General features: G+C 68.9%; 47 protein-coding genes. 43 read left to right on the forward strand and 4 right to left on the reverse strand.

Going from position 1 to position 51,991, the window contains the following annotated elements; genetic code table 11:
* The first annotated feature begins 217 nt into the window (after nt 1–217).
* The 10 genes from Q1V71_RS13920 to Q1V71_RS13965 all read left to right on the forward strand — a co-directional run bounded on the left by Q1V71_RS13920 (nt 218) and on the right by Q1V71_RS13965 (nt 13,280).
* The gene (locus tag Q1V71_RS13920; RefSeq protein ID WP_300644499.1) at nt 218–5,413 is read left to right on the forward strand and encodes an SNF2-related protein; all 5,196 of its coding nucleotides are present in this window, start codon (nt 218–220) and stop codon (nt 5,411–5,413) included.
* A 154-nt stretch (nt 5,414–5,567) separates the two neighbouring features.
* Nucleotides 5,568–5,909, forward strand: a complete 342-nt coding sequence (locus Q1V71_RS13925; RefSeq protein ID WP_300644500.1) for a hypothetical protein — start codon at nt 5,568–5,570, stop codon at nt 5,907–5,909.
* A gap of 73 nt (nt 5,910–5,982) precedes the next feature.
* Nucleotides 5,983–6,468, forward strand: coding sequence for a hypothetical protein (locus Q1V71_RS13930; RefSeq protein WP_300644501.1), 486 nt, complete (start codon nt 5,983–5,985; stop codon nt 6,466–6,468).
* Nucleotides 6,469–6,577: 109 nt separating this feature from the next.
* Complete coding sequence (locus Q1V71_RS13935) at nt 6,578–7,987, forward strand: hypothetical protein (protein WP_300644504.1); 1,410 nt, start codon at nt 6,578–6,580, stop codon at nt 7,985–7,987.
* Nucleotides 7,988–8,067: 80 nt separating this feature from the next.
* Nucleotides 8,068–8,979, forward strand: coding sequence for a hypothetical protein (locus Q1V71_RS13940; RefSeq protein ID WP_300644505.1), 912 nt, complete (start codon nt 8,068–8,070; stop codon nt 8,977–8,979).
* Between the two features lie 39 nt (nt 8,980–9,018).
* Entirely contained in the window at nt 9,019–9,450 is a 432-nt protein-coding gene (locus tag Q1V71_RS13945) for a hypothetical protein (RefSeq protein WP_300644507.1), read from the forward strand.
* A 16-nt stretch (nt 9,451–9,466) separates the two neighbouring features.
* Nucleotides 9,467–10,048, forward strand: a complete 582-nt coding sequence (locus Q1V71_RS13950; protein WP_300644508.1) for a DNA N-6-adenine-methyltransferase — start codon at nt 9,467–9,469, stop codon at nt 10,046–10,048.
* A gap of 36 nt (nt 10,049–10,084) precedes the next feature.
* Entirely contained in the window at nt 10,085–10,384 is a 300-nt protein-coding gene (locus Q1V71_RS13955) for a helix-turn-helix domain-containing protein (RefSeq protein WP_011777073.1), read from the forward strand.
* Nucleotides 10,384–11,724 (forward strand): type II toxin-antitoxin system HipA family toxin, encoded by a 1,341-nt coding sequence (locus tag Q1V71_RS13960; protein ID WP_300644511.1) that lies wholly within the window; start codon nt 10,384–10,386, stop codon nt 11,722–11,724. Before Q1V71_RS13955 ends, Q1V71_RS13960 begins: the two co-directional genes overlap by 1 nt.
* A 599-nt stretch (nt 11,725–12,323) precedes the next feature.
* Entirely contained in the window at nt 12,324–13,280 is a 957-nt protein-coding gene (locus tag Q1V71_RS13965) for a ParA family protein (RefSeq protein ID WP_043806864.1), read from the forward strand.
* Here the strand turns inward: Q1V71_RS13965 and Q1V71_RS13970 are convergent.
* Nucleotides 13,270–13,605: a hypothetical protein gene (locus tag Q1V71_RS13970; RefSeq protein ID WP_300644513.1), complete on the reverse strand. Its 336-nt coding sequence runs from the start codon at nt 13,603–13,605 to the stop codon at nt 13,270–13,272. The two genes, Q1V71_RS13965 and Q1V71_RS13970, sit on opposite strands and share 11 nt — an antisense overlap.
* Here Q1V71_RS13970 and Q1V71_RS13975 point away from each other — a divergent pair.
* From Q1V71_RS13975 to Q1V71_RS13985, 3 genes are all read left to right on the forward strand, one after another.
* Complete coding sequence (locus Q1V71_RS13975) at nt 13,583–13,909, forward strand: hypothetical protein (RefSeq protein ID WP_300644514.1); 327 nt, start codon at nt 13,583–13,585, stop codon at nt 13,907–13,909. The two genes, Q1V71_RS13970 and Q1V71_RS13975, sit on opposite strands and share 23 nt — an antisense overlap.
* A gap of 384 nt (nt 13,910–14,293) precedes the next feature.
* Nucleotides 14,294–14,755, forward strand: a complete 462-nt coding sequence (locus Q1V71_RS13980; protein ID WP_300644516.1) for a hypothetical protein — start codon at nt 14,294–14,296, stop codon at nt 14,753–14,755.
* A gap of 73 nt (nt 14,756–14,828) precedes the next feature.
* Nucleotides 14,829–15,980 (forward strand): AAA family ATPase, encoded by a 1,152-nt coding sequence (locus tag Q1V71_RS13985; RefSeq protein ID WP_300644518.1) that lies wholly within the window; start codon nt 14,829–14,831, stop codon nt 15,978–15,980.
* A 110-nt stretch (nt 15,981–16,090) separates the two neighbouring features.
* Here the strand turns inward: Q1V71_RS13985 and Q1V71_RS13990 are convergent, their stop codons facing one another.
* From Q1V71_RS13990 to Q1V71_RS14000, 3 genes are all read right to left on the reverse strand, one after another.
* On the reverse strand, nt 16,091–18,364 hold the full coding sequence (locus Q1V71_RS13990) for a hypothetical protein (RefSeq protein WP_300644519.1): 2,274 nt from the start codon (nt 18,362–18,364) through the stop codon (nt 16,091–16,093).
* Nucleotides 18,365–18,803: 439 nt separating this feature from the next.
* Nucleotides 18,804–19,223, reverse strand: coding sequence for a hypothetical protein (locus tag Q1V71_RS13995; protein WP_043806867.1), 420 nt, complete (start codon nt 19,221–19,223; stop codon nt 18,804–18,806).
* A gap of 219 nt (nt 19,224–19,442) precedes the next feature.
* Nucleotides 19,443–19,796, reverse strand: a complete 354-nt coding sequence (locus tag Q1V71_RS14000; protein ID WP_300644521.1) for a winged helix-turn-helix domain-containing protein — start codon at nt 19,794–19,796, stop codon at nt 19,443–19,445.
* Nucleotides 19,797–20,382: 586 nt separating this feature from the next.
* Here Q1V71_RS14000 and Q1V71_RS14005 point away from each other — a divergent pair.
* The 30 genes from Q1V71_RS14005 (at nt 20,383) to Q1V71_RS14150 (ending at nt 51,887) form a co-directional block, all read left to right on the forward strand.
* Nucleotides 20,383–21,012, forward strand: coding sequence for a hypothetical protein (locus tag Q1V71_RS14005; RefSeq protein WP_300644523.1), 630 nt, complete (start codon nt 20,383–20,385; stop codon nt 21,010–21,012).
* A gap of 26 nt (nt 21,013–21,038) precedes the next feature.
* A complete protein-coding gene (locus Q1V71_RS14010; protein ID WP_300644525.1) occupies nt 21,039–21,971 on the forward strand; it encodes a hypothetical protein in 933 nt (310 codons plus the stop codon).
* Nucleotides 21,968–22,657, forward strand: a complete 690-nt coding sequence (locus Q1V71_RS14015) for an SAF domain-containing protein (RefSeq protein ID WP_300644526.1) — start codon at nt 21,968–21,970, stop codon at nt 22,655–22,657. Before Q1V71_RS14010 ends, Q1V71_RS14015 begins: the two co-directional genes overlap by 4 nt.
* 54 nt (nt 22,658–22,711) lie before the next feature.
* Nucleotides 22,712–23,695: a hypothetical protein gene (locus Q1V71_RS14020; protein WP_300644527.1), complete on the forward strand. Its 984-nt coding sequence runs from the start codon at nt 22,712–22,714 to the stop codon at nt 23,693–23,695.
* On the forward strand, nt 23,692–25,056 hold the full coding sequence (locus tag Q1V71_RS14025; protein ID WP_300644528.1) for a CpaF family protein: 1,365 nt from the start codon (nt 23,692–23,694) through the stop codon (nt 25,054–25,056). The genes Q1V71_RS14020 and Q1V71_RS14025 overlap by 4 nt, the downstream gene beginning before the upstream one ends.
* 1 nt (nt 25,057) lies before the next feature.
* Nucleotides 25,058–25,951: a hypothetical protein gene (locus tag Q1V71_RS14030; RefSeq protein ID WP_300644529.1), complete on the forward strand. Its 894-nt coding sequence runs from the start codon at nt 25,058–25,060 to the stop codon at nt 25,949–25,951.
* The gene (locus Q1V71_RS14035) at nt 25,948–26,901 is read left to right on the forward strand and encodes a hypothetical protein (RefSeq protein WP_300644531.1); all 954 of its coding nucleotides are present in this window, start codon (nt 25,948–25,950) and stop codon (nt 26,899–26,901) included. Before Q1V71_RS14030 ends, Q1V71_RS14035 begins: the two co-directional genes overlap by 4 nt.
* Nucleotides 26,902–26,962: 61 nt before the next feature.
* Complete coding sequence (locus Q1V71_RS14040) at nt 26,963–27,151, forward strand: hypothetical protein (protein WP_011776814.1); 189 nt, start codon at nt 26,963–26,965, stop codon at nt 27,149–27,151.
* Between the two features lie 184 nt (nt 27,152–27,335).
* Nucleotides 27,336–27,674: a hypothetical protein gene (locus tag Q1V71_RS14045; RefSeq protein WP_300644533.1), complete on the forward strand. Its 339-nt coding sequence runs from the start codon at nt 27,336–27,338 to the stop codon at nt 27,672–27,674.
* 83 nt (nt 27,675–27,757) lie between these two features.
* Complete coding sequence (locus Q1V71_RS14050; protein WP_300644534.1) at nt 27,758–28,156, forward strand: TadE family protein; 399 nt, start codon at nt 27,758–27,760, stop codon at nt 28,154–28,156.
* 38 nt (nt 28,157–28,194) lie between these two features.
* Nucleotides 28,195–28,629, forward strand: a complete 435-nt coding sequence (locus Q1V71_RS14055) for a pilus assembly protein TadG-related protein (RefSeq protein ID WP_367280152.1) — start codon at nt 28,195–28,197, stop codon at nt 28,627–28,629.
* Nucleotides 28,630–28,648: 19 nt separating this feature from the next.
* Nucleotides 28,649–31,867, forward strand: a complete 3,219-nt coding sequence (locus Q1V71_RS14060) for a LysM peptidoglycan-binding domain-containing protein (RefSeq protein ID WP_300644536.1) — start codon at nt 28,649–28,651, stop codon at nt 31,865–31,867.
* A gap of 297 nt (nt 31,868–32,164) precedes the next feature.
* Entirely contained in the window at nt 32,165–33,052 is an 888-nt protein-coding gene (locus Q1V71_RS14065) for a hypothetical protein (RefSeq protein WP_300644537.1), read from the forward strand.
* A 76-nt stretch (nt 33,053–33,128) separates the two neighbouring features.
* A complete protein-coding gene (locus Q1V71_RS14070) occupies nt 33,129–33,377 on the forward strand; it encodes a hypothetical protein (protein WP_300644538.1) in 249 nt (82 codons plus the stop codon).
* Complete coding sequence (locus Q1V71_RS14075; RefSeq protein WP_300644540.1) at nt 33,374–34,312, forward strand: hypothetical protein; 939 nt, start codon at nt 33,374–33,376, stop codon at nt 34,310–34,312. The genes Q1V71_RS14070 and Q1V71_RS14075 overlap by 4 nt, the downstream gene beginning before the upstream one ends.
* Nucleotides 34,313–34,329: 17 nt before the next feature.
* Nucleotides 34,330–34,659 carry a hypothetical protein gene (locus tag Q1V71_RS14080; RefSeq protein WP_011776822.1) on the forward strand — a complete coding sequence of 110 codons (330 nt, stop codon included), beginning with the start codon at nt 34,330–34,332 and terminating at the stop codon, nt 34,657–34,659.
* Nucleotide 34,660: 1 nt separating this feature from the next.
* Nucleotides 34,661–35,479 carry a hypothetical protein gene (locus Q1V71_RS14085; protein WP_300644542.1) on the forward strand — a complete coding sequence of 273 codons (819 nt, stop codon included), beginning with the start codon at nt 34,661–34,663 and terminating at the stop codon, nt 35,477–35,479.
* Complete coding sequence (locus tag Q1V71_RS14090) at nt 35,476–36,852, forward strand: hypothetical protein (protein WP_043806873.1); 1,377 nt, start codon at nt 35,476–35,478, stop codon at nt 36,850–36,852. The genes Q1V71_RS14085 and Q1V71_RS14090 overlap by 4 nt, the downstream gene beginning before the upstream one ends.
* Nucleotides 36,849–38,387 carry an SCO6880 family protein gene (locus tag Q1V71_RS14095; RefSeq protein ID WP_011776825.1) on the forward strand — a complete coding sequence of 513 codons (1,539 nt, stop codon included), beginning with the start codon at nt 36,849–36,851 and terminating at the stop codon, nt 38,385–38,387. The genes Q1V71_RS14090 and Q1V71_RS14095 overlap by 4 nt, the downstream gene beginning before the upstream one ends.
* Before the next feature lie 250 nt (nt 38,388–38,637).
* A complete protein-coding gene (locus Q1V71_RS14100; RefSeq protein WP_300644544.1) occupies nt 38,638–40,179 on the forward strand; it encodes an ATP-binding protein in 1,542 nt (513 codons plus the stop codon).
* Nucleotides 40,180–40,252: 73 nt separating this feature from the next.
* Entirely contained in the window at nt 40,253–42,928 is a 2,676-nt protein-coding gene (locus Q1V71_RS14105; RefSeq protein WP_300644545.1) for an endonuclease/exonuclease/phosphatase family protein, read from the forward strand.
* A gap of 92 nt (nt 42,929–43,020) precedes the next feature.
* Nucleotides 43,021–43,608 carry an ATP-binding protein gene (locus tag Q1V71_RS14110; protein WP_300644546.1) on the forward strand — a complete coding sequence of 196 codons (588 nt, stop codon included), beginning with the start codon at nt 43,021–43,023 and terminating at the stop codon, nt 43,606–43,608.
* Nucleotides 43,609–43,610: 2 nt separating this feature from the next.
* Complete coding sequence (locus tag Q1V71_RS14115) at nt 43,611–44,093, forward strand: hypothetical protein (protein WP_300644547.1); 483 nt, start codon at nt 43,611–43,613, stop codon at nt 44,091–44,093.
* Nucleotides 44,094–44,139: 46 nt separating this feature from the next.
* Nucleotides 44,140–45,603, forward strand: a complete 1,464-nt coding sequence (locus Q1V71_RS14120; protein ID WP_300644549.1) for a TraM recognition domain-containing protein — start codon at nt 44,140–44,142, stop codon at nt 45,601–45,603.
* Nucleotides 45,604–45,691: 88 nt separating this feature from the next.
* Entirely contained in the window at nt 45,692–46,306 is a 615-nt protein-coding gene (locus Q1V71_RS14125; RefSeq protein WP_300644550.1) for a hypothetical protein, read from the forward strand.
* A gap of 5 nt (nt 46,307–46,311) precedes the next feature.
* Nucleotides 46,312–47,010 (forward strand): helix-turn-helix domain-containing protein, encoded by a 699-nt coding sequence (locus tag Q1V71_RS14130; RefSeq protein WP_300644551.1) that lies wholly within the window; start codon nt 46,312–46,314, stop codon nt 47,008–47,010.
* Nucleotides 47,011–47,024: 14 nt separating this feature from the next.
* On the forward strand, nt 47,025–47,771 hold the full coding sequence (locus Q1V71_RS14135; protein ID WP_300644553.1) for a hypothetical protein: 747 nt from the start codon (nt 47,025–47,027) through the stop codon (nt 47,769–47,771).
* Nucleotides 47,772–47,860: 89 nt separating this feature from the next.
* Complete coding sequence (locus tag Q1V71_RS14140; protein WP_300644555.1) at nt 47,861–48,139, forward strand: hypothetical protein; 279 nt, start codon at nt 47,861–47,863, stop codon at nt 48,137–48,139.
* Between the two features lie 51 nt (nt 48,140–48,190).
* The gene (locus Q1V71_RS14145; protein WP_300644556.1) at nt 48,191–48,679 is read left to right on the forward strand and encodes a hypothetical protein; all 489 of its coding nucleotides are present in this window, start codon (nt 48,191–48,193) and stop codon (nt 48,677–48,679) included.
* Between the two features lie 448 nt (nt 48,680–49,127).
* Nucleotides 49,128–51,887, forward strand: a complete 2,760-nt coding sequence (locus Q1V71_RS14150) for a hypothetical protein (RefSeq protein ID WP_300644557.1) — start codon at nt 49,128–49,130, stop codon at nt 51,885–51,887.
* Nucleotides 51,888–51,991: the final 104 nt, after the last annotated feature.

The raw sequence follows: 51,991 nt of genomic DNA on the forward strand, positions 1-51,991 counted from the left end.
CACCAAGATCCGACTCCGCACCCGCATGGCCTTCGGCTTCAAAGACCCCGACGCCCTCATCGCGCTGCTCATGCTCACCCTCGGCGGACACCGACCCACACTCCCAGGCCGAACATGACCCACACATCAGTCACAAGAGCCGGAGTCGCTGCGATTTCGGCCGGGCTCTCAGCGCGACCTTGCCCCGTCGACGCCGCGGGAGCGGCTCACGGCCAACGTGGCGGTGCTGGAGCTGCTGGCACAGCTCGAGGAGGAGAACCGGCTTCCCTCCGGCCAGGAGCAGGGTGTGTTGGCGCGCTGGTCGGGCTGGGGGTCGCTGCCGGACGTCTTCGACGACACGGCGCAGCACAGCGAGGCCGCGACGCGGGCTCGTGAACTGCTGCAGGGCCGCGCTCGCGCGGCGGCGGCACGTACGACGCTGAGCGCGCACTACACCGATGCTGCGCTGGTGAAGGCGCTGTGGTCGGCACTCGGTGAAGCCGGGTTCGACCAGGCTGCCGGCGGTCGCGTTCTGGAGCCGGGCTGTGGGTCGGGAACCTTCATCGGATTCGCGCCCGATCATGTCCACGACGTTGTCGGCGTCGAGCTGGATCCGACCACCGCGCGAGTGGCCTCGCTGCTGTACCCGGCCGCGGACATCCGATCCGAGTCGTTCGCCGAGACCCGGCTGCCGGAGGGGAAGCGCGACCTGGTGATCGGCAACGTTCCCTTCGCCGACGTCGTGCCCCACGACTCCACGTACAACCGGCTCGGGCTGAGCCTGCACAACTACTTCATCTACAAGAGCCTGCACCTGGTGCGCCCCGGCGGTGTGGTCGCCGTGCTGACCTCTCGTTGGACGATGGACGCGGCGAGCCCGGCTGCCCGGGACGCCTTCGCCGACATGGCGGACCTGGTCGCGGCGCTGCGGCTGCCGAATCAGACCCACCATCAGGCCGCCGGCACCGACGTCATCACCGATCTGCTGATCTTCCGCCGCCGAGCCGAGGACGAGGAGCCGGTCGACCTCACGCCGGGCTGGCGCAACCTGGAGAGGCTGCCTTCGTTCCGGGCCGGCGCTGGCCTGGAGGATGCCGAGGTCAACCTCAACTCGCTGTTCGTGCAGCAACCGGCGCGGGTGCTCGGTCGCCTCACGTCACGCTCGGGCCGGTTCGGGCCCGAAGTCGCGGTCAGCCCGCCGTTGACCAGCGACGGCCAGAGCCTCGCTGAACGGGTCGCCACGGATCTCGGGCGCCAGCTGGCCTTCGACCTGTCCAACTACGCCGATGTCCGACCGCTGTTCACCCCTGCCGCGACCGCATCCCGGCCGACCAGCCACCCGACGACCACGCCGGCGACCAACCCCACACCGACGGCGGCGTCGAAAACCCCGGTCCCGGGGCCGCGTCGCGGTGCCGCGGAGGAGCCGCTGGTGCTGCCCGAGGCGGTGGTTCTGGCCGAGGGGCACATCAGCATGGGCGAGGACGGGGGCTGGCTGCATGTACGCGACGGCGTCCCGGAGCCGTTGGAGGTACCGAAGTCGCAGGCCAACGAGTTGCGGATGCTCACCGCGCTGCGTGACACGGTCGTCACGCTGTTGGAGGCCGAGGCAACCACTCCCCTGCCCGGCGACCTGCCGAGGGCCGCGAGCTTGCCGAAGGGGCCGGGAATGGCCGGCGAGCAGCGGATGACCGCGCTGCGGGAGCGGCTGAACCGGCAGTACGACGCCTACGTCACGCGGTACGGGCCGATCAACCGGGTCACCAGCCGCAACACCGGCCGGATCGACCCGAAGACCGGTGAGCCGGTACTCGCGCAGGTGCGGCCGCGCCAGGGCGGGTTCCGCGGCGACCCCCACTCCCCCGCCGTGTTCGCCCTCGAGCACTACGACTCCGCGACCGGCACCGCGCGCAAGGCCGACATCTTCACCGAGCGCGTCGTCGCTCCCCGGGTTCTGCGCACCCACGCGGATTCCCCGGCCGACGCGGTTTCGCTGTGTCTAGACACCTACGGCGAACTGCGCACCGGCGAGATCGCCCGGCTGCTCGGCGTCGACCACGCCGCGGCCGAGACGGAGCTGGAGGCGTTCGCGTTCGTCGACCCCGACACCGTCAAGCGAAGCGAGGAGGGATGGACGGCCAACTGGGTGCCCCGCGCGGAGTTCCTCTCCGGGAACGTCCGCGCGCGGCTGGCGCGCGTCGGAGAGGTCCTCGAGCAACTCATCGAGGGCACCACCGCGACCAGCGACGAGTCGGCCCAACCGATGGTGCGCCGGCTCCAGGCGGCCGAGACCGCACTGGCCGAGGTGCTGCCCGAGGACCTGGGGCCGACCGAGATCGTCGCCCAGCTCGGCGTGCCGTGGGTGCCGGCCAAGATGGTGGAGCAGTTCCTGCGCGAGACCCTCGATGACCGAACCGTGGAGGTGGAGCACCCCGGCGGGTCGGTGTGGTCGGTGCGCGGCAACCGCCACTCGGTGGCTGCCCGGAACACCTGGGGCACCGAGCGGGCCAGCGCGATCGACATCGTCCAAGCCTGCCTGGAGCAGCGACAGATCCGGGTCACGGACGAGACCCCGGACGGACGGCGGATCCCGAACGAGACCGCCACGTTCGCCGCGCAGGAGAAGGCCGAGGAGCTGCAGGAGCGGTTCGCGACCTGGCTGTGGGAGGACCCGGAGCGGTGTCAGCAGCTGGTGCGCACTTACAACGACAAGCTGAACGCGATCGTGCTGCGCTCCTACGACGTCGACGCGGACAAGCACTACCCGGGCATGGCCCGGGTCCATGAGGGCCGCCCGCTGCGGCTGCGGCCGCATCAGCACGCCGCGGTGGCGCGGATGGTGGCTCAACCGTCGGTGCTGCTGGCCCACGAGGTCGGCGCAGGAAAGACTCTCGCCGCGGTGACAGGTGTCTCGGAGCTGCGACGATTGGGCCTGGTCAGGAAGCCGGCCGTGGTGGTGCCCAACCACATGCTGGAGCAGTTCTCCCGGGAGTGGCTTCAGGCCTACCCGCAGGCCCGGATCCTGACGTGTGGCACCGAGGACCTGGTCAAGGACAAGCGGCGGCTGTTCGTGGCCCGGGCCGCGACCGGTGAGTGGGACGCGGTCATCATGTCTCGCTCGGCGTTCGAGAAGATCCCGGTCTCCAGGGACACTGAGGAGGCCTATCTCGACGAGCAGCTGACCCAGTTGCGCATGTGGCTGGCCGCCTCGAAGTCCGAGCGCGGCCTGTCGGTGAAGCGACTGGAGGGCACGCTCGCGCGCGCCGAGGAGCGGTTGAAGAAGTTGCGCGACGTCGAGCGTGACCCGGCGATCACCTTCGAGGCCACCGGGATCGACTACCTGTGCGTGGATGAGGCGCACGGCTACAAGAACCTTCGCCTGGCCTCCAACATCCCCGGTGTCGCTGTGGAGGGGTCGAACCGGGCCACCGACCTCGATCTGAAGATGTCGTACCTGCGGGGCCGCCACGGTCGCCGGGTGGCCACGTTCATGACGGCGACTCCGATCGCCAACAGCGTCGCCGAGGCGTACACGATGCTGCGCTATCTGGCCCCCGCGGACCTGGAGGCCGCGGGAATCAGCGACTTCGACACCTGGGCGGCCACGTTCGGGCAGGTCGTCACCGACCTCGAGCTCTCCCCGTCGGGGACGGGGTTCCGGATGAAGGCGCGGTTCGCGAAGTTCAACAACGTCCCGGAGCTGCTGCGGCTGTGGCACCAGGTCGCCGACGTCAAGACCGCCGAGGACCTCAACCTGCCCACCCCCGATCTGGAGGGCGGAGCACCCGAGACGATCGTGGTCCCACCGAGTCAGGAGCTGGTCGACTTCATGGCCCTGCTCGCGCAGCGGGCCGACGCCGTGTCCTCGCGGCAGGTGGATCCGAGCGAGGACAACATGCTCAAGATCAGCGGCCACGGCCGGGCCGCCGCACTGGACCTGCGGCTCGTCGATCACCAGATCGACGGTCTGGCCGCATTCTTGGACCGGGAGCCCTCGAAGGTCGACGCGGTCGCCGAACGAGTCGCGGGGATTTACCACGACCATGCCGACGTCGTCTTCGGCAACGACCCTGAGCCCGGCGCGCTGCAGCTGGTGTTCTGCGACCTCGGCACCCCGACGGGAGCCGGCTGGAACGCCTATGAGGAGTTGAAGGCCCAGTTGGTCTCACGCGGCGTCCCGGCACCGAAGGTGCGGTTCATGCACGAGGCCAACAACGACCGTGCGAAGGCACGGCTGTTCGAGCAGGCGCGCACCGGGCATATCGCGGTGCTGATCGGGTCGACGGAGAAGATGGGTGTCGGCACCAACGTCCAGCGCCGCGCGGTGGCGTTGCACCACGTCGACTGCCCGTGGCGACCCGCCGACCTGGCCCAGCGGGACGGCCGGATCATGCGACAGGGCAACCTGAACGACTCCGTCCGGGTGTACCGGTACGTCACCGAGTCGAGCTTCGACACCTACCTGTGGCAGACGGTGGAGCGGAAGGCGAAGTTCATCAACCAGCTCATGCGCGGCCGACTGGACGTGCGCGAGATCGAGGACATCGGCGACTCGGCTCTCTCCTACGCCGAGGTGAAGGCGCTGGCCTCAGGCGATCCCCGGATCATGGAGCTGGCAAAGGCAGAGACCGACGCGACCAAGCTCGAGCGCCTCGAGCGGGCCTGGGCGTCCGCCCAGCGCAGCCTCGCAGCGACGATCCGGGAGGCCGGGCCGCGGCTGGAGCGGCTGGCGACCGACCGCCAGCAACTGCTGGCGGCGATTCCGCTGCGACGCGACACCGACGGCGACGCATTCTGGATGCGGATCAACGGCACGGCCTTCAGCAAGCGGGCAGACGCCGCCCCAGCGTTGCAGCGAGCCTTGCTCGCGGTGCAGCCATACCAGCGCGACCCGCACCCGCTGTGCGACCTCGCCGGCCTCCATCTGCAGGTGTCGGCGGATTCGTGGATGGGCCAACCTCGGTACGTCGTCTCGCTCGTCGAAGTGCCCCGGGTACACCTGCTCGTCGAGGCCGGCGACGTGCGACAACCGAGCCCGGGCCTGGTGACCCGCGTCGAGAACCTCCCCCGCCGCCTGGAGCGGGTGCTCGACGACGTCGACATGGAGACCAGCAAGATCGAACGGGAGGCCGAGCGGGCCCGCGCCGGCCTCGTCGACGCCTTCCCACGCGCCGGCGAGCTTGCCGAGGTGCGCGCGAAACGCGACCGGCTCTCGGCCGAGCTCGCCGCCGACAGCGCCGAGAACGCCGCCGCCGACCACCCCGGCCCAGCCTCCTCCCCACCTAACGGATCCCAGCCGGAGGCCTCGACACTCCCCCAGCCCAGTGGGCAGGTTCAGGCGGGTCGGCCCGCGATCGTGCCGCCCTCCCCGCCAGCCCGGCCGCGACCGGAGGACTCGCCGCTGTCCCCGAGCTCGTCGGGGTGGTCGCGGTGAGAGCACCCCAAGGTCCGGTTGCGATCCACAGGCTGCCGATCGCGGCTGTTCTCCCCCGGCTCGGGCGCGTCGGATGCGGCTCTCTGGGCGGCTCTGCTCCACTAGGTAGCGGGGTCGAGCCTGCTACCGACCTCACTCGAAAGGACCAACTCCGATGACTGTTCCCGCCACCGGCCGCACCGGAGACGTCTACGACGCGACCCCGGACTTCGTGTATGCGGTGTCGTTGCTCGCCGCGCTCGAGGACGCGACCGGCCAGGAGGGGCACGCCCTGGTGTTGCCGTTCCTGGGCATGGCGCGCGCCGAGCTCACCGACTTCGGTCAGCGACGGCCCGCCGGCTACGTGCCCGTGCAGGTCGGTGATCTGCGATCGGGGCTGGCGGACCTCGAGCAGCGTCTCACCGACCTGCTGGCGGACTCTCAGGTGCTTCAGCACTCGCTGCGGCTCGACTCTGCTCGTCGGCTGCTGCGCCGCGGCGTCGCCGCCGTGGCTTGACCGGCCCTGAGTTCTCGCATCGGGCAGGTCTGGCTGTGTCCGATCCGGCCCTTCGCCGGTTGCTTCTCAGGGCATGACGACCCCGTTGCCGGCTGATGCAACCTGGACCGACTACGTCGACGCCCACGGCGGACCCGAGGCGCCGGGTTGGTGGGTCATCCTGCGCTGGTACGCAGACTCGGAGCATCCGCGCCCCGAGGTCGTCGGCCCCTATGCCACGCACCAGCAGGCAGTAACGGCCATGCAGGACTCGGTTCTCATCGACGGGTTCGCCGAGGACACCAACCGCGAGGAGTGGCTCGACGACGTCTACGTGGACCCGATCCCCGCGTCGATCGCCCGCATGTGTGCCGACTACGGACCGCGAGTGACGCTGATCGATCCCGGCGACCCGAACCACTTCGGCGGCGGCCACGCCCCTAAGCCATCTGCGGACTGTGCTCGAACCGGGCTGATGCAGGCCCGCGCGCTGCGAGAACCCGACCGGGACAAGAGCAACCCTCCCACCGCGCATGCCGCGCATCAGGGGAACCGCTCCCCCGGAACGCCGGGCCTGTAGCCAACTTCTCCACAACCATCTCCCGCCGCGGTGTCCGATCTGGCTCCGCGGCGGTTGCTTCTCCGGGCATGGCAACGACTTGTCGCCGGCGACCGGCGGGTGAACCGCGATGACGGTCACCACCTACGGCGAGCACTCCGAGAACGCCGCTCAGGAGCTCAACGCTCTGATCCGCGACGACGTGCTTCCCTCCGATGAGCAGGCCGTCGACCAGCTGCTGCATTGTCGAGAAGCGGTTGTCGACGCGCTGCGGCAACGGCTCTACGACCTCGGCCAGGACAGCTGGTACCCGCCGCCGGACCATCTGCCGGCTAGGACCCCGAAGCCGACGCTGGCCGGGCTGGACGACAAGCTCGCGAGCCTGGTGGACAACATCGCATTCGCCCTGCCCGCGCTCCCCCTAGAGGAGCGGCGCGCCCAGGCGGACTACCTGACCCCTGCCTCAGCTGACCGCACGGTGGAGTCGTGGCGGACCGCGGCCATCGAGCTGCTGTCGGCCTCGCACGCGCTGTCCACAGCCGAGACTCAGCCTTGGCGCACCGACCCGGGTGCCGGCTGGTGGGTGATGCGCGATGTCGCGGTCGCGCTGGAGGCGGTCCTGGTCCTCGACTCGCGACTGGAGGAGGTCGGATTGCTGGCGCAGCATCATCGGCCGGAGTTCTCGATGGGGCTGGATGAGAAGCGCATGGTGCTCTCCCAAGCCGCGCGGGTAGCGACCTGGCACGCCACGAGCGCGAGCCCCGAGGACGCAACCCCGCGACTGCGGCAGCCGGCTGGGTCGACCGTCGTTGAGCCGGTGGCACTGGTCTCCACGCCCTCCGACCTCGCGGCGGCTCAGCAGCGCCTGGCCGGGTTCCTGCGCCCGATGCTGGCCAGCGACAGCTTCTACGCAGGCGAGCCGGAGATCTCTGCCGACTCCGCCCGGCAGGTCACCGCCAGCCAGCTGTACTTGTGCCGCGCGTTCGCGGCGGCGGCCAGCCAGTCACCGAAGACGGCCACGCTGGCGGCGTTCTTCAACGAGCGTGCCGAGGTTCTGGAGTCGCTTCAGCCTCAGATCAGCCACCTGGCTGACGTCAGGGCCGACCAGGAGCCCAACATGCGCCGCTTCTGGCAGCAGAGCGAGCTCACGACCGCGGTGGCCCGGATGGAGGACCACGGCGTGGCCCTCGCGCTGCAGCCCACCCAGATGGTCGAGCTGGCCCAGGCGACCCACGAGGTGACCCACAACCTGGGCAAGGCGCTGCGTCGCGAACTGCTCCGCGGCACCACCAACCTGGTCGACGCCCACCCACGCCACCGCGACGGTCCGGTCCGGGTGGGGCGCCGCTCCCGGCTTGAGGCCACGCTCACCGACCTGGTGAACATGCCCGCGCCCAGTGAGCCAATAGCGAGGTTCAGCAACCCGCTCCAGCGGGCCGCCCTGCAACAGACGCTCAACCTGACGCCCACGGCGTCCTCCCGGACGCCGATGCCGTTCCCCGCCGCGCGCAGCACCACCTACGGCGCTCCGGCGTTCTGACAACTCCACAGCTTGCCTGCCCCGTCACCGCTGTGTCGGTGGGCCGGGGCACATCCCACCGACAGACAAGGAGCGCCGAGATGAGCGAGCATCCGACCGGTTCGTCGGCCAATGCCGCCCGGTCCCCTGCCCAGGAATCGCCGTGGGTTGATGATCCCGGCTACCCGCATCGGATCGAGAACCACGTCAAGGTCTACCTCCACCTCGAGGAATCCTCGACGCGCCCCGTGGTCGCGGCCCCAGACAGTGCACCCGCTGGCACCCGTGTCTACCGCCGCGACGGCGCGGGCCGAGCGCAGTACGGCACGGTGACCGGCTGGACCACCGATGGAACCTGTGTCTTCCTGTCGTTCGACCAGGGCGGCACCTACTCCGGTCCCATGTTCCGATCCGTCTATGTCTCCGAGACTGAGGACGGGCGCGCCGGGTCCGGCGCTCTCAGATGGGCCGTTTCGAGCGCGGCCGTCGACGGGTATCCCCTCGACGGCGTCGAGGACGGCCACTACTGCGACTACGAAGGGCATCCCCCGGGCGCACGGCCCGACTGGGACCGCCAGCACCGCGAAGCCGCGGACATGCCCCTGCCCACAGCGGGAGAGCTGCTGCCCCTGCTCGCCGCCGCCCTGGGACGCAAGATCGACGGGCCCACAGTCGACCAGCTCCGCGCAGCATCGGACCTGATCGCTGAACATGCCCAGTGGCGGGCGCAACGAGTCGCGTTCTCCGCTGGGGAGGCCGACGGCGACTTCCCTGCCTCCGCGGGCTGGCACGACAGCGACGACGCGGGGTCTGACCTCGCCGACCGCGCCATCGCGCTCCTCGCAGAGGTGACCGGCCAGAGGAGCCACGCAAGTCAGCCGGCTGCTCCAGCCACGACATCGAGCGTCCCGCTGATGCGTTCGGCGCTCAACGCTGCGCCGAACGCATCATCGCCGCAGCCGAGCCAGGACTCGTTGCCGACGTCCCAGCCGCCCTCGGGGCCGACGCGCTGAGCCGCGGCCGCGGGTAACCCAACGCCGTAAGGAGTTCTGATGACCGACGACGAGTCCCGCTTCACCGACCCTGTCTCAGCCGTCGACAACGTGCGTCGCGTCGCCCGGGAGACCGCGGCAGCGTCGGGGTATCGCGCCGCCGCGGCCGCGCTGATGGACGTGCGGCGCGAGTACCGGATCATGCCCTTGAAGCGACGCGAGGCGTCGCCGGACCGGCTCGCGACTTGGGACGCGGTGCGGCGCGAGACCGGTTCGCTGGTTCCCATGGCGACGGGCGGCACCCACGACCACGCCTCTTTCGACGAGCGGACCGCAACTCCTGGTGACCAGCGCCTCCCCGAGCAGCCGGGCTGGGCGCCGGACCCCTCGGTCGCTCTGCAGGCCGCTGCTCTGCGGCAGCCCACTGCTGGACCCTCGCGGCCGCCGGTCACCTCGCCGAACGCCGCGGCCGACCGGGCCCACGGCCGATGAGTCGCTCCCCCGTCTGATGACTGCGCTCGCGCTTTTCCGGTTCGACAACAGGTTGCGTCGACGAGCTGAGGACGCCGACGAGCAGGTCCATCTGACACCCCGGTACGTGCTGGACCCCGTTCGCGTCGTGTTGGGCGGCCGGATCGAGCTCGACCCGTGCACCACGCCGGAGAATCCGGTGGGCGCCGACAGGTTTCATGCGCTCCCCGAGGACGGCGCTGCGCGGCCGTGGTCAGCGGCCAGCATCTTCTGCAACCCACCGTACGGCGAAGCGCGGGTGCGCTGGGTTCGCCGCTGCGCCGAGGCCGGCGCCACCGGTGCTCGGGTGGTGTTACTGATCCCCGCCCACACCGACACCCGGATCTGGCACGAGGCCATGGCGACGGCGTCCTCGCTGCTGTTCATCAAGGGCCGCGTCAAATTCGGCATCCCCCGGTCCAACGGCCGGCAGGTCGCGGCCTCGCACCCTTCGGCGCTAGTGGGTTGGAACGTCGATCTCCGCCTGGCCGACGAGCTAGGCACCGCGGTGCCGCTGGTCAACCCGGAGGCTGACCAGGGCGTTAATAGAAAGCATCCTTGCGATTGTCGGTTATTCTAGGAGGGATGCTTTCGGTATGAAGGGGATGTGGCGGAGATGAAGCGACCGAGTCCAGCGAAGGTGGGTCTGGCGGCCGAGCGGATCGGCTCGCATGTTGTGACCTGGCGGCGTCTGCTTGGCCTTACTGCCGAGCAGGTTGCTCAGCGGGCTGGCGTCTCTGCCCCGACCCTCCGCAAGCTCGAGCACGGTGATCCCTCGGTGACGCTGGAGACCTACCTCAACGTGCTGCGCGCGCTTGGCCGGCTCGAGGATACGGTGACGGCTCTCGACCCATACGAGACCGAGCTCGGCCGCGCCCGGGCTGACCAAGTGCTGCCGAAGCGGGTGCGGCGCTGATGGACTCCCAGCTGGAGGTCGACCTGGACGTGGGCGGGCAGGCCGTGCACGTCGGAACCGCTCATTTCACCCGCCGGGGGCGAGCGGTCACAACCACCTTCACCTACTCCCCCGGCTACCTCGCGCGGCGGGATGCCTACGCCATCGACCCGGCGCTCCCCCTCGACGCGGGCCGTGGTCACACCACGGGCCTGCCGGGAGCCTTCGCCGACAGTGCCCCTGATCGTTGGGGTCGCAGGCTGATCGAGAAGGCCTGGCCGGGACCCGCATCGATCAGCGAGGTCGACTACCTGGTGGGCGTATCCGACCACTCCCGGCAGGGCGCCCTGCGCTACCGCCGTCCCGACAGCCCTGCCTACGTCGCCGACGGACACGAGATCCCCCGCCTGGTCGATCTCGGTCGGCTGCTGCATGCCTCGGACCAGCTGGCGGCCGCGGGGCGGCACCATGACACCGATGAGATGCACGCCGTGCGGGAGCTCCTCGACGTCGGCGGCACCACGCTTGGCGGCGCGCGCCCGAAGGCGTCGGTGATCGATGCCGACGGATCCCTGTCGATCGCGAAGTTCCCACATCCCGGCGACGAGTGGGACGTCATGGCGTGGGAGAAGACCGCGTTGGACCTCGCGGAGCGAGCTGGTCTCCAGGTGCCCAGCCGCCACCTGACCAAGGTTGACGGCCGCAGTGTGCTGATCCTGCGTCGCTTCGACCGTGACGGCACGGCTCGTCGCGGCTATGCCAGCGCCATGACGCTGACCGGTCTCACCGATGGCGGCTCGGCGGATTACCTCGATCTCGCTGCGGCGATCGCGGACCATTCGACCCGACCCGACGCTGACCTGGCTGGCGTGTGGCGCCGGATGGCAGTGTTCTCGGCGATTCACAACATCGACGACCACTTCCGCAACCACGGGTTTCTCCACTCCCCCGGTGGCTGGGAGCTCGCGCCGGCGTTCGACGTCAACCCGAACCCGGATCCGAACAAGTCCCGTGTCACCTCGATCGGCGGCGCCACGTCGAGCGGCGAGGAACGAGATGCGCTTCTCGAGGTCGCTCCCTACTTCGGCCTGACGGCCGACCAAGGCGTCGAAGTCTTGGCCGAAGTCACCGCCGCCGCGGCCTCCTGGCGGGCCGTGGCGTCCAGCAACGGCATCCCCGAGCACGAGCAACGACTGTTCAACGACGTCCTCCCCTCCCCGCCCACACGTGGATCCGCCGGCCACTCTCGTCGATCCCCGACTCTCCAAGCCACGTCGCTGCATCTTCCAAAGACACCAGGCGAGAACGAAACGCGTCCGCCTGGGACTCCTCCCCCAGCCTCGGGCCGATTTGGCTTCTGAACTTCGAATCTCTGGCGTGTAGTTCCGACAGGGGTCGACCCACGTCAAACATCGCCCCAGAAGCCCTAGAACGGCCCTCTGGAGGCCTTCGGGGCCGCCGCCGGGCACAACCACGCCTCGCGAGGACAGTCGACGAGAGGCGCTGGTCGGTGAAGCGGCGGCACTTCCTGACAATGCCGCAGTGACGTACCGCGCTGCGCTAGCGCGGCGTGGTGCCGCATCGCACTACCGCAGGTCAATACCGCAACACACTACCGCCGAGCCGTATCGCGTTACGTCATCGCACGTCGATGCCGGGCTCCACGACCGCGTTCGGTGTCGCGGGCAAGCAATGCGTCGCGGCACTGCGCCCCACCACCGTGCCGCGTTACCGCTCGGTCCTGGTGTGTTCACTACTGCCGCGCGCTCCTGCGCCGCGCTGGTGCGGAGCGGTGGTGGCCGACGGTGCCGCACTGCAGTCATTGCCTGCGGTGCTGCAACCGCTGCCGCGTCGCACTACCGCACGGCGCTACCGCGTGTCGCTACCGCCACGCGATAGTGCGTTGCGGCATCATCGGAGGAGCCCAGGATCGGAAACACACCCAGGAGGCGTCTTCCCCATGGCCTTGACCCAGGATGTGCTCAGCCGAGTCATCACCTTTGCTAACGGCAAGGGCGGCGTCGGCAAGACCACAACCTCCACGAACTTCGCCGGCCTGTGCTCTGCCGCCGGCTGGCGCACCTTGTTCATCGAGTTTGATCCGCAGGGCGACGCCGGCGACGACCTCGGCTACAAGCGCAGCGAGGAGAACGACCAGGGCGCGCACATGCTGGAGGTCCTCGACGCTCACAAGCCACTCCAGCCAGTGATCCGCGACGTGCGGCCGAACCTTGACGTCATCCCGATGGGTCGGGAAGCGCTCAAGCACATCGTGGAGATCGTCGAAGGCAAGGAGCGTCGGGGGACCGAGTTCCGGCTGATGCTGGCCGAAGCGCTCGCGCCCATCGCCAAGGACTACGACCTGATCGTCATCGACACTCCGCCGGCCACCGGGACCTCGCCGGCGATCCTGCAGCTCGTGCTCGGCGCCTCGCGGTGGGTGATCATTCCGACGAAGAGCGACAGGTCGAGCATCGGAAACGTTCGCGAACTGGCCGCCGAGATGGAGGCGGTGCGCCACGCCAACCCCCACATCGAGGTGCTCGGCGTCGTTCCGTTTGACTTCGATCGGCAGGCGACCCGCATCCTGCGCAACGCCGTGGAGGACATCGAGGCCGTGCTGGACGGTGCCGCGTCGCTGTTCACGGATGAGGCCGGCGAGGTCATCACCATTCGTCACTCCAGCGCAGCGATCGACGCGCGCACCGCGGGCAAATTGGTGCATGAGCTCGCAGAGATCGCAACGGAGGAAGAGGCCGGCGAGCCCTGGTGGAAGGCTCTTCAGGAGGGGCGTAGGCCGGAGCGCATCCCGGGGAGTGTGGGAGCGCTCGCCGATGACCACCTGCTGTTGACCAACGCGATCATCACCCGGATCGGCCGATTCGAGGAGTCGATGGATCAGGAGGTCAGCGCGTGAACCGCCGTGAGCCGATGGCACCGATCCAGGGACTGAAGAAGCCGACGCTGCCTCCGCCCACGCCGCGACCCCGGACTCTCGCCTCGGTGCCGTCTCCGACGCCGGACCCCGCGGAGCCGCTGGCCGAGGAGAGCGCCACCGCCGAGGAGGGCACGGCTGCGGGCACGCCGGCCCAGCGTTCCGAGCAGCCGGAGAACATCGAGGGGCAGAAGGCACCAAGGCCCAGGAGGTCCCGCGCGGAGAAGACCTCGACATCGGCGCGAAGCTCCGGCGCCAGCGCGAGCGCGGACACCATGAAGCCGGTGTCGGTCTCGGTGCCGTTCACGCTGGCCGAGGCCTGGCGCGACCGCGCCAAGAAGGATCGGGCATCGCAGGTCGACGTGCTGCTCGACGCGATCGTGGCTCATCAAGGCGAGTTGGATGAGCTCGTCGCAGCATCGACGGAGAAGCCGACGATGAGTGATGGGTTGTTCGACCGCGGCCCGGGCACAAAAGGGGAGCGGTACGTCGGTGTCTCGCTGCGGATCAAGGCTCGAAACCTTGACGTGATCGACCGGCTCGCCGAGAAGCACGGTCCGGTGAAGCGGTCGCCGTTCGTGGCGGCGGTCCTCACGGCGTACCTGGCCTGAACCGAAGATTCCGACGAGGGGGAGTGTTTGGTGGCGACTCGAGTCGAACCGGCTGTTCGCGGAGTCCACGTGCGGCGACCGTTGGGAAGGCCCTGTCCGGCATGCGGGTCAACCAGCACCTGGGCTGAGATCCGACGCGAGGGCGATCGCAGCGGTTCGGGACAGGTAGGGGAGTGGCCGTACGCCGTGTGCCAGGCATGTGGGCATGCCGAGCGGGGCCGCCGAACCGACCCCTTGAAGCCGCCGGCGCCAACAAGCGCAGGGCGGCCGGCACGATCGCCGGAGGCATCGCCGCCCGATGAGGCCACAGCCGCGCCCGCGGACCTCGGCGGCCACAGGCCCAGGCCGCCCCGCCCGAAGGCATCTGACGAACGGGTCGAGGAGTTGCTCGCGGCCGCGGGCTACAACCGGGCGATCACGCCGGCGGTCCTCGAGAACCATCGTCGGTTCGCGACGCATGCCGGAAAGCCCGGCCTTCCCCGGTGGAAGGCAGCGGTCGCACTGCTCAACGGCGCGATGGGGGCCGATGAGGTCCCGCACGTGCGGGAGATCTACGCCGAGGAGAAGCGGCGCAGGGAAAAGCAGAAGGCCCGCGCTGCGCAGCGTCGCAGGCAGGCCGGAGAGCTGGCCGACGTACACGCCGAGGCGGCCCGGGAGCACGTCGCGAGGGTCTGGGCTGAAACGGGGGAGGGGCCGACCTGGCGTGAGCTGGCCGACGCGCTCGGCGTCCACGGACCGCTGGCGTCGGCGACGATCGAGACCCTGCACCGCCGCGGCGCGCTCTCCTCGACCAAGGAGCCTCGCTCACTGCGGGTGACACCGGACTGGACGCCGCCACCGGCGTAGGTCCCCAACACCAGCCGCATAGATCCGTATAGTTCCGGGCAAGTTATACGGACCTATACCTGAGGTGGCGACGATGGAGCCGAGCCCATACGCGCCCGGGTCGCTGCCGGAATACCTGGCTGGCCGCGGCCGCGAGCGGGACCTGATCCGCAACAAGGTCTCCCGGCTGAGCATGCTTGGCCGATCCGGAGGGCCACTGCTGGCGTTTCACGCCCCGCGGGGTCTGGGGAAGACGTCGTTGCTGCGGATGGCCCAGCGGGACGCGATCGCTGATGGGTTCCTCACTGCTTGGGTCACCGGCCGTGATGATCGACCGATGTCACCTGACCTGGCGCAGGCGCTCAGCGTCGCGGTCAAGGAACGATCCTTCGGAGAGCGGTCGAAGGCTCTGTTGCACCGACTTGACCAGATCCAGGTCGAGTTCGGGATCCCGGGTATGAAAGTCGGCGCAACCCTGTCTGCCGACGACGACAAGGTGCCACCCGGCGCGGCGATACTCGAGGAGCTCCTGGAGGACGCGGGCAGGTTCGCTCGCAACCATGAGGCCAAGGGGCTCGTCGTCTTCGTCGACGAGTTCCAGGAAGCCCAGCTGGGGGACCGGAAGAGCCTGCTGATCGGGCTCCAGCACTTCGACGGAGCTCCCGACGCGACACCTGTCGCGATCATCGCCGCGGGGCTGCCCTCGCTGCCACCCGCGGTGACCGAGGCCGCGACTTTCGGTGAGCGGTCCCGGTTCGTCGAGCTGGGATTGTTGAGCGACGTTGCCGTGGCCGAGGCGATCCGGGTGCCGGCCGAACACCACCAGGTCGCCTGGTCCGACGAAGCGATCATGGCGGCGATCGAGTTGGCGGCCGGCTATCCGCACAAGGTCCAGTTGATCGGTGATGCGACGTGGGAGGTGGCACGGCCCACGCCGGGGAGCACGATCACGATCGGCCATGTCCGGCGCGCTGAGGAGGAGATCGAGGACCGCATGAGGGGTCTGTTCCGCACGCGTCTGGACCGTGCCACCCCGGAGCAGCGACGGTTCCTGGCCGCCATGGCCGCGCTGGGGGACGGCCCGGTGGAGAGGGCGAGGATCGCTGCGGAGCTCGGTGTGTCAACCACAGCGGTGAGTCGTCCACGTCAGCAGCTCATCGACCGCGGCTACATCGAGGCCGCCGGCCACGGGCGGCTTCGCTTCACCATCCCCGGTTTCGCGGCGTATGTCCGCGACAACGGGTGACTCGCCGACACTTCGGATATCTGCCCGGCGCGTGTTGACACCGCGGCCCGGTGACAGAAGTGGCGTGACTGTAACGCCCGAGCCGCACCGAAGACGCGCATCCTGTTTGGCTAGCCGGCCGCCTGCCGTGGGTCCTGCTCGAGGAGGTTGCCTTGCCGTTCCAGGAAGGCGGCGTCGCGCGCGGCGGCACCGTCCGGAAGCAGCGCCGCCTGCTCGACGTCGGGTCTGGTGGGTCGCGGGTCGACGCCGGGGGTGCCGAATCGTTGGGTGGTTAGGCCATAGCGCATGCGGTGGCGATCCCACGCGGCGACCGAGGCTCCGCGTTCGGCGGGGGATAGGTCCTTGAACCGCTGCTTGCGTTCGAGGCTGCGAGTGACGAGCTCGTCCGCCGGGACGGTGCGCAGCCAGGTCTGGTAGGTCTCGAGCTCGTCGATGCCGGCCCGGATGCGTCGTTCCGCGAGACGGGCCTTGAGCGCGGTTTGGTCGGTGATGGACATCTGGTCGAACTCGAGCCGCTTCGTCGCGGCGCGATCGGCGCGTGCGGCGGGAGAGAGGTTGTCCCACCACGCCTTCTCCCGAGCCTTGGCGGCCTTGATCGCCCGTGCCCGGCCCGCACTCCAGCTCGAAGTGGTGCCGGCGCGGTAGGCAGCTCGTTCAGCCTCGATCGTCTCCAGCTGACGGGCGTACGCTGCGGACGCGTCCTGCTCGACCTGGACTGAACGGGGCCTGGTGGCCGCTTTCCACCGCCCGTGTTCGTCGACGCGCACCATCCCTGCCCTGCTCAGCGCGACCAGTGCAGCCTTGGCGGTGGATCTCTGTGACTTCGAGGGCTCATCGGTGGGTGCCTCCACCAGTCCGGCCCTCACAACCAGGTCACCCAGGTCCATCGCGGTGGTGGCGGTCAGGAGCGTGCGCCAGAGGCTGTGGCTCGCCCTTGGTAGGAGGAGCCAGAGCCCGCGGGCGGCCGGGGGTGGGTCAAGAACAGGTGGGGGGATTTGCCGTCCCTCCCTGCTCGGAGCGGCGTTGATTTCGAACTCGTAGCTTGTGGAGTCCCGCTCGACGAGGGAGAGGCAGTCGGTGTGGAGGGTTCCGATCCGGCCATTGAGGCGGGCCAGGGCCGCGCGGATGGTCTTGCGGTCGCCCAGGCCGCAGTCGAGCTGCAGATCCCGCTCAGGGCAGGGGACGCGGAGGGTCCCTGCGCGCAGCGCCCGGTCCAGCAGCTGATGGCCCACCAGCAGCAGCGTTGCCCGCTGTCTGGCGGGCACGGTCCACATGAGGCGTTCGAGGTCCTGGCGGGCGGCCGCGACCGCGTCGACGACATTGGCCGGGGGAGTCGCGACCGGTCGAGGCTTGGTGTCCGTGGTGGTGGTGAACGTTTCGGCAGTCCGGACGGACTCGTTCCACACGTAGGCGATCCACCACGAGTAGCCCTGGTGCTTGGCCTTGGTCATCGCAGTCGGGTGCGACTCACGGATGATCCGCCACGCGGTCTCGGGGTTGCCGATCGCCCACACCAGTTCGCGGGTGCATGCCGCCTCGACCAGGGACCGGTCGACCGCGACCGCATGCCGGGTCTTGGTCGAGCCGGCCGCCCACGACCCTGGCGGGACCTCGCCGGTCAGCAGGTATTGCCGCCACTCGGCGCGCAGTTGGCGCTTCCACCGCTGCAGCGCCAGCGGGATCACCAATCGCGAACCGGTGTCCGGGGCGGCGTTCTGATCGTTCTTTGGCTTGATCTTGACGCGGGGACGCAGCGGGGAGGGTGCCGGCCGACCCGGAAGGACCCGCTTCAGTCCACGCAATGCCTCGCGGAGATCTCCCTTGGGGCTGGTGACCGCGCCGTGGCGGTGTGGGGAGGAGAGGGGGCGTACGGCGTCGCGAAGGTCGAGCTCGTGGCGGGGAACCTTCACGTCGACCGCCAGGGCGATCAGGAAGTCGCTGACCTCGGCCGCCAACCCGGCCCGCGCAGCCGCCGGGGCGTAGTGGAAGTCGGGGTGCGCGAAGAAGAGGTGCCAGCGGCCCTTCGCGCCGCCCGAGGGACGTTCCAGCACCCAGCAGTCCCGCCGGCGCAGCCAGTCGGTGATCTCGGCGGCGAGGAAGTCGCCAAGCGGGCCGGGCACGTCGACGTCGACGACGCCGGCGCCGTCGCGGAGGTGGCCGACCAAGGCGGCGACGCGGCCGCGGCCGACCAGCTCGAGCCCGTCAACCAGTGAGGGGACCACGGCGCGGGGGACAGCCTGGTTGCCGGCGTCGATCGCGAGCCACTGGGACGCGTCGGGGTTGAACAGGTGCTCATCCAGCGCCAGCAGGGCCGGAGAGACACGCCGACCTGCATCAAGGTGTGCGGCATCGCCACGCGACGCCGGTACAGTTACCGGCAACAACTGAGTTCCCTCCTTTCGGAGTCCCCCGGTCACCAGCGCCAACTGGTTCCCGGTCTCACCAAGACGGTCAGGTCCCGCGCCAACGGGGCCTTTCGTCATTTCTGGGCCTACGGGCCGTCTCGGACGCTGCCGGCCTCGACCACCGCCTTCCGTACTCGCAGGGGCAGGAAGCTCATCGACCGGGCGCTACGCACCTGGACCGCGGCCTGGAGTCGAAGGTCGTCACCTCGATGCGCAGAGGAGTGCTGAGCCGTGCGCGCGGCGACACGCCAGCGCGGGAATGAGTTCCGCGGCACGTGGGCCTGCTCTACAGTGGGCAGCACAACACCTCCTCGTGAGGATCAGACTTTGCGAATCCGGGCGGCAACCCGGTGAAGCTTTCGACTAGGCCCCGCGGCAACGGGGCCGTTGTCGTTTTCAGGGCACTGCCCTGACCCGATCAACCGGTCATCCGCAGCTGCTCTCCGGCCTCAGCCGCCTGCTGCCAGGCGCGGATGGCCTTCTTCTTGACGCGGGGCTGGAAGGGGACTCCGAAGCGGTCGCACAGGATCTTGGCGACGAAGTCGCCAAGGCTGTTGCCGCGACGCTCGGCCTCGGAGATAAGGATGTCGGCGGCCGCGCGGGGAATCATCGCGCGGTACTTCACGCGCCCATCAGCAACCGGCAGGGGATCGGGATGGTCATTGACCTCGCCGATCGGCACCTCGGCCGTGACGTTGAAGTGGTCCGAGACGGCCCAGCCGATGTAGTCGCCGATGTAGCAGCCGAGCTTGGTGGCTTCTGCCTTCACGAACTCCGCTGCTTCGGGCGGCATGCTCGTGAAGATCGTGTGCCGATCGCCCTTCGCTTTGCGTCCCATGCGAGATATCCAACCGTGGTCTGAGCGGTTCACCCCGCAACCTCGCGTGGACGGCGTGTTGCAAATTTCGCGAAATTTGAGGGCGCCGGCAGAGCTAGAGCGAAGGTGAATCGCCGGGCTTGGCCTGGGCATCCAGTCACAACCACTACAGCAACAGCAGTCCCACCAGATCGGACAGCACTTCCCGAGAAGATCCAGCCTCATCCGCAAGCGGCTCCTCTAGCGGCCCTTGGCGCGTGCGGGAGTGGGGCGACCGGTGACGTAGTCGATCCAGATCTTGCCGACCTCTTCAGCGCGCTCGATATTCGTGCTCCAGAGAACCGCCCGCCCACGCCCGCCAGGTCGGCGCTCGTCGGGAGGCACGTCGGCGACGACGAGTTCAAGGTCTTCGAGGATCGCGAGGTGTTTGCGAACCTGGCTGACGACGGTGCCGGTAGCTTCGGCTAGCTCGCGCACGCCAAGTGGGCGTTCAGCCAGTTGCCGGAGGATCTCGGTGCGGACGCTGTGCCCGATCGCGTCAATGATGACCTTCACCTCCGTCGGCATGTCGGGCGGTGCGGGCAGCGACGGCATGGAGCGCATTGTGCCCGACACTCCCATTCTGAAAGGGTCGTGTTACACGTCTGTTTGTGTGATGATGACCGTACCTCACAGTTCGGCTCGGTTGTGGGACCCACGGGAACCAGCGGAACGTCGGACTTGACGAGAGGACGGAGAATGGTGGCCTCCGGCTCGGGCCGGAGGCGGAAAGGGCGCTTGTCTTGGGAATGCGTCAGCTGTTGATGGCACCGGGGGTGGCGGCACCCGCGGTGCCTACTGATGTGTTGAGCATGGGCGGCGTGGCGTCGAGGCGCGGCGGTTGCCGACCGCAGTGCCCGTCACGTGGCTCAGGCTGTCAATCGCCTCTGAGGGTGCGCTCTGCGGCCTCATCGACGCCGGCCCGCGCGGCATGGGTCGCAGATTGTTTCCGGGCCGGTGTCCGATCTCGCGTCTCGACGGTTGCCTTCTGTGGTGAGAGGGCAAACCAGCAGAGAAGAGACACCGTGGACCTGGCTATCGAGCGGACCGACGTAATGGGCCGCTCACCCGACCGTCTTGTCATCAGGGCGGCCTACCCTCGGGCTGGCAGACAGTCGCATACTCGGGAGGTTTGGTGCTGATGCGCCGTTTTCATCGCAACACCGTCGCGGCCGTGGCGGCCGCCGTGCTCATGCTCGGCGCAGCAGCATGCGGGGGAGAGGACGACCCGAAGGGCGGCGACGGGAACAGCCCGTCACCGACCACCAGCACCGCGCCCACGGAGGACGCCTCGGAGGCGTCGGACGAGTGGAAGAGCAAGTACACCAAGGCCCAGCTGACGTCCTACGAGGACGCCTTGGCCCGATGGAACGAGTACGAGCAGCGCTCGGCGCCGCTCTGGGCGCGGGGTAAGGCCACCGAGGCCGCGGCCAAGCTGTTCAAGAGCTACTTCCCCTCACCGTTCTGGCAGAGCCAGTACCGCCGCCTCGCCTCCTACGAGCAGGTTGACGTGAAGATCGAAGGGACGCCAGGCATCTACTGGTCCAAGGCCAAGAGCATCAGCGACAACGGCCTCAGCGTCGAAATCCAACAGTGCGTGGACAACACCCAGATCAAGGTCACCCAGCGGGGCAAGCCAGCCAAGCCGGTCCGCGCTCAACAGAAGCCAAACCTAAGGATCATCAGCCTCTCGAAGCCGGAGGGGCACGACTGGCTCATCTACGGCATCAAGGACGCATCAAGCGGGAAGCCGAAGCCATGCGAGCCCTGAGAGCAGTCGTCCTGATGTGCGGACTCGTGTTGAGCAGTCTGCTCGTACCGAGTGGCGCCGCACATGCTGACGGCGGCGCGCCCAGCTGTCCCGCCGGTGAAACGCCGCAGCAGATTCCCGGTGGCTGGATCTGTGTCGTCGTGGTGAATCCGGGCACGCCCGGCGGCTCAGATAACGGGGGCAATACCGGCGGGTCCGGGTCGACCGGCGGCACTCCGGCGGTGTGTAACGACATCTACACCGGCGAGGAGGTGCCGTGCACGGACCCGAACGCTGGCGCGTGGTTCCCGGGCGCGATGAACGGGGCAGGCTGCAACGCCTTCATGCTTTCTCCTCAGCCGCCGGCCGGAGACCCGATGTGGGAGGGCCATGATCCTTCCGAGGGCTCGGTGTGGGGATGCGACACCGACTTCGCCAACAACGGCAACACGTTCTTTGTCCCGAATGGGGAGGGCCCGACGGTCGTCGACCCGGCGGTGTTGGCTCAACGGGCGCTGGGGCGAATGAAGTTGGTGTCGGCCGACGCCCAGATCGCTCCGGGGCCGGACTTCCACACCTACATCAACATCGATAACTGGCTGTGGCTGCCGGCCGGACAGTGGGAAACGCTGAGCCTGTCGGTGGCTGCTGGGCCGACGCGAGTGACGGTCACCGCGGCTCCGACGCGGGTGGACTGGAACATGGGCAACGGCGAGACGAAGCAGTGCACCGACGCGGGTCGGGAGTGGAAGAAGGGCATGGGTGACGCTGCGACGACCACGTGCAGTTACGCCTACACGTCGCTGAAGGACCCGGCCGGAGACAAGCACACCGTGTCCGCGCAACTCGTCTACTCCGTCACCTGGACCTGCTCCGGCACTTGCCTGACGCCCTCGGGTGACCTCGGCGAAATCACGGCCCCCGCGGGCGACACGACAACTATTGAGGTGCGGCAGCGCCAGACGGTGGTGACCCATTGAGCACGACGACCAGTCCCCAGCGCACCAACAACGGCCAGTACGGCCTCGACCTCCGCTCCACGCTCGGCCAGGTAGGCCAGAAGGCACCGCGGCGTCTGGGGTCCTGGGCGGCCGCAATCCTCTTCGTCGTCCTAGTCGTGATCGGCCTGCTGGCACTGTTCCAGGCCCAAGGTGACAGGGTCGAAGTCCTCGAGGTCACCAAGCCAGTTCCGGCGGGCCAGGTGATCAAGGCCGGCGACGTCCACGCAATCCAAGTTGCCGGCGTGCCCGGAGCCATCAAGGCCTCCGACGTCGACACCGTGGTTGGGCAGCGGGCCGCCTCCGGCCTGGTCGAGGGTCAGATCCTCACTCCTGAGGCGGTGACCGGCGACCCGCTCCCGGGCGACGGCGAGCGGCTAGTCGCCCTCCAGCTTCCGCCGGGTCGGGTGCCGGGCGGTCTCGCTGCCGGGGATGTAGTGAACGTTCTCGCCGTGCCACAGGAGGGCGCCGCGGCCTCCACGAACCAGCTGCAGGAGCCGCAGGTGCTGGCCGAGGGTGCGCGGGTGCAGTCCGTGGGCAGCACCGCCGAGGGCAACAAGGTCGTGACCGTGCTCGTCAAGGACGCAGTGTCCGATCCGGTCGCCGCATACTCCGCCGCCGGCCAGGTGACGATCGTCCAGGCGCCGCTTGCGGCGGCCGAGGAGTGAGCCCGGATGCTGTTCGCTGTTTGCGCTGACCGAGGCGCTCCGGGATCTTCCACGGTGGCCCGCGTCCTGGCGTCCGCGCGTGGCCTGCCTGCTGTAGTGGTCGGCGCCGACGCCTACGGCGACGACATGGCGTTAAGGGTGCTCCCTGATGGAAAGCACCCGATGCCGGAGACGCCGACCGTGCTCGGGATCGGGGCGGGGAAGTCAGCCGAGCGGCCACAACCCACCGGGCCAATAGGTCTCGCTGAGCAGGGCTCGAGGCCGAGGTACGAGGACCTGTGGCGCGAAGGTTCGCACGAGCTTTCGCCGTTCGTTCGGGTAGTGCCGGGATTCCAGACTGCCGAACAGGGTGCCTCTGCGTCGTGGCAGGTGCTGGCCGCTGCGCTCGAGGCGCAGAACGGTGCGGTGTTCGCCGATCTGGGTCGAATTCACACCGGCTCCCCGTCCATGCCGATCGCGGCTGCGGCCGACGCAATCATTCCCGTCTGCCGGGGCGACCAGATCTCGGTGCAGACGATGGTCGCCCGCCTGGAGCTACTGGTGTCCGCGATCGCCGAGCGCAACCGTCGCCCACCCGTCGTGGTGCCGGTCGTGATCGCGGACCGCAGGCACGGCGACGCGATCGCCCAAGCGGTCGCGAAGATCCTCAGCGACTCAGCCGTCGCAGCGGCGGTACGTGGCGTGGCGTGGCTGGCCTGGGACCCGGCCGGCGTGGCCGACCTGGACAACGGTCGCGACCCGTGGGAGAAGCCGCTACGAAAGTCCGCGTTGATGCGGTCGGCCCGCAAGGCGATGTGGCACCTGGGCCTTGCAACTGGGCTGGATCACGAAGAGCCGAACGTCAAGCCCGCTGGGGGCAAGGGCAAGCGGGCGCGGACAACTGCCTCGCCGGGTGAGCAGCTGCGTACCAACCACGCCGCCGAGCTCCCGCAGGCGGCAGCGCCGGCTCCGCCGCTCCAGCCAGGGTGGCCTCGTCAGGTTGCAAGCGGTGAGTCGAGCCCGTCGCATGTGTCGTCGATCGAGGAGAGCCACCGATGACGGACCGGAATCGAGGGGCTGACCACACCCTGTTGCGGCGCCTGCAGGTGCAGGTCGGCGACCGGTTGGAGAAGGCCGTCACAGACCGCGCCAGAGCTGGCCAACCTGCCATGTCGGGCGAGGACGAGGAAGCGTTCAAGGCCGAGCTCGCCCACCAGGTGGTGGCCGAGTACGCCCGCGACCTGGCCGAGAAGGGTCAGGGCAGCATGCGGTGGGAAGACACCCAAGACCTGATCAACGCTCTGAAGAGCTTGCTTTACGGGGCCGGTTCCCTCGATTCTCTGCTCCGCGACCAGCGGATCGAAGAGATCGTCATGAACGGCTGGAACACGGTCTTCTGCTACTACACCGATGGCACCAAGGCGAAGGTCGCACCGGTGTATGCCTCGAACGAGGAGATGATCGAGGCCATCCAGACCCTCGCCGCTCACGAGGGGCTGTCCGGGCGGGCGTTCGACAGCGCCAATACGCACGTGAATTTCCGTGTCACCTACGCCATCGACACCCCCGACGGCCCGCAGCCGGGCACGGCGCGCTTTCAGGCCGTCATGAGTGTGAGTACCGTCCCCACGGTCACGATCCGGCTGCATCCACAGCAGCGGCTCTTCCGGCTCAAGGACCTGGTCGCCAACGGCACCATGGATCAGCAGCTCGCGGATTTTCTGGCCGCGGCGGTGCGAGCGAAGAAGAACCTCATCATTGGCGGCGAGACCGCGGCCGGGAAGACCGTTCTGCTGCGTGCGTGCGCCGCCGAGATCGGCCCGGACGAGCGGCTGATCACCATCGAACGTGCCCTCGAGCTCGGTCTGGAGGACGACGAGGACGCGCACCCCGACATCGTGGTGATGGAAGAGCGGCTGCCCAACGCGGAGGGCGAGGGTGCGGTCCCGATGCGGGATCTGCTGATGATCTCCAAGCGCATGCGTCCTGACCGGGTGATCGTCGGCGAGGTCCTCGGTCCGGAGATCCTCGTGATGTTGAACGCGATGATGCAGGGCAACGACGGCAGCCTGAGCACGATCCACTCGAACTCCTCGGAGGGGATCGTCGAGAACATCGTCTCCTACGCCATTCAGGCCCCGGAGCGGCTACCGCGCGAGGGTGCGATCAGCATGATCGCCAACGGCCTGGACTTCATGATCTTCATGAAGCGCTACCGCGGCGACGGAGAACAGCGCCGCGTCGTTCACTCTGTACGGGAGGTCGTCGGCTACGACGACGACGGGCTGAAGAGCAACGAGATCTTCAAGCCGGGTCCCGACGGCATGGCTATGCGCGACGTCGAGGTGGGGATCCGGTGCATCGACGACCTCCGCGAAGCGGGCTACCGCGACGTCAACGACCCGGGGCGGTGGGCGTGACATGGTCGTCGTCCTCGGTCTACTACTCGCGCTCGGGCTGCTGGGCATTCTTCGGCTGGCCAGGGGGCTAACGCTCATCCCTGCTGGGTTGCTGCAGCTGCCACGCCGGCGCTCTAGCCGTGCTCTGAGTTCGAAGGAGAAGCGGACCATCATCACGGGCGTCGTGGTCGGTGCCGTGATCCTGATGGCCACTCGGAACCTAGTGTTCGCCGTTATCGCCGGTTCCGCGGTGGTGCTGTGGCCGATGATTGCTGGCGGCGGCAAGGCCGAACGTGCGGCGTTGACCAAGCTGGAGGCACTGGCGCAGTGGACCGAATCGCTGCGCGATCTGGCGCAGAAGGACTCCGGCCTGGAGTCGGTGATCCCGAAGACCGTTGACGGCGCCTCCGACGTGCTAGTCGCCCCACTGCGACGGATGTCGCGGAGCCTGAGTGTGCGGGTGCCGCTGCCGGAAGCCCTCAGCCGGTTCGCCGACGATGTGGATGACGCCAAGGCCGACCAGGTGGTCGCCGCGCTCGCGCTGGCGGCACGCCAACGGCAAGGGCGCCTCTCGCGCGTCCTCTCGGCGCAGTCGAAGTCGTTGCGTGAGGAGCTCGAGATCCGAACCAAGGTGATGCGCGAGCGCAACAGCATCCGCCGTGAAGCGGCACAGGTGGCCGGCCTCAGCGCTGTGCTGATCTTGGCCGCATCACTGTTCGCCCCTCCGTCGCTACCCCACGGTGAGACCGGCGCGGCTGCGCAGCTTCTCCCGCTCGCGCTGGCGGGCGCGTACCTGTTCGTGTTCAGCCGCGTCAAGAAGCTCGCTGAGCCGGAGCAGGAGCCGCGATTCCTGTCCAGCTCCGCCGAGGTGCTCGACGCGGCCTCGTATCAGCCCAAGGTGGTGAAGACACTGTGACCGCGGTCGTCGTTCTTGGAGCACTCCTCGGGCTTGCGCTGCTTCAGCTGCGCTGGCTCGCGTTCCCACCGGCCCCCGACCTGATCGGAGAGATCGAGGACTGGCGCCGTGGCCGCGAAAGGGCCACGCAGCGTGCCGCCGGTGGGCCGGCCCCCGTCTCCCCGATCGGCCGGTTGACGCGATGGGTGGTCGAGACGGTCGATCACTACCGTCCCGAGTGGCTCACCAGCCTCGCCCCAGACCTGGCCATCACCCAACGCGAGCTACACAGCTGGCTGGCGCGAGTAGTCGGCCTGGCGCTGACCTTCGGCCTGGGACCGACGGTCTTGATGCTTGGGCGCAGGCTCGGCGGCAACGACGTCGCGCTCCAATGGGGCCCGATCATTGGGCTCTTCCTCGGCTCGGCCGCGGTGGTGCTGTCCGTGAGGGATCTACGGACCGAGGCAGCCAAGGTGCGAGGCCAGTTCGTTTGGGGCCTTTCGATCTATCTGGACCTCGTGGCGATGAGCATGGAGGCAGGCAAGGGTCACGCAGAGGCGCTGCCCGCCGCGGCCAAGATGGGTGCCGATCGTGTGGGCGAGGGCCGCGGGCTTCTCTCTGACACGCGAGTGTTCGGCGAGATCCGCTCGGCCATCCAGCGTGCCCCCGAGAAGGCGATCACGGCGTGGGAGGCTCTCGGCCGACTTGGTGAGCGGTACGGGATCCGCGAGCTGGTCAGTCTGCGCTCCAGCATCGAGCTCGCCAACGACGAAGGCTCGCGGGTGAAGGCCTCACTCATTGCCCGCGCCGAGACGATGCGATCTGCCCGGCTGGCGGGGGCTCTGGAGCGCGCCAACAACGCAACCGAGTCGATGCGGCAGCTGACGATGGTCGCCGCCATCCTCGCCGGGATCTACATTGCCGCGCCCTACATCTTGTCCCTCCGCGCCGCTGCGGGAGTGCCCGGCTGAGCTCGGGCCTCTAGGGGCGCCAGCCCGTCAAGACATCCTCACTCGGAAAGGAGGAACCGACATGGTTCAGATGATCAAGATGGTGATGCTCACGCTGTTCATGCGGCTGCAGGCGCGGCCGAAGGACGAGCGGGGAGAGGCCGTGCCGTGGCTCATCGTCCTCGGCGCAGGTATCGGCATCGCCTACTTCGCTGGCGACGCGGTCTGGGACTTCGCCAGGTCACTGGTCGGCAACCTCGGCGGCCAGTAGTCCTGTCGAGCCGACGAGTCGGACCCGAGGCTCATGCCGTGAGTGCACACGCGAACGACCACGCTTCGTCGAGGAGGTGAACCCGTTGGAGAACCAGTCGACTGTAGGGCGCTGGAGCCTGCTTCGACTTCGCACAGGCCGGCGTCAACGGCGGCGCCGCGATGAGCGCGGCACCAGCGGAGTCGTGTTCTTGATGATGGCGACGTCGATGTTCCTGCTGTTCACCATCCTGGTCCAGTACGGCATCAATCTGTACGCCGCCCGGGTTGCCGAGGCAGCCGCCCGTGAGGGTGCCCAAGCGGCTGCCCACTGGGACGGCACTTCGGGAGATGGCTCGTCCACGGCCAAGGAGTACGTCACGCAGGACGGCTCACCAGCCGTGCGTGGCTCGACGGTCAGCGCGTCTCGCTCGGGGACGGAGGCCCGAGTCACGGTCACAGTTCAGGTCGCGAGCGTGCTGCCTTGGATGGACGATCCGATTACCTCAACAGCGACCGCCCCGGTCGAGAGGTGGACGCAGTGAGCGTCAATGGCACGCGCGACGTGCGCTGCCGGCGGGCTCGGCTTGCCGAGCGTCGGCGGCGGGACGAGCGAGGGTCGGCTGCGGTGGAGACGCTCCTCATGGCCTCGGCCGCGCTGGGACTGGTGCTGGTCGTGGTAGCGGCGGGCCGATACGTCGATGGGTCAGCTCAAGCCAACGATGCGGCCTACGCAGCTGCCCGGGCGGCATCGCTGGAGCCAACCTCCGCCGGCGGTATGGAGGCCGGCCGACAGGCTGCTGAGACGGCCCTCGCAGAGCGTGGGAAGAGCTGTCTGAACCTCTCAGTCTCTTTCGCGGGCAGTGACTTCGCCCCAGGTGGTCAGGTGATCGCTCGCGTGTCCTGCACCGTCAGCCTCGTCGACACCGGCGCACTCGGCCGCCAGCTGGGCCTACAGCCCAATCGGGTCTTCACCGAGCAGGCGGTCGTTCCGATCGAGACCTATCGCAGCGGGAGCAACCAGTGAAGCGCGCTGGTCGCGCGGTGCAGGTTCGTCTCCGGACTGTGCTCCGACGTACGGCACACCGACGTGAATGCCGGCGAGACGAGCGCGGCGCGGCAGCCGCCTGGACGCTGATCTTGGCGTCGACCGCGTTCGTTGCGCTCCTCGGCTTGGTCGGCGGCGGGGGAGAGCTGATCAACGACAAGGTCGAGGCCAAGCGCGCCGCTGAGCAAGCCGCGCGAGCGGGAGCCGACGAGCTCTCGGCGTCGGCAGTGCGATCCGGCAGCGACAAGGTCGATGTGGGTGCAGCGATCGCCCGCGCCAAGACGGTTCTTCGTCAATCCGGATGGTCGGGCACGGTGCGTGTCAACGGCAGCGAAGTCATCGTCACGGCAACTGACACCCGTGAGCCCGAGTTCCTACGGCTGCTTGGCGTGGGCGCGGTCCAGATCCACGAAACCGGATCGGCCGACGCGATCTCCACCCCGAGCGGCTGAGCAAGAAAGAGGTCCCAACATGTTCAGCAGGTTCCTGCGAGGCCTCGGCGCCCTCTTGGTGCTGGTTGCGCTCCTGGTCGGCGCGCCCCTGGCATTGATCGCCTGGATCGGGAACCCCTGGCCGCCGGGCGGCTGGTCCGAGGTGCAGCTGCTCACCACCCGCACGCTGTACGGGGCGCTGGCCGTGATCGGTTGGGCAGCGTGGGCTCAGATGACCGCTTGCATCCTGGTAGAGGCAGTCTCGGCCATCAAGTCGATACGCGAGCGGGGTCTCATCGCCACGGTCAACCACGGCCCCGACACGGAGCAGGTGAAGTTCGCGGCAAGCGGGCAGCAGCGATTCGCCAGGCTCCTGATCACCTGGGTCGCCGCCCTCGGCATCGGGGCCGGCACCGTGGCCTCGGCCTCCGCGGCAACCCCTGGTGCTCACGTCTCCGACTATCAGGGAAGTCACGCCGCGACCTCCCAGACCCAGCCCACGCGGGAGGACGCCGGGCAGCGGCCGGCCGTCACGACGTCCGAGCCCACTACGTTGTGGAAGCTCGCCGAGACCCACCTCGGCGCAGGCAGCCAGTGGCGCCAACTACTTGATACCAATCGCGGAATCACCTTGGCCGATGGCACCACCTTGGCCAATGGCACACAGACCATCCCGTCCGGCAGCACGATCCGGCTCCCCGCCAGCGCCGTCGCGCACACCGGCCCACAGAAGCAGGCGCCGGCCGACGACTACACCGTCCGCCCCGGCGACAACCTCACTGACATCGCACGCAGCCACGGCCACGGGGACGACTGGACGCCGCTGTACGAGGCGAACAAGGAGGTCATCGGGGACGACCCGGACCTGATCTACCCCGGCCAGGTGCTTGTCATCCCAAGCAGCACCGGGAGCGTGGAGGACCGGACCGGCCCCGGAGCCGATGAGCGTGCACCTCACGTTCGTGAAGGCACCCCAGACGAGGCCCCCGGGGGCGACACCGTCGGGCAACAGGCCGAGGACGCAGAGAGCGCCCCTGGCGGCATGGGTGCCACTCGCCAAGGAGACCGGGAGCATCCACCAGTCGTGCCGGCCGGCCCCGCCACAGCCGAGCATGGGACGAACACTTCCCTGCAGAACCCGTCTGCCGCGGTGGCTGCCCAAGCCGTTGACGTCGAGGATGGCGGTATCAGCGCCCTCAGGGCCCTGCTCGCAACCGCCGCCTGTCTGTCGGCCGGCGCGCTCGGTCTGCTGGCCTTCAACCGGCGGCGTCAGTTCCGAACCCGTCGGATCGGCCGCACGATCGCGGCGACACCGGCCGAACTGGCCGACGTTGAGCAGGCAATCGTCGAGCACGGCAGCGAGGCTCAGAAGGATGTTGAGTTCCTCGACAGGGCACTGCGCCATGTCGCCGCCTCTTGCAAGATCGCTCGCAGCCAGCTGCCCCAACTCGGCGCTGCCGTGCTTGGTGAGGACGACCTGACGCTTCTGTTCACTAGCCCCGCCGTCTCAGAGGCCCCCGAGGGATGGACCGCCTCCGACGACGCGCGGGCGTGGATTCTGCCGCGCGACACCTACCTGGAGGAAGACCTGGAGGCCCAGCCGGCGCCCTACCCCGCGCTGGTGAGCATCGGCCAAGGCGAGGCTGGCCACACGTGGCACCTCGATCTGGAGACCATCGGCCTGTGCGGGATCGGGGGAGATCCAGAGCAGGTTGCCGGCCTGGCCCGCTTCTGGGTCGCCGAGCTCGCCGTCAACGAGTGGGCCGAGGGCTGCGAGGTCCTGCTGGCCGGCCAGTTTGGAACGGAGATGGTCCGGCTGAACCCCGCCCGGCTGCGTCACGTCGACCGCAGCGAGGCGCTGGCCCGTGCAGCGGCCGTGACTGGCGAGATTGACCAGGTCGAGGAGAACCTCGACGCAGACGTCCTCTCCCGTCGCCGCGACGGGTTGGTGTTGGACAGCACCAACCCGGTGGTGGTCGTGGTGGACTCCAGGCCAAGCGGAGACCTGGCCGACGACCTCGAGAGCCGCGACCGTTCGCGGGTGGTTGTTGTGCACGGCGACGAGGAGGCCCCGGCGGTCGAGTTGCGAAGCGACGGCACTGCCTACCTGCCGTTGTGGGGGATCAGCGTGAAGGCGTTCTCGATGACGCCCGAGCAGGTTGAGCCTGTAGCGGAGGTGCTGGCCGCGACTCGCAACCTCGAGGACGAGCCAATGCCGAACATGAGCTCCGACGAGGGGCCGCTGGGCAAGTACGCCCGGGCCGACGGGTCGCTGCGTGATGAGTACACGAAGCCTCGGTCCACCGAGGGCAATGACCCCTCATCGCTCCTGCCCGACGCCGACGAGGTGTATCTGGCCACCGCCGCGACCACGGCAGAGGACCTGGCGGTGGCGGCGCCGAGTCTTCCGGAGGATGTCCGGGCAGAGATCGAAGCTCTCGACCCGACCCTGACCGAGGACCTTGCCGACTGGTTTGACGAGACCTCTCCCCGGCCCAAGGTGCGGCTGCTCGGGCCGGTCGACGTCAGAGTGCACGGTGGAGGCGATCCGGCCTCGTTGAGCAACCTCGCCGGCACGATCTCCTTCATCGCCTACCTCGCCTGCCAGGACCGCGGTGTGACCGCTGAGAGAGTCGCGGAGGCCTTCGGTTGGAAGACCACCCGTACGGTTCAGAACCGGGCGACCGATGCCCGCTTCCTGCTGGGAAGCCGACCTGACGGTGGCGACTGGCTGCCGGAGGCGGGAGCGACCGAGAGCGCCCGAAGGGGCACGCCTACGTACGAGCTCGTCGGCGGCGCAGGCGGTGTGCTGGTCGACTTCGACCTGTTCCGCCGCCTTCACTTCCGAGCCCGGAAGCGGGGTGACGCGGGCTGTGAAGAGGACCTGGTGACCGCGCTGTCGCTGGTCGACGGCGCGCCGTTCGAGGCCTCGACCGACCGCCGCTTCCCGTGGCTGTTCAAGGGCCAGCGGCACGATGACATCATGAGCTCGGCGATCCAGAAGGTGGCCCACGTCCTTGCGACCCGGGCTGTCACCGAGGGCCGAACGGACCTTGTCCGGCTGGCATGCGAGGCGGCCCGCAAGGCGAACCCATACAGCGACGTAGCGTGGCTGGATCTGGCCGCAGCCGCAGAGGCCGAGTCGGGTCGTGCGGCTGCCGACGAGCTGGTGCGCGAAAACGTGGTGGACCGGTTCGACGAGGATCTCCCGCCGCGTACCGAGACGGTCCTAGACCAACGGGACTGGGCTGCTGGATAGCCCCATCGAGCTCCTTATCGGACGGCGTTTCGGCCCCGTCTCACCGGTTCGGTGAGACGGGGCCGGGTCTATTTCGGGGTCGTCGCGAGGCCCGTCGCCAAACTTTTTCGACTTTCTTCCGGAGTCAGTTGGTGAGCGACCGCACCCACTCTGACCTGCGGTTTTGTGCTTGGTGAGCGGGTTTGGTGAGCGGACGCCAAGCCGCTCAGGCGACTGGTGAGCGAGTTTGGTGAGCGGGGTGGTGAGGGGTCGGTTCTGCAGTAGGCGCGTCCTGATCGCCTGTCTCGGAGGACCGCCATGTCGGCCAGTCACCCCACCCACGGTGTCACCGTCGGTGCCGCATCCCACAGCCCGGTCTCGCGGCCGTCCTCGAGCGAAGGGCAGCACCAGCGACGCCGAGCCCAAAGCGGCCTGGCCACCTCGGTCATCGGCAGCCTGGAGCGGTCCGGGAAATGGGCCGAGTGGCAGCAGGCCGAACCCCGCCTCGCCGGGTTCGCCAGCCTCGAGGAGGCTCGGGAGGCATGGCGCCGCCGCGACGAGCGCTGCTACCAGGTGGTGGCCGGCCTGACCGCTCTCGGGTCCCGTCGCGGCGCCGACGATGACGACGCCGCCCTCGCGGTCGCGGTGTTGCTCGAGGACGGTGTGAACCGGGTGGCCATGACTCTGAGCGACCTGTGCGAGATCGACGACGTGAACGCAACGGTGTGGGAGGAGGTCAAGGGTGCCGAGCCGCAGCTGGGCTCCCACGCGGCCACCTACCTGCTGCGGAGGACCCGGCAGCGCCTCAGCCGCCCTGCAGCCGGCATGGTCTCTCGCGTCGCGACGACGTCGCTGGAGGGTGGCCGCGTCACCGAGAACGCTCAGGGCAGCTCGACGAACGACACTTGGGTGCACAACGCCGGAGATCGGGACGCGCTCATCGCCGCGCCCGAGGTCGAGGACCCGGTCGAGGACTTGACCGACCTGCTCATCTGGGCGCGCAAAGTCGGCGTTGTCGCCACCGAGGAGATCGATCTGCTCGTGGAGCTGCTCGCCGCTGAGAACGACGGCATGGCTCGCGAGGAGGCCCAGCGGGTCGTCGGCGAGCGCCACGGCGTCGCGATGCGGACGATTCGCCGTCGCCGCGACCGAACCACCGCCCGCCTCCGAGACGCCGCCCCGAAGTACCTGGCCGCCATCGCCTGACCACGCCGGTCAGCCTTATCGAAGAACTTTCCCGCGCCCTGTCCGATCCGGACAGGGCGCGGTTGCTTCTCCGAACATGAGCGAGCAGGCACACAGCGCATTCACCATCTCCGAGCCGACCCCCGAGGTCGTCGCGCAGCTGCTGGACGTGGTGGCCACCCACAGCGTCGACCACGCTCTGAGCGATATCGAGCAGATGATCGCCCGCCTGCGCGCCGACGCCGAGGAGGCGGCCGAGGCACGTGAGGTGCTCCGCAACACACCCGCCGATGTGCTGCGCGAAGCGCTGCGCCTTCGGGCCGCCAGGATCGAGACCGCACGATGAGCACCAGCACCACGACGCGGTACTCCACCCGGGAGCTCCAGGCCGCGGCCGCCGCGCTCGCGTCCGGCCAGTTCTCCACCGCCACGCGGCCCCAAGTGACGACCGGGGCGGTCGAAGACCACGACCAGCAGCCGACCGGCGAGGTCAGCGCCCCCAGCGTCAACGGCGACAGCGAACGTGCCCAGCGTGTCGAAGGCAAGGCGAGCACCCCGGGCGCCGGGACCGTATCGACAGTGCCCGGCCCGCTCGTGCGGGTTCGAGCAGCCAACGCCGGTGCAGGCGCCTCGACGATCGCGCTCGCCCTGGCCGATGTCGCCGACGCCGCCGGTGTGCGCACCCGGGTGCTTGATGCGGCCGCGCCCGCCTGGTCAGGGCTGCTGGGTGCCACAGTCACCGAACTCGGCGCCGCCGAAGGATGGCGCCGCGGCCGCCGCGGCGACGGCGTGATCATCGACCGCGTCGAGGACCCGGTTCGGATCCCCGGAGAGGTGCCCAGCCCACGGCCCGTGGACGGCGTCGACCTGACGGTTCTAGACGCCGGCTGGTCGATGCGGGAGCTCGGCACCGCCGGTGTGGATTCCTGGGTCGCCACGGCCCCCGCGGGTGTCGAGGTCCTGGTGACCCGACCGCATGGACTCGCGCTGAGCCAGACCGAGGCGGCGCTGGCCGACCTCGAGGACCAGCTCGCCGCAGACGGGGTCGTGATCGTCGTCGTGGGGGCGAGCCGCTGGAGCGACCGCGAGTTCGCACCGGCCGGCCGGCTGCTGCGCACCGCGCGAGAGCAAGAGGCCGTCCTGTTCGCCCCGCTGCTGCCCGCCAAGGCCCTGCCGGGCCTAGGCCCCGACCCGCTGCCCAAGCAGCTCACCAGCCCCTCCCAGCGCCTGCTGGAGCGGATCACCACCATCACCGGACCGCTGACGGCGAACCGGACCTGAGAGGAAGAAGGAGAGAAATGATCATCGAGACCATCTCCGAGGTCGCCACCCAGCTCGCGGCCGCCGGAAACATCAAGGCCGAAGGCGTCGGCAACGTGTGCGCTCAGGCCCCGACAGGGGTGAAGCCGTACGTCAACGACATCCTCGGCTGGGTCAAGTACGGCGTGATCGCCATCATCATCGGCGCCGGCTTCGCCTCGTCGGGGGCGCTGATCGTCGGGAAGTTCGGCCAGATGGGCAGGGCCGCGCAGATCGGCGCGTCGGGCCTGTTCTGGACGGTGATCGGCGCGATCGCGTTCGTCTGCATCTACGCAATCCTCAACGGCATCGTCGGGAACGGCTGCTGACATGTTCGACCGGACCCGCCACGTCTACCAGTCGAAGCTGGTCGACCCCGACACCGAGTGGACCCGCCGCCGACTTCAGATCCTGCTGGGATCCGTGGTTGTCGTGGTGCTCGCCATGGCGGCCGGCGGCCTGTGGTCGGTGGTCAGCATGCTCAGCGGCTCCTCGGCTGGCGGCGCCACCGGGTCCGATTCGGCGCAGTCTGACCAGGACCAGCTCGCCGCCAAGCAACTGCCTGAAGCTCCCTTGGAGGCCGCACAGCCGGGAAGTCTGTCGTCGGGCGAGACCGGCACGATCGAGATCCCGGCACCCATGGAGGTTGGAGAGGTCGGTGTCGCCACCGGTTTCCCGCACACCCCGGAAGGGGCACTGGCTCAGCTGGCCGCCATCGACACGACCGCGCTGACCTCCGCGTCGGTTCGGGTTGCCCAAGAGGTCATCACAGCGTGGGCCGCGCCCGGCGGTCCGACGGCGGAGAGCTGGTCGGGGGTGCAGGGCTTGGCCGCACTCTTGGAGTCGGCCGGAATGTCCTCGGAGGCGCAGAACACGATCACGATCGGCGCAGAGCCGAAGATGGGGTTCATCAAGGGCACGGTCGGTGATGACTTCGTCATCCCGTGCATCGACTTCATCATCACCGCCACCACGTCGGCGGGGCCGCCGCAGCAGGTCGCGGCCGCCGACTGCCAGCGCATGGTGTGGCAGGACGGCCGGTGGGTGATCGGGGAAGGGGAGGAGCCGGCGCCGGCACCGTCGCTGTGGCCCGGTTCGCAAGCATCCTTCGACGCCGGTTACCAGTGGCTGGAGGTGCCGCAGTCATGAGCGCCGACACGATTGCGGGCATCGTCCCGATGGTCGACCTCAACCCGCTGCACTGGCTGGGGGACCAGGCCAAGGAGGGCCTGGCCGACGGGTTCACGTCGATGATGATGGCGATCTGGTCGGGCGCCCTGTGGCTACTCGAGACCGCCTTCGGTCTCATCGACAACTTCACCCCCAACGTGGCAGACCCCGACCTGGCCAAGCTGTACTCGGTCACCTTGTGGATCGCGCTGGTGATCGCACTGGTGATGGCGTTCGGCCAGATCGGCCTCGCGGTCATCAGGCAGGACGGTCGCGGGTTCGGCACCCTGGCGGCGGGCGTCGTCCAGTACGGCGTCGTCCTGTCCTGCTGGGTCACCGTGAGCGCGGGGTTCATCGCCGCCGCCTCCGGACTCACCAAGGGCATCCTGAACACCCTGCTCGACGTCGACAGCTTCTCCGGCTACGCAGCCGGAGACGGATTCGTCGACCACGTCTCGGGCACCACCCAGGCAGCCACGCTCGGCATCTGTGCGCTGTTCATCCTGATCCCGGCCGCCTTCGGCCACATGGTGATCATGATGGTGCGCTCGGCGGCGCTACTCATCCTGGTGGCCACCATGCCCATGGCGGCCGCAGGAGCACTGTCGGAGGGCACCAAGTCGTGGATGTGGAAGTCCGTCCGCTGGTTCCTGGCCTGCGTGCTGATGGAGCCGCTGCTGGCGCTCGTGGTCGGGATGGGCACCCAGTTCGCCTGGGCCGGCATGCCCGACGGTGAGGAGCAGGGGCTCGGGAACAACCCACTGCACTTCGCGTCGACGTCGGAAAACATCGGCATGTCCGTGGTGGGCTCGATCATCATGCTGGTGGCCTGCTTCATGCCGCTGGTGCTGTTCCGGCTGCTGGCCTTCGTCGATCCCGGCACCGCCTCGGGGGCGTCGTTCCGCTCGACGATGGACGCCAACGGTGGCGCCGCCGGGCTGTTGAAGGGCAAGGGCGCCGGCGCCCAGGCCACCGGCTCGGGTGCTGCGAGCGAAACCGCGTCGGACGGTCGCACCAGCTCCGAGAACGGTGCTGAGGCTGAAACCGCGAACCGGTTCCAGTCCTCGGGGTTCAAGAAGTTTGGCGGCAAGGTCGGCGGGATGGTCGGCGGCGCGATGGAGAAGACGGGCAAGGTCGCCCAGGCCGGTGCCTCGATGAGTGTCGACGTGCTCGGCCAGTCCGGCATCGGCAACCAGGGCTACTACCCGACCGATCACACCCCGAAGCAGAAGCGACAGGGGCAGCCGGGGCAGAAGCTCCGGCCGCTCAACGACACCAACGGCGACGGCGTCGCCAACGACCTTCCCCCCGAGGCTCAGGTCGCAGTTGAGGACGGAGCGTTTATCGCATGAGCGTCTACGGAGCATCAGCAACCCGCGACCGACAGGCCTGGCTGTTCGGCCTCACCGGCCCGCAGTTCTTCATGGTGCTAGCCGCCGGGTTCCCGACCTGGATGGCGATCGCCATCGGGCAATGGCTCGCGCTGGTGGGCCTCGTCCCCATGTGGGGCCTAGTTGCCCTGCTGATCTGCCTGCCGATCCGGGGCCACTCGGCCTTCCAATGGATCGGCGTGCTGTTCCGCCACCTGGCCGGGGCAGCGTTCGGTTGGTCCCGATTCCAGTCCAAGGCTGCTGCCGGCGACCTCGACCTGGGCGACGCCGACGACGAGGAGGACGACGGTGACGCGGGCGAGGCAGACCTGCCCGGCATCCTGGCGAGCATCCAGATCCACGACGGCCCGCCCATGACCGGGCAGACCGCGCGGCCGGCGATCATTCAGAACCATGCGACCCGCACCTGGGCGGCCACTGCGCGGGTCGTGCACCCCGGCATCGGGATGAGCGACGACGCCGACCGGTTCCGCATGGGCGCAGGCCTCACCGAGATGATGGAGGCTGCGACCGCCGGTAACCAGATCGACCTGATCGTGGTGCAGGTGCGCACCATCCCCGACGACGGCACCGAGCGCGACGAGTGGGTGCGGCACAACGCCCGCCCCGACGAGCCCGAGGTGTCGGCCCGGGTCAACGCCCAGCTGGAGGCGATGACCGCCGGCGCAGCGGTCCGGCGCGAAGCGTTCGTGACCGTGGTGGTTCGTGAGGACGTCATCAACAAGGACGCCAAGCGCGCCGGCCGCGGCGTAATGGGTCGGGCGCGCATCCTGTACTCGGTCCTGGCCGAGGTCGAGGCGCGGCTGACCGGCTCAATCGGATGCACGCGCGTGAACTGGCTGGACAGCTCCGAGCTCGCCGTGGCGATCCGTACCGGATTCGAGCCAGGCGATGCGCCCGCGCTCGCGGACGCGGCGATCCACCACCGCGAGGACCCCTCGATCGCGGCCGGCGTGCCGCTTGGGGCGGCCGGCCCGACCAACGCGTCGACCGCCCTGCGGTCCTACCGGCATGGCGAATGGGAGTCGATCTCCTCCACGATCCTGTTGCCACGCAAAGGTGCCCGGATGGGTGCGCTGGCGCGCGTGCTGGTGCCCTCCCAGCCGGGCGAGCGTCGCGCGCTCACCGTGTTCTACCGGCCGGTCTCGCAACAGGCCGCCGACCGGGCTACCGGCCGGGCGCAGATGTCCGCCGTGATGGCCGGCACGATCCGCACGAAGGTCGGCAAGGTCGAGCGGGCTAAGGACCGTCAGTCGGTCGGCAGCCTGCACGAGCGAGACGAGAAGCTCGAGATGGGCCGCTCGCTGGTCAAGGTGTCCTCCGCAGTCTCGGTCACTGTTCCGGCCGGCTGGAACGTGCAGGACTTCGGCCGTCGACTCGACGCCTCGATCCGCATCAGTGGATTCACCCCGCTCCCCCTCGACGGGGCACACGACGCGGCGTTCGCCGTGTCCGCCATCCCGCTGGGGGTGGGCCTGCCGAAGAAGCGCCGCTAACCCGAGAGCACGCAGACCGGCAAGGCCCGCAAAACTGCCCGGTCGTCAGATGTCCGATCTGGCGGCCGGGCGGTTGCTTCTCCGGGCATGGGAGCACCCGCCTGGAAGGGAAGCCTGTGATGTCCACACGACCGAGGGCCCGAACGCCCAAGAACCGACGGAGGACGCTGTCCGCGTACGCCGGGCAGGTTCTCGCCCCTCTCACGTGCCACCAGGCGCGAGCGAGCTCGCCCGGCGCCACGGGGGAGTGGTGAGCGTGGCGGCGACCAAGAGCCCCGCTCGAGGTGGCGGAAAGACCTCCCGGCCGGCGGCGCGGACGATCGACGACCTGCTGTCGGACTTCGGGACCACGATGCCGCGCAAGGCGGCACCGGTCGAGGAGCCGCCGGCGGAGAAGCTGTTCCCGGGCTCGGTCAAACCCAACGGCGTCCGCCGCATGGGGCACGGGTGGGCCGCGACGATGCCGCCACTGGCCGGCTACCAGATGACCTCGGAGGAGACCCCGGTCCTGTGGCCGCTGATCTCCGGCGACGGGCTTCCGCCGTGGGGTGCGGAGATGGGCTACGACGTTCTCTCGGGCGGCAAGTTCTACTGCGACCCAATGGGCTGGGTCCTCGACGACTCAATCCCGGTGACCAACCCGAACATCTTCATCTTCGGCAAGCCGGGCCGCGGGAAGTCGGCCACCGTGAAGGCGTTCATGCTCCGGATGATCCGCTACGGCTACCGGTCCCTGGTGCTCGGCGACGTCAAGGACGAGTACGAGGACCTGGCCAGGTTCCTCGGAGTGGAGCCGTTCCGCATCGGCCCGGGCCTCGCCGGACGGATCAACCCGCTCGACCTCGGCCCACTCGGGGTGGACTGGGAGAAGCAGACACGCGAAGAGCAGCACCGGCGCGCCAACGTGATCTTCAACCGCTGGCTGTTCCTGATCCGCGGCCTGATCGGCTCCCAAGGGGTGACCTTCACCCCGACCGAGGAGCGGGTCATCAACAAGGTGCTACGGCACATGACGGGCTGGTCGGTGGGTGCCTCCCGACTCACGCCGGTCACGATCCCGCAGGTGTGGGCGGCACTGGACACGCCCAGCGACGATCTCGTGTCGGACTGTCGCTACTCCTCCCGGCAAGACTTCTTCGACGGCACCCGGCCGCTGCGAGACGCCCTCGGCGCCCTGTGCGAAGGATCGCTGCAGGGCATGTTCGACACCGAGTCGACCTTCCACCCCGACTGGCGGGCACCGATCCAGACCCTGTCCCTGCGGTCGCTGCACGAGACCGGCAACAAGGTCGCCGTGGGCATCGCGCTGATGTGCCTCAACTCCTGGGGGCAGGGCATGCGGGAGACCGCATCGGCGGGCGACCGGCGCATCGTGCTCCGCGACGAGGCGTGGCTGCAGACGCGGCTCTCGCTGGATGCGGTGATGGCGCTGGACGCCAACCTGAGGCTCTCCCGCACTGAGGGCGACATCCAGCTGGTGACCTACCACAAGCCCTCCGACCCGCTCTCGGCCGGCGACCAAGGCAGCCAAGCCGCCCAGATCGCCAAGGACCTCCTCAACCTCTCCGACGTCCGGATCCTGATGGGCCAGGACGAGTCGGTCGCTGACGAGCTCGGCCGCCTGATGGGTCTCTCGGAGATGCAGCAGAGCGTCATCACCAACTGGGCGATGCAGGAGAAGGGCCGCGCCCTATGGATGGTGGGCGACCAGCGATACAAGGTCCAGACCCTGCTGACCCCTCTGGAGAAGCGGCTGACCTACACCAACGACGCGATCGACCCGGCGGCGTGAATGTTCCCCAGATTTCCGACCGTCTTGCGGCGAACTTGCCCGTGCTCGGCTGCGATCTGAGGAGGCCGTCGTCGTGAAGAAGGGCATCCTGCTCGGCCTGCCGCTGGTGATGATCGCTCCCCTGATGCTGCTGGTGCTGGGCATGGGGAGCGCGAACATCGAGGCGGTCCGCGCGGCGTGCGCCACCACAGCCAACGCGGGTGCGGGCGGGTCCTTCGGGATCGGCACCCTCAACTGGCGCGGCGCCTCGCACTACACGAGGAACCCCCACCCCGGCGAGCGCCCCTATCGCGAACGGGTGCCGAACATGGTCACCAAAATCGGCGCCTCCGCGACCTCGATCATCGGGTTTCAGGAGTTCGAGCCGCCGCAGGCACAGGCCTTCCTCAACGCCACCAACGGCGCCTGGGCGATCGTGAAGGGCAAGAACGGCGGCGGCCAGCCGTCGACCGCGAACGCGATCGCGTACCAGCCGTCCGTGTGGAAGCTCGATGAGGTCCGCTACGTCTCGATCCGGTACGGCGGCCCGGTGATCCAGATCCCGCTGGCCCGGTTCACCTCGAGCGGGGGCCTCGGTTCGGTCTGGGTGCTCAACACCCACAACCCCGCCGGCGCCGTCGGTGGCACCAACGCGATGCGCGATGCCGCGGTCCGTGCCGAGGCCCAGGCCCTCCAGCGGTTGCAGGCCGACGAGCCGAGCACGCCCCTCTTCCTGACCGGCGACATGAACGACAAGACCCGGTTCAAGCGCTTGTTCTTGTCGCTGGCATCGGGCTGGTCGGCCGCCAACCAGAACGACAACCAGATCGACTGGATCATGGGCAGCCCCGGCGTCACGTTCTCCGGGACTGTCGTCGACCGGAGCACCAACGACGGGGCGCACGAGTACACCGACCACCCGTTCGTGCACACCACCGTGCAGCTGGCCGGGCCGACCCCCGGCGCGCCCGGTGGCAGCGCCCCCGGGCTGGGCGTGATGCCCACGGGCATCACCGCGACCCCGGGTGGCCCGGTGAACGGGCAGGTGCTGGTCGCGAACGCGAACATCAAGCTGCGCTCGGGGGCGACCCCGGGCATCCGTGCCCTCGCCGCGCCGTCGCCCGACTTCATCACCCTCAACGAGGTCGAGGACGTGCCGCTGTCGCAGATGAGGGCAGCTGCGCCCGGCTACGACGCCTACCGCGAGAAGCAGCCGGCGGACAGCGACGACGCAGGCCAAGCCATGGGGAGCGCGATCATGTGGCGATCCGACACCTGGAGCCTGCTCGACGGCGGTCGCGTCAAGATCGTCGACGACGACCACACCGTCTTCAAGGGTCAGAACAAGCTCTGGGACCGGTTCGCCACCTGGGGCATCTTCCGGCGATCCGACGGCGCGGTCGTGTCGGTCATCGCGACGCACCACATGACCAACGCCTACCGGTTCCCCCGCCAGTGGGGAAACCCGCCGATGAGCCGCGTCGAGCAGTACGGACTCGGCATGGACTACCTGATCGACCTGGTCGGCGTCCTCGCCCCGTACGGTCCGGTGCTTCTGGGTGGCGACATGAACTCCCACCCCAGCGACGGCCCCAACGCGGCCGCGCCCCGGATGGCAGCGGCCGGCTACCGCTACACCAAGGACTCCGGCGTCATCTACAACTTCTACGCCGCCCCCGTGAAGGTCGCCAGGACCTGGGAGATCAGCAAGGCCGCCGTGCACTCCGACCACCCTGCGCTGTTCACCCGCATGGACATGAACGGCGCCGGCCCGGGCGGGAACGGACCCGCGGGCACAGTGCCCGGTGGCAGCAGCCCGGCAGGCTGCCCGCCATGCCCGACCTTCGGGAACCTCGGCACGGTGCTGCTGCAGAACGTCTCCGCTCCCGGGAACATCGATGCCGCCAAGGTCGCAGCCGCGGCCGCCTACCAGGCAGGGTTCCGCGGCGAGGACCTCGTCACCGCGGTGGCCATCGCCCGCGTCGAGTCGACGTGGGACCCGAGGGCGACCAACGGGAGCCACTTCGGGCTGTGGCAGATCTCCGCGCAGCACAAGGGCAAGGTGCCCGGCTGGAACACCCAGGCCGACATCTTCGACCCCCTCCTCAACGCCAAGTACGCCTTCGCGCTGTACTACGCGCGCCCCGGGTCCGGTGAGGCCAAGTTCGCCGACTGGATCCCCTTCGAGAAGACCGACTACCGCCAGTTCCTCGACGTCGCCCGACAAGCCGTCGCCGCCACCGCCGGCGGCGCCACGAACGTCGCCGACACCGGCTGCACCGCCTCACCGATCCAGGTCGCCGGAGAGCTATCGGCCGCACTCTCGGCCCGCGTCGACGCCATGATGAAGACCTCCACCGGTCTGTGCAGCTTGTCGTGGACCCGCGGCGCACCGTGCACCTACAAGAACCAGTGCCCCAAGGTCGTCGACGCGGTCTACGGCGGTCCCGGCGTCGGACGGGGCTACGGCAACGGCGAGGACGTCGCCCAAGGGATCATCAACGCCGGACTGGCCCAGGCCCACGGAACCGGGCTCGACCCACTCCCGCCCGTAGGCGCCGTGGTCTCCTACAACCGCGGCGACGGCGTCGGCCACGTGGCGATCTACGTCGGCGGCGGCAAGATCTTCGGCAACGACTACGGCTGCGCCGCGAACGGGGTCTACGGCTGCGTGGGGTTCGCCGACGTCCACACCCCGAGCGGCTCGGTCACCTGGGCCCTGCCCAAGCATGCGTTCGACCTCGGCGGCATGCCGGCTGCGGCCGCGTAAGCGGGACGAATCAGAGGCAGCCCTGCAGGATTCCGCAAATCGGATGCGCGCGTGGTGTCCGATCCACGCCGCGCGGAGTTGCCTTTCCAAACATGGACGTACGCATCGGCACCACAGTGGACGGCCGGGCCGCCGGGTTCGACACCACCAACGCCCGGCCCCTGCTGCTGGTCGGCGACAGCGGCCGCGGCAAGACCACCATCGCGCGCTACCTCACCCGGTGGTGGTTGGCGAACACCTCGCGCCACGTGCACGTGTACGCCCAGGCACCCAGCGAGTGGGCCGACTTGCGCTGCGACCCCGCGCGCCCCGACCAGCTGGAGCAGCCAGTCGCTGTCGACTGCCGACCCCGAGCCTGTCTGGTCGTAGTCGACGACATCGACCTGGTCGACGACGATCGACTCGCCCTGCTTCCGCTCGGCGCGGCTCGCACGATCTTGACCTCGCATGGCGGCAACGGGCTCACCGGCCGGCCGCTGCTCAACGACGACACGACCTGTCTGGGCTTGATCCGCCCCGACCACGCAGACCCCGCCGAAGCCGCGGTCCTCGACGGGCAGGGCCGCCTGGACTGGCCGAACGGGACCGTCGCGGTGATCCCCGATCAGCGGGGACCGATGGACTTCCCGTGCCACCGGTGGCAGGCGCCCGCAGGGACGTGGACGGCGGCGGCACGATGAGCATGGAGCGTTCCCGCCAGGCCCGATTCACCAACACTGCCCCCACCCAGGGGGAGTTCACGGTGGCCTTCCTCCTTGCCGGGATCTTCTTCCTCCTGCTCACCCCGCTGGTCGTGCAGGCCCTCGTCGCCTGGATGACAGCGGGCGTCTTCGCCCTGCCGAACGGGCACCTCCTGCAGGCATACGGAGGCCTGCTGCGCGGCCACTACGGCGTGGGTCTGACCGGCCAGGTCGCCGGCGCCCTACCCCCGGACCCGGCGATGTGGACGCTCACCGTCTTTGGCGAGGTCCTCGTGATCGGTTCCGCTGTCGTGGTCGGCATGTGGATGAAGGACCTGACCGGCGCCGGACCCCGGCACGGCCTGGCAACTCCGACCCAGGCCGCGGAGGCGCTCGGGATTCCGCGGCTGCGCAAGAGCGCCGCGGTGATCCGCCCCGACCTCTACGCGCGCTCCGGGCGCCGGACGCGTGCCGACAGCAAGTAGCCGCCACCCAGCCATTAGCCCAACACCGGCAGCGGAAGGAAGCACCATGACAGCCCTCAAGCACGTGAACCCGCACGAGGTGGGCTGGCGCCTCGGCCAGGCAGGCCGCAGCGGACCCGAACTGTGGGTGCCCTTCGACCGCACGACCTGCGTGATCGGCCCCCAAGGCTCCGGCAAGACCCTCGATCTGCTGGTGCCGGCACTGCTGGACGCGCCTGGTGGCGCGCTGGTGACGTTGACCAAGCCCGAAGACCTGTTCCTCACCCTGGAGGCCCGCCAGCGCGATGGACGACCGGTCGCGGTCCTGGACCCGTTCAACCTCGCCCCCGGTGCCCCGGAGCTGGTGTGGGACCCGATCGCGGGGTGCGAGGAGTCGATGCTCGCCGAGCGGAGAGCTAAGGCGTTCGCCGCCGGAACGATCAAGGGCGCCACCGCGCAGTCGTCCGATCAGGCAGCTCGGTTCTACGCCGGGGAGTGCGCGAAGGTGCTGCAGGCCTACTTCCACGCCGCAGCGATCGCCGGCATCGGCCTGGAGGAGGTGCTGATGTGGGTCTCCAGCCCCCGCGAGTACCCCCAGGCAGAGGAGATCCTGCGCACCCATCCCGCCGCAGAACCCCTGTGGGACGGCCTGCTGCGCGGCGCCCTGTACGGCGACGAGCGGACCGCCGGCAACACAATCACCACCGTCCAGCAGGCGATGGCGCTGTTCTTCCAGCGCTCGATCCGCGAACGCTGCGTCCCCTCCACGGCCCGGCCCGCCACTGACCTCGAGGCACTGATCAAGGCAGGCGGCACCATCTATCTGCTGGGCCGCGACGACCCCTACGCCAGTGCCTCACCGCTGATGACCGCAGTCACCGAGCAGATCCTGGACACGGCCAAGCGGCTGGGGGAGACCTCCCCACACGGCCGGCTATGCCCGCCGTTCCTCGCTTGCCTCGACGAGCTGCCCTCGACCGCCCCGATCCCCACCCTGTCGACCCGGATGGCCAACGAGCGGGCCCTCGGGCTCTCCTTCATCCTCGCCGCCCAGACCTGGCGGCAGTTCGTGGTCTGCTACGGCGAGGACGAGGCGCGCACCATCTACGGGCTCTCCAACAACCTGGTGGTCTTCGGTGGCGGCAAGGACATCCGCTTCTATCAGGAGCTCTCTGACCTGATCGGATCGACCAGCCACACCGAGACCCGGTACTCCGCCCGTGGCCACGAGCTGTTCGGCGTCATGGACCGCTCCTACGACCAGCGCCGCGTGCCGATCCTCGAACCCGCCGAGCTGCGCCGCATCGAGCAGCGCAAGGCCCTGGTGCTGGCTGAGATGTACGACCCGATCATCGCGAACCTTCACCGCTGCATCGACGGCAAGCGCGGCAAGCAGTTGCTGGCCGCACAGAAGCGAGTCCGGCGAGTAGCCCGCGGCGACGACGAGGCCGAACCCACGTCCCCTGTCGCGCCTACGGCAGCGACCGAGCCTGTGTCCCGGACCCGGCAGCGCCTCGGGATGCCGAAGTAGGGGAGAGCAGCCGATGACAACGATGCACCCCTCAGAGGTCGCCTCCCGCGCCGCGGCGAGCGGTGCCGCAGCCCCGAACGGAAACGGAATGATGCCGTTGGTCGGGCTGATGGTGCGCCCGTTCCCCGAGCCGGGTCCCACGATCCGCACGGCGATGGAACAACTGCAGCAGGCCACGGTAGAGCCTCCGGCAGACGAGGAGGAGTTGCGCGAGCTCGCGCAGATGCCGCGGCCGTGGGACCCGGCCACGTGCACAGGGCTGATGCGCTCCGAACTGTGGGCGTGGCTGGACCTAGTCGCGATGTGGGTCAACGAGCAACACCTGTGGAACGTGACCCGGCCCGGCATCCCCGAGTGCTGGCCCGCGCACCCCCACCTGGTGCACGACCTCGCGGTCCTCGCCTGCAGCCGCTACTACACCAGCTTCGCCGTCACCCCGGCTGCGTTGGAGGACTGGCATCGCTACGCGCTTCCGGGATTCCTCGAGCGGCTCCGCGACCGGCTCGGCGACGGCTGCCAGCCCGGTAAGCACCAGCCCCGGCCCCGACGCGAGCGCGACGAGAGCCACGCCTCGACACGGGTCCGCCGCGGCCGCAGACAGCGCTACCGCGACGACGTCGAGCGGGCCGGGGAGCTGGCAGCCGCCGCCAGCGAACCCGACGACCCGAAGCCCGAACACGACGACCTTCACGAAAGGTGGTAATGACCATGGCTAAGCCCGACACCAGCCGTCGGCTTCGGCTCGTCGACGAGCAAGACCAGCCCGACGATCTCGTCGAGACACCCGGCGGGGAGCTCACCGCCAAGCAGGCAGCGGCGTTCGCCGCGCTCGTCGCGAACGCGAACCAGGCCGCCGTCGAGCGCACCCTCGATCAGATGAACGCAGAGCAACTGCGGTCGCTTGCGATCGCGCTGGCCACCCAGGTCAACGCCGCCGAAACCGCAACCGGCGAGGTCGCCGACGTCGGCCCCGACGGCATCTGTGCGATCGCGATCGCCACCGCTGCCCAGTCCTTCGGCACCACCCGCGACGCCGTGCTCAGCGCCGACCGCCATCGGGCTGTGACCGACGCCCGCGCCGTCGCGATGACGGCGGCACGCCGCGGCGGACTGACCCTCCCGGCGATCGCCGCCTACTTCGGCAAGGACCACACCAGCGTCATGTACGCCCAGAACAAGGTGGCGAACAACCCGCGTCTCAACGCGGTCTGCGCCCGCATCGTCGACCAGCTCGACGAGCACTACACGGAGCCGACCAGCGTCCCCGCCGAGGTCCCCGACGACGCGCACGGCCGCAGCACCACCTTGCAGCTGGCCGCCCTCGACCAGGCCCGCAGCGACGCGGCCCGTCGCCACCGCGACGAAGACGGCCAGCGGCACACGGTCTCGACTGCACCTGCCCGGTGAAGGGTGGGGTCAGGATGTTGAACCGGGACCAGCAGAACCTGCTCGGCACCCTGGGTGCCGCCATGGCCGCCGATGCTCTGCTGGATCGTCTCCGCGAGCACGGCACGCTGGAGGGTGGCCGGTCGGCGCCGCAGGACGGCTGCTGGATCAGCTACAACCGCAAAGCGGTCTGGCTCGAAGACCACTCCCAGTTCTCCGAGGCCTTACGCGGGGCCGGTGACGCCGGCGCTGCCGACACCGCACAGGCGTGGCGACGTATCAGGCCGAAGGTCGTGCTGAAGGTGACCTGGGCCGAGGCCGCAGCGTACGGCGCGGCCCTGCCGCAGGCGTTGCGCGAGGAGTTAGACACGCTACGGCGCACCGAACGCGACGAGAACCGCAGCTGGAGCGAATTCAGTGACGCTCGCGGGGGCTGGCCATGGCGCCGGCGTTTCGAGTCCGACGAGGAACACCAGGTGGCCCAAGCCGAGTGGGATGAGGCGTACGGAAACCATCTCGTCGCGCTGCGGGAGGTGTGGGACCGCCAGAAGGCCGCGATCGCGCGTGCGCTCCCGCTCACAGTCGACGACGAGCCCACCGACCTGCTCGAGCTTCTCGACCAACAGGCACCGGCGCCGCCCCCCTCGGCTCCGGCCGCACCGTCGACTACGGCCGCCGCGTTGCAGGAGGCGGCGTTGCGCCCTGCCGCCAGCGGGCCGGTTGCGGCTGCCGATCACGGCCTCTTCACGCTGCCAGCCAGCAACCATGGGTTCGCCCGCTGAGCCGCGGACAGCCGCGACGTCGGGCGGCTCTACTACGGTGACGTGCAGGCTGGCCGGAGCCAGCGGGAGTGACGATGCGAGGCCAGGCTGTGCAGCTCGCGGGCGACGAGGTGCTGGATGCAGTCGGGTTCACGCTCTCGCTGATTGTCGCGGTCGGGTTCGTCGCCTTGGTGTGGTGGCTCGGCAAGATCACGAGGCTGTGGTGGCTGCTCGGCGTTCTTCGGGAGCGGTGGCAATCAGGGCTCCCCGGTGCCGGGCCCTGTGAGTGGCCAGGCTGTCCGGCCGACGCGCTGAGGTACGGACGCTACTGCGCCGAGCACGAGTACCAAGAGCGCGTCCGGTACGAGGAGTCTCGACGCTGGTCCTGACCCCAATACACAGGCCTCAGAAGTGTCGGTGCCGGCGGTTAGGTTGCGCTCATGCAGCTCACGGCGGATGAAATCGACCGGTTCTGGTCGTACGTCGTGAAGGGCCCTGGCGAGGCAGACTGCTGGATCTGGACCGGCGCCATAGGCGACGACGGGTACGGCCGCTTCTGGGTCCAATCCCGGTTGCAAGTTCGTCCGCGTGTGTTGCGGCCGCATCGGGTGGCGTGGGCGTTGGCCGAAGGGCAGTCGATCGACCTTCCACCGGTGGTCGAGCACGTCGTGTGCGACAACCCGGTCTGTGTGCGGGCCGACGGCACACTCCTGGATCACTTGGAGGGCTCTACCCAAGCCGCGAACCTGTCGCGGATCGCTCAGCATGGGCGCAGCGGCGCCCGCGGCTACCGGGGCCGGATGCTCGGCCGAGAGGCGATGTATCGGCGGTCGCTGGCACTGCGTGCCGCTGTCGCGGACGGCTGGGACGACGAACGAATCGCGCGTGCCCTCGCCTCGGTCGACGAGGCACAGATGGCTTTGTTCTGACCTGGACCTGCCGGTAGATCGTCGAGGGCGCCGTGGTTCGGCGCCCTCCTCGTTCAATGTTGCCCTACTTCTTCTTCGGCGGGGTGGCGCGGTTGCTGGGCAAGGTTCGAGTACCGCGCGCACGGCTGCCGACCTGAGGCTGTGCTCCGCCATGGCCGGCTGTGTCCCCAAGCGACTTGGGCAGCCTTGAGTCCGGGTCCAAGCCGAGCGCCTTCTTGTACGCGGCGTCTGCGGCCGCCTGCTTCTCTGCAAGCTTCACCAGGCGCGAGTTCGACCTCGTCGACGACGCTGCCCTCGCGGCCTTCTTGACTCGTCTCTTGCTCGCCACGGTCCGAGGGTAGATCGGCGCGTCCGCTTTGCCAGCAGAACGCCGGACCCCGGCCGTGTGCGGGCCAGCCTGCCCCGGTAACGCTGCGATCTGTCGGCACGGTCAGAGAGGATGAGATCTGTGGCAAGTTCGGGTTCGTACCAGTACCTCTATGAGCGTCTTGGCGACAAGCGCTTCCAGCAGTTGTGCGCAGCGCTAGTGCTTGACCGGTACCCGAACGTGTCGGTGTTTCCCGTCGGCGAGAAGGACGGTGGCCGGGACATGGTCTCGGGGACCGGCGAGAACAGGACAATCCTCCAGGTCAAGTGGTCCGGCAACCGGGCCAAGAAGTCGGCCTCGTGGTTGAAGTCGGCAGTGAACGGCGAGGCCGCGAACATCAAGCGCCTCGTGGCTGAGGGCTGCAAGCAGTACGTGCTGATGACGAACGTCGAAGGCAGCGCGGCTCCAGGGAGCGGTACACGGGACCAGATCGAGAAGGTTCTTGACGATTTGGGCAAGCAGTACGGCATCCCCATGTCGTGCGTGTGGGCGGCGGACCTGGACGCCTGGGTCACGAACTCGCCCTGGGAGATCAGGGCGACCTACTTGGAGATGCTGGCCGGCTCCGACCTCCTGCTCGCTCTGCTCGACGCCAAGTCGCTAGAAGAGCGCGAGAGGCGGGAACGCGACATCCTCGTCACTTTCGTCGCCACCCACTGGGACCGTGACAAGAGGGTGAAGTTCCGTCAGGTCGACCTCGCTTCCGACCTACTCACCGATCTGTTCGTCGACGTCACAGCGCACAGGGCCCGCAGTCCGCGGAACACGACTCTGCCCAACATCGATATCGGCGGGCTGGCTCATCACCTCCTGGATCCAGCGGCACCGCCCCTTGCGCTAATCGAGGGAGTGCCGGGACAGGGCAAGTCGACGATCGCTCAATACGTGTGCCAAGTGCACCGGGCCGGCTTCATCGGGCGCCACCAGCTCGCCGACCGCAAGGAGTCGCTGCCAGCCGATGAGGCGGCGGAGCTCCGGGTCGCCATCCGTATCGACCTTGCCGACTATGCCGAGTGGATCGGTGGCCATGATCCCTACGCGAGCACCGACAGCGCGAAGAAGACAAGGCAGCGCACCAAGATCGGCCTGGAGCGGTTTCTGGTTGCTCACTTCGAGCACGCGGCACCCGGACACGAGATCGGCGTAGACGACGTCCGCGCGATCCTGGACAGGTTCCCCACACAGGTCTTCCTCGACGGGCTCGATGAGGTCGCATCCGCGAACCTGCGCGAAACGGTGGTCCGCGAGATCGACGAGTTCACGACCAGGTGGGCTCAGGCACGCCCGGGGAACATGCGGATCGTCGTCACCACGCGTCCGAACGCATCCGGCCTGGCCGAACCTGCCCCGGACATCTTCGAACGACTGGTACTCCAGCCGCTCAGCGAGGCCACGAAGAAGAGGTACCTGCGCCGGTGGGCCGCCGCCCAGCACATCGAGGGGTCGGACCGGCGCACCCTGGAGCGAGTCTTCGGCGAACGTACGGCCGCCCCGCATGTCGCGCAGCTGGCCGCGAACCCCATGCAGCTGACGATCCTGCTCCACCTGATCCGGACCAAGGGCGAGTCCCTCCCCACCGCCCGCACAAGCCTCTACCGGTCATACATGGACCTGTTCCTGGAGCGAGAATCGACGAAGTCGAAGACGGTCCTGGACAACCGGCCAGACCTGGAGGAAGCCACGTCATTCATCGGCTGGCTGATGCAGGCACTCACCGAGGTCGACGCCTCGTCCACCCGGCTACCCGCGCAGCGGATCGTCCGTGAGATCAGGATGTACCTCGCCGGTGTCGAAAAGACCAACTCACCGGTCCAGGATCTGTTCGACGCGATGCGGGACCGGGTGTGGGTCCTGACCAGCAAGCAGTCCGGCACCTACGAGTTCGACGTGCAGTCGATCCGCGAGTTCTTCGCGGCGCGATTCCTTTACGAGTTCGCCGAGGGTGACGAGCACGGCTACGAGCCCGAGGCCGCGCTCGTCGAGCTGCTTCCGCGCGCGTACTGGGCGAACACGGCCCGGTTCCTGGGCGGTCACTTTCAGCGCCGCGAGGTTCCGAGCCTCGCCGAGGCGATCGAGGAGCGCTTCAACGACCTCACAGGGGCGCGGCAGCTGCGGACGACCGTGTGGAGCCTGTTGTGCGACGGGATCTTCAAGGAGCGGACAGCAAGCCAGCGGCGCGTGGCCGAGTTGTTCGCCGATGACCTGTCTGTTCGTTTCCTCGCCCCTGAAGTCAGCGAAGGCGGCAGCCTGCCGGAGCTCCCCGCTGACTTCGGAGGTCGTGACCTCGCGGGCCGCCTTCGCGAGACGATCACGGGGGATGTCGGCTCCCCGTTAACCAGAGCTCGGGCGACGGTCGCAGCCGCGGTCGGAGACCCTGGCGACTTCAACATCTGGTGGTCATCCGAGGTGGGCAAGTCGGTCGGCACGGACCGGGAGGCCCAGTGGCTCGCGGTCGGTCGCCCGCTGGCTTCCGGACAAGGCCTTCCGCGGACCACAATCGAGGCTCTGAGGCTGGACTCGGCCTCGGCTGCCCGCGGCGCGCTCGAGTCCGGCGTCTCGCCGGCCAACGGGACACCACAGGCCCAACGACTGCTGGCGTGGACCCTGGACGGCCACTGCTCTGATGTGGCACCGAAGGGCACGAGCGAGGCCGCGGACCTGCTGCGCGTCGTGGCACCCCATGTGCTGTTGGCCATGGCCAGCGACCAGTCAGCGGCCGGGCGGCTCAATCTGGGCGGGCATCACGTCCCCGGAGTGAGCCAGAGCCAGCGGACTGCGGCGCTGAAGCGGCTCGCAGAGCGTCACCCTGTGCGTCAGGCTGAGGTGAGACACCACTTCTGAGTTCCTTCCCTCTGCACGGGGCGGAGAAGCGAGACACCTGATGACCATGACGTTGGCCGATACGACGGCGTTCGATGATGGGGTGGTGACCCCGAGAGCTGACC

Origin of the sequence: Nocardioides sp. (genome assembly GCF_030149505.1) — a bacterium.
Lineage (GTDB): Bacteria > Actinomycetota > Actinomycetes > Propionibacteriales > Nocardioidaceae > Nocardioides.

Excerpts from the sequence above, each read along its gene's own strand:
- Q1V71_RS13925 (WP_300644500.1), top strand. The coding sequence starts at position 5,568 with ATGACTGTTCCCGCCACCGGCCGCACCGGAGACGTCTACGACGCGACC.
- Q1V71_RS13930 (WP_300644501.1), top strand. The coding sequence starts at position 5,983 with ATGACGACCCCGTTGCCGGCTGATGCAACCTGGACCGACTACGTCGAC.
- Q1V71_RS13935 (WP_300644504.1), top strand. The coding sequence starts at position 6,578 with ATGACGGTCACCACCTACGGCGAGCACTCCGAGAACGCCGCTCAGGAG.
- Q1V71_RS13940 (WP_300644505.1), top strand. The coding sequence starts at position 8,068 with ATGAGCGAGCATCCGACCGGTTCGTCGGCCAATGCCGCCCGGTCCCCT.
- Q1V71_RS13945 (WP_300644507.1), top strand. The coding sequence starts at position 9,019 with ATGACCGACGACGAGTCCCGCTTCACCGACCCTGTCTCAGCCGTCGAC.
- Q1V71_RS13950 (WP_300644508.1), top strand. The coding sequence starts at position 9,467 with ATGACTGCGCTCGCGCTTTTCCGGTTCGACAACAGGTTGCGTCGACGA.
- Q1V71_RS13955 (WP_011777073.1), top strand. The coding sequence starts at position 10,085 with ATGAAGCGACCGAGTCCAGCGAAGGTGGGTCTGGCGGCCGAGCGGATC.
- Q1V71_RS13960 (WP_300644511.1), top strand. The coding sequence starts at position 10,384 with ATGGACTCCCAGCTGGAGGTCGACCTGGACGTGGGCGGGCAGGCCGTG.
- Q1V71_RS13965 (WP_043806864.1), top strand. The coding sequence starts at position 12,324 with ATGGCCTTGACCCAGGATGTGCTCAGCCGAGTCATCACCTTTGCTAAC.
- Q1V71_RS13985 (WP_300644518.1), top strand. The coding sequence starts at position 14,829 with ATGGAGCCGAGCCCATACGCGCCCGGGTCGCTGCCGGAATACCTGGCT.
- Q1V71_RS13995 (WP_043806867.1), bottom strand. The coding sequence starts at position 19,223 with ATGGGACGCAAAGCGAAGGGCGATCGGCACACGATCTTCACGAGCATG.
- Q1V71_RS14000 (WP_300644521.1), bottom strand. The coding sequence starts at position 19,796 with ATGCCGTCGCTGCCCGCACCGCCCGACATGCCGACGGAGGTGAAGGTC.
- Q1V71_RS14005 (WP_300644523.1), top strand. The coding sequence starts at position 20,383 with ATGCGCCGTTTTCATCGCAACACCGTCGCGGCCGTGGCGGCCGCCGTG.
- Q1V71_RS14025 (WP_300644528.1), top strand. The coding sequence starts at position 23,692 with ATGACGGACCGGAATCGAGGGGCTGACCACACCCTGTTGCGGCGCCTG.
- Q1V71_RS14030 (WP_300644529.1), top strand. The coding sequence starts at position 25,058 with ATGGTCGTCGTCCTCGGTCTACTACTCGCGCTCGGGCTGCTGGGCATT.
- Q1V71_RS14040 (WP_011776814.1), top strand. The coding sequence starts at position 26,963 with ATGGTTCAGATGATCAAGATGGTGATGCTCACGCTGTTCATGCGGCTG.
- Q1V71_RS14060 (WP_300644536.1), top strand. The coding sequence starts at position 28,649 with ATGTTCAGCAGGTTCCTGCGAGGCCTCGGCGCCCTCTTGGTGCTGGTT.
- Q1V71_RS14065 (WP_300644537.1), top strand. The coding sequence starts at position 32,165 with ATGTCGGCCAGTCACCCCACCCACGGTGTCACCGTCGGTGCCGCATCC.
- Q1V71_RS14070 (WP_300644538.1), top strand. The coding sequence starts at position 33,129 with ATGAGCGAGCAGGCACACAGCGCATTCACCATCTCCGAGCCGACCCCC.
- Q1V71_RS14075 (WP_300644540.1), top strand. The coding sequence starts at position 33,374 with ATGAGCACCAGCACCACGACGCGGTACTCCACCCGGGAGCTCCAGGCC.
- Q1V71_RS14080 (WP_011776822.1), top strand. The coding sequence starts at position 34,330 with ATGATCATCGAGACCATCTCCGAGGTCGCCACCCAGCTCGCGGCCGCC.
- Q1V71_RS14085 (WP_300644542.1), top strand. The coding sequence starts at position 34,661 with ATGTTCGACCGGACCCGCCACGTCTACCAGTCGAAGCTGGTCGACCCC.
- Q1V71_RS14090 (WP_043806873.1), top strand. The coding sequence starts at position 35,476 with ATGAGCGCCGACACGATTGCGGGCATCGTCCCGATGGTCGACCTCAAC.
- Q1V71_RS14095 (WP_011776825.1), top strand. The coding sequence starts at position 36,849 with ATGAGCGTCTACGGAGCATCAGCAACCCGCGACCGACAGGCCTGGCTG.
- Q1V71_RS14110 (WP_300644546.1), top strand. The coding sequence starts at position 43,021 with ATGGACGTACGCATCGGCACCACAGTGGACGGCCGGGCCGCCGGGTTC.
- Q1V71_RS14115 (WP_300644547.1), top strand. The coding sequence starts at position 43,611 with ATGGAGCGTTCCCGCCAGGCCCGATTCACCAACACTGCCCCCACCCAG.
- Q1V71_RS14120 (WP_300644549.1), top strand. The coding sequence starts at position 44,140 with ATGACAGCCCTCAAGCACGTGAACCCGCACGAGGTGGGCTGGCGCCTC.
- Q1V71_RS14125 (WP_300644550.1), top strand. The coding sequence starts at position 45,692 with ATGATGCCGTTGGTCGGGCTGATGGTGCGCCCGTTCCCCGAGCCGGGT.
- Q1V71_RS14130 (WP_300644551.1), top strand. The coding sequence starts at position 46,312 with ATGGCTAAGCCCGACACCAGCCGTCGGCTTCGGCTCGTCGACGAGCAA.
- Q1V71_RS14135 (WP_300644553.1), top strand. The coding sequence starts at position 47,025 with ATGTTGAACCGGGACCAGCAGAACCTGCTCGGCACCCTGGGTGCCGCC.
- Q1V71_RS14145 (WP_300644556.1), top strand. The coding sequence starts at position 48,191 with ATGCAGCTCACGGCGGATGAAATCGACCGGTTCTGGTCGTACGTCGTG.